Source organism: Brevibacterium daeguense (genome assembly GCF_021729135.1).
In the GTDB taxonomy this organism is placed as follows: Bacteria; Actinomycetota; Actinomycetes; order Actinomycetales; family Brevibacteriaceae; genus Brevibacterium; species Brevibacterium daeguense.
In genome coordinates, this window is record NZ_JAJTWW010000009.1 from 112,118 (window position 1) to 169,083 (window position 56,966).

Genomic DNA, 56,966 nt, shown 5'->3' on the forward strand with positions numbered 1-56,966 from the left:
TGCTGCGGGATTTCGGGGTGTCCGGGGCGCTGGCGATCGGAGGTGGTTCGGCGGTGCCGGAGGCCCATCGGCTGGTCGCGCTCGGCGTCCCGACGGTGCGGGTGTCCAACGCGCGTCACGAGGGCACCGGGCAGTTCGTCCTCGACGCTTCGCAGGGCATCGACACCGCGGTGCGCCACCTCATCCACCTGGGCCACCGGCGGATCGGGATCTCGGTGCCCGATGACTCCTCCGCGAATTCCCGGGTGGCAGCCTTCCGCCGCTCGATGGCGGACGTGCTCCATATCCCCGCGACCCGCGAGCAGGCGCCGGTGGCCGCAGCGGGACCGGGGATCCTCGCCGGCTCCCAGGCCGCTGACCAGCTGCTGCACGCGAACTGCTCGGCGATCATCAGCTGCTCGCCGGCGCTGACCCTCGGCGTGCTCGAATCGACCAAGCGCATCGGCCTGGACGTTCCCTCGGACGTGTCGCTGCTGACGGTGGGCGACATGCCCGACGCCGATGTCGTCCATCCGCCCCTGTCGCAGGTGACGTTCGACTGGGCGAATCTGGCGCAGTCCGCACTCGCGGAGCTCGACCGACTGATCCGCGGGGCGCGGACGCTGCCCGACTACTCGGTCAGCCCCGAGCTGGTGCTCCGGTCCTCTGCGCAGCCCGTCCGCGTCCGCTGACTCACAGCGCAGGACCGGCTGCCGGGGCGAATCGGGTGGACCTGTCGGTCGCCCACCACGGCCTCACTCCAGGCCGTGGTGGGCGGCGCGCTCAGCGGCCAGGCGGGCGAGCACCTCGGCGACGGCCTCGGGGGAGTCCAGGCGCACCTCGGCGGCGGTGTCCCCGGGACCGACCTTGATGCTGAGCCCGGTGAGGCCTGCGCTCTGCCGCGCGTGCAGGTGGATGAAGGCGTCCTCGTCGGTGGTGTCGTCGCCGATGTACAGGGCCGCCGTGGCCTCGACGCGGTCGATCATGTTGTCGAGTCCGTTGCCCTTGGTGTCCATCCGGACGCCGAACTCGATCATCGCGTGGCCGACGATCATCCGCAGACCCTCGATCTCGGCCGCGAGCCGGTGGAGCTCCTCGGTGTAGAACTCCACCCTGTTCGGCGAGCAGCCCCGGGTGTGGAAGGTCCGTCCCAGCGGCTTGCGCTCGAGGCGGAGCTCGCCGTGGCCTTCGGCCGGCGTGGCGTCGAGGATCCGCTCGAACGCCAGGTCGAGGGCTTCGAGGCGCTGCTGCTCGACCTCGGTCGGGGCGGCGGAGTAGCGGAACGGATCGGAGTCGTCGACTGCGGGGTCGGTGGTTCCGTTCTCGGCTCCTGTCAGGTCCAGCCCGGAGAAGTCGACCTCCACGCCGTGGGAGCCGACGAACACCGCCCGTCCCGGCGCCGTGCTGAGCTGCTTGAGGACCGACACGTTCCGGCCGGAGATGTAGCCGGTGACCGTGTCGGGCAGGGCGGCCAGCGCCTCGACGGCCGCGGCGGACTCCGGCAGGGGCGCGGAGGTGGACGGGTCGTCCTGCAGCGGCGCGATGACGCCGTCGAAGTCCAGAGCGACGAGCAGTCTGTCGGCCTGGACCAGCGGCGTCAGGTCCACCTCTGCCGGGGCGGAGACGGGAATCGCTCGGGCCGGCACACTGTCGGCCGTGATCGCCGAGGTCCTGTCCTTGTCGGCGTCGAGCGCCTCGAGCTCGCTGAGGAAGGACTGCGACCACGCCTGCACGTCCTCCCGGAACAGCCTGCGGCGCATCGAGCGCATACGGCGGCGCTGCTCGCGCGGGTCCATGGCCACCGCGCGGACGATCTCCGCCTTGAGCCCGTCGATGTTGTGGGGATTGACCAGCACCGCCTGGGTGAGCTGGTCCGCGGCGCCGGCGAACTCCGAGAGCACCAGTGCCCCGTCCTCCTGCGGTCGGCAGGCGACGTACTCCTTCGCGACGAGGTTCATGCCATCGCGCAGCGCGGTGACGAGGAGGACGTCCGCGGCACGGTAGAGGGCGGTCATCTCCTCGCGGGGGTAGGAGTGGTGGAAGTAGTGGATGGGCTGGATCCCGACCTCGGAGAACTCCCCGTTGATCCGGCCGACCGACAGCTCCACGTCGCTGCGGATCTGCTGATACTGGTCGATCCGCTCACGACTGGGGGTGGCGATCTGGACGAGCGTGACCTTCTCCGGGTCGAGCAGCCCGTCGGCCAGCAACTCGCCGAACGCCTTGAGGCGGTGCCGGATGCCCTTCGTGTAGTCCATTCGGTCCACCCCGAGCAGCAGGAGCTCGGGATCGCCGAGCTCCTCGCGGATCTCGGCGGCCCGGGCGATGATCTCCGGTTCCCGGGCCTGCGCGTCGAGCGCCGAGGTGTCCACGGAGATGGGGAAGGCCCGGGCTTCGGCGACATGCGCCTCGGTGCCGGCCTCCGAGTCGGCGGGAACGCTGATCCGGTTGCCGCGGCTGGTCACGGACAGCAGCGCGCGTGCGGCGCGGCGGAAGTTCGCGGCGTCGGCGGGGCGCTGGAAGCCGATGAGGTCCGCGCCGAGCAGCCCGGTGAGGATCTGCGCACGCCAGGGGAGCTGGGCGAAGAGCTCGACCGAGGGGAAGGGGATGTGGTTGAAGAATCCGATCGACACATCCGGGCGCAGAGCACGGACCAGGGCCGGGACCAGCTGCAGCTGGTAATCATGGATCCAGACCGTCGCACCGGCTGCGGCCTCGAGCGCGACCGCCTGTGCGAAGCGGCGGTTGACGTGCACGTAGGACTCCCACCACGCGCGGTGGAACTCCGGCGGCACGATCACATCGTGGTAGAGAGGCCACAGCGTGGCATTGGAGAAGCCTTCGTAGTAGTTGATGATCTCCTGAGCGCTCAGCGTCACCGGGACCAGGTGCATGCCGTCGACGTCGAAGGGCGCGATCTCCTCATCCGGCACTCCGGCCCAGCCGATCCAGGCTCCCGAGTTCTCCCGCATCACCGGTGCCAGCGCGGTGACGAGACCGCCTGGTGAGGTGGTCCACTGCGGGGTGTCACCGGAGGTGTCGCGGTCGACCGGGAGCCGGTTCGCGACGACGACGAAGTCTGCGCCTCCGGAGGGCGGTCGGACGGGATTCTGGTTGGGCTCCTTGTCAGCGGCTGCAGCGGTCACAAAGCTCCTCCTGGTAGGGCCGGCTCTCATCGTGACTCTATCTTCTCGCGTAATGTTGAGAAGGTGGCTATGGAAGAACTGGGTGGCTACCGCCTCATCGAGCAGCTCGGATCGGGCGGCATGGGCGTTGTGCACCTCGGCGTGGACGGGGACAACAACCCCGTCGCCGTCAAAGTCCTCCATCCGCACATCGCGAACGACGAGACCGCCCGCAAGCGACTGGGGCGGGAGGTCCGCACGCTGCGGAGGATCAAGCACCCGCGGATCGCCGAGGTGCTCGACGCCGAGCTCGAATCCGAACGCCCCTTCATCGTCACCGAGTTCGTCGATGGGGCGACGCTGTCCGACGACGTGCGGGAGAACGGCCCGTTCGCCGAGGACGAGCTCGTGCACTTCGGGCACGCGCTGCTCGACGCGCTCAACGCCGTGCACGAGGCGGGGGTGATCCACCGCGATCTCAAACCCGCCAACATCATGATCATGGACGGCGAGCCGATCATCATCGACTTCGGCATCGCCCAGGCCGCCGACGAGGTCAAGGTCACCGCCACCGGACTGGTGATGGGCACGCCCGGCTACCTGAGCCCGGAGATCGCCGACGGCAAGGCGTCGAGCGAGAAGACCGACTGGTGGGGATGGGCCGCCTCCATGGCCTTCGCGGCCACCGGCCGCAACCCCTACGGCTCAGGACCGCTCGAGGCCGTCCTCGGTCGCGTGGCGCTGGGTCGGGCCGACCTGGAGGGTGTGCCCGCCCTGTTCGTGCCTCTGCTGCGGGCATGTCTCGACCCGAGGCCGGAGCGCCGTCCCTCCGGCCCGATGATCCTCGACTCGCTCGTCGACATCGAGTCCGGGCGAATGCCCTCCCTGGGTGGGCCGGTCCGGCAGGGGCCGATGACCGGCCACGCGACGGGCGCCTCGGGCCCGGTCGGCGCTGCCGGACCCGGCGGCACCTCGGTGATGCCGGCGGCGGTGCCGGGTCCCGGGTTCGGGTCGGGTGGGCCCGCTCCCGGGCCGGCGGCGGCGCATCTCGCCAGTCCTTACCGTGACCACGGTCCTGCGGCGCACGGGGTGCCGCGACAGGCGCACCCCAGCCACCAGCAGCCTCTGCCGGTCATGCAACATCCCGGTCCGCAGCATCCCGGTCCGCAGCGGTCGGTCGCGCAGTACGGACCTGCTGTCGGCTCGGGACCGCGGCCCTACGGCCCGCTCGGGATCGACCAGCGTGCTCAGAACCAGCAGCTCCAGCAGCATCTTCAGCACGGGCCCGTGCAGCACTCGCCGATGCCGCAGCAGCAGCCTCACCTGGTGCCGCCCGGACCGCCCCGGCGGCGCAGGGGAGGCGGCTGGGCGGTGCTCGCGCTCAATGTGCTCGCGATCGCGCTGACCCCCCTGGGTCCATTCATCGTGCTCATCGCCGCCTATCTGTGGCAGATCCTCGCGCGGACCGCCGGGTCCGTCGCGAAGACGCGCAACTGGCGGCAGTTCGAACAGGGGCCCGCGTCGACGGGTGTGTGGTCGTCGGTGTCCGCGATGCCGTTCGCCGCCCTCGGAGCCGTGTTCACCTCCCTGTTCAGCCTCATCCTGCCGCTCATCGCGGCGGTGGCCATCGCGATCCTCATGCGCCTGGACGTCATGGGGATCGTGCCCGGAGGGCATTCCGAGCAGTGGGCGCTCTGGGCCGCAGGACTCACCTGCGCGGTGGTCCTGTGGCTGGGGCCGGGGTCGACGAACCTCAGGCACGGCTCGAAGGTCCTGTTCAGCGGAGTCACCCGCAGCGCGACCGGGGAGTGGGTCACCGTCGCGATCCTCGGTGCGCTGACGGTGCTGGCGATCCTCACCGTGCTGTCCGGTGCTGCCGTGTCCTGGTGGCCGGTGCAGCTCAATCCGTTCGCGCTGATGCCCGAGCCGCTCCTCTGAGATCTCTCTGAACAGAGGACGACGGCGACCGCGTATCATGTGATGGGCGTCGGCAGGACGCCCGAACCCGGACATCTACCACGTGAGGGACAATGGCGAAGAACTCCTCCTCGGCATCCGACCGGCGCCAGGCCGCGCGCGACCAGGCTCGGCAGATCGCGCAAGCGCAGGCCAAGCGGGAGAAGACCGCGAAGACGATTCTCTACACCGGTGTCGCGGTGGTGGTCGTCGCCGTGGTCGTGATCGTGGGTGTGCTGATCTTCCAGGCGGCCCAGCCCGCGGCCGGCCCCAAGACCTACACCGCCGGTTCCATCACGCTGGTGGATGACGGGGACGGGGTGAAGGCGGTCGGCGCGAAGGGCGCCGAGGCCGACGACGTTCCGGAGGGGCTGCCGCCGTTCTCCGAGTCCGGTCTGCCCGACTCCGCTCCCGTGGTCACGGTGTTCCTCGACTTCCAGTGCCCGGGGTGCATGGGCTTCGAGCAGGCCAACGGCGGGACGCTGCAGAAGCTCGTCGGCGACGGCACGATCGCCCTCGAATACCAGCCCGTCGCGATTCTCGACTCCTCCTCCGGGGGCAACGAATACTCAACCCGCGCGGCCAATCTCATGGCCTGCGTGGCCGACAGCGGCCAGACCGACGCCTACTTGGACCTCACCGAGACGCTCTTCGCCAACCAGCCGGCTCAGGGTGCCAACGGCATGACGGATGAGCAGCTCCTCGGCTTCGCTGCAGAGGCCGGTGTCGATGTCGAGGCCGCCACCGCTCAGGAAGGCGTCACCGTGAGCCAGTGCGTGGCTGACACCACCTTCGGCAAGCACGTCGAGAACACCACCCAGGATGCGCTCAGCAATGGCCTGCAGGGAACCCCGCGGGTGCAAATCAACGGCGAGGACACGGAGTCCTGGCAGGATCCCGAGGCGTTCGGCGCCGAGATCCTTCGTGCCGCCGGCGAGATCGGCTGACGCACAGTGGCCTGACCCCGCTCGACTGATCCGAGTCGCGCTGACCGAGGCGTCCTCCCGAATGGGAGGGCGCCTCGGGCGTCGGATGACGGGAGCGGGCCGGATGAACTACACTTCAACAGTTGTCGGCAGGTGCAGTGATCTAAGCCCGCGCCGGCCACGCCTCCTTAGCTCAGTTGGTAGAGCACCGCTCTTGTAAAGCGAAGGTCGTCAGTTCGAGTCTGACAGGGGGCTCCAACCGCCCGGCCCCCAGGCCCGGATTTCCGTTGAGCGAGGCAGCGCCGCCGCTCACGGTGCCGCCGCCGCTTTCCTGAATCACGATCTCCTGAGCCGTTACCCGCCATCGGGCGTATGTGTCAATTCCGTGATCAAAAGTTTACAGAAGTCCGAATTTCGCTCCTTGTGTGACATTCTGGCCGAGGTTCTGCAACAGACCGCTTTTCGTCCGGCGCTCCCCGCGTTGCAGAGCACCTGTCCGCGTTCCCCCAGCGCTCCGTTCGCGAGCGCTTGATCAACGGAAGATGTGAGAATGACCGATAGTCGCGTCAGGCGCCCACTCGCGATCGGTGCCGCACTGGCCGTCGCATTGGGCGGCACTGTGTTCGCCGCGCCAGCGATGGCGGAATCCCCAGCTCCGACTTCGGGGTCAGGCTACGAAGAGCTGGCCATGGAGCTCCTCGAGAACACCGAGGTTCAGGCAGTCGGCCGCGCCGGCGATGGCAAAATCGTGGTGATGAAGACCCAGGGTGAGAAGGAATCCAGGGATCTTCAGGCGCTGTCGAAGAAGCACTCGAATGTCGTCGTGCGTGAAATGGAAGGCGGCTTCGAGGCCTATGCTGCAACCGACGTCGTCGGGGGCGCGGGCTACTACATGCCTCAGGGCGGCGACAGCGTGGTGCTCTGCTCGACCGCATTCACGGTGACTGCGCCCGGCGGCGGACAGGCCGTGCTGACCGCGGGGCACTGCAGCCCGGACGCGCAGGACACCGCTCACCTCTCGCGGCCGTCCGTCGACGCAGCCGGGGGCATCCAAGTGGACTCCAACGGCACCGGAGTGCTCGGCGACTTCACCTTCTCGCAGTACGGCACCGCGGGCGAGGCCTTCGACCAGGACAATCCCGACAATGCTCATGACGTGGCTGTCATCGACATCCGAGAGGACGGCGGGTTCACCGCGCTTCCCGAGGTCACCGATTGGACGACCGCGGCGGAGGACGACCTGGCTGCATCGACGGTTCAGGTCCGCGGCGTCAAGGACGTCACGACCGCGGATATGGGACGAACCGCCACCAAGAGCGGCCGCACGACCGGCATGACTTCGGGCGAGATCAACATCGTCGATGGCTGGGCAAATGTGGATGGCGTGCCCGTCTACGGCTTCGGAATTGCCATGGAGTCGATCCAGGGTGACTCGGGCGGTGCCGTGATGATCGGCGATCGCGCAGCCGGAATCTTGAGCGGCGGCGGAACCACCGAAGATGGCGAGTCGATCACCTGGGCGGCAGAGCTGCAGAATTCACTCGATCGCCTGCCCGGGTACGAAGTCAACACAGTGAGCAGCACGCCGGCTCCGACTGAGACTCCCACCCCGAGCGACACGCCTTCGGAGACCCCGAGCGAGACTCCGTCGGTCGATCCGACGCCTTCGGAGACGCCGTCCGAGACGCCTTCGGAAACCCCCTCGGAGACCCCGAGTGAGACGCCTTCGGAGACCCCGAGCGAGACGCCTTCGGAGACCGCGTCCGAGACGCCCCCGGAGACCCCGAGCGCGACCCCGTCGGAGACGCCGTCCGTCGATCCAACTCCTGCGGAGACGTCGTCCGAGACACCTTCGGAGACGCCGGGCGATTCGTCGTCTGACGACGTGACGGTCGAGCCGGCTCTGCGCGTCGATCCCGAGGTGATCTCCGCGTCCGACTTCGTGAGCGAGGACAAGGGCGTCACCTTCTGGGCAGAAGGTCTGGAACCCGGCGCGAATGTGGTGTTCGAGACGTTCATGGACGGTGAGCTCGCCAAGACCACCGATGTCACCGTCGATCGCAACGGTGAGGCCGCAGCCATGGTCTGGGGCCTGGACGCAGCGTCCAAGGATGCGTACGTCGGCACCTACACCGTGGTTGTCACGAGTGGTGACATCTCGTTCGAGGCCACCTTCGAGGTCGTGCCGGACGACAGTGCAGCGACCGGCGACGACGCTGCCAATGCCGGCGGTTCGCCTGACGATGGGAACGGATCGGGTTCGGATCTTCCGCGGACCGGCACCGAGACCAGTGGGCTGATCGCCGGGGGTGTCCTCCTGGCAGTCGGTGCCATCGCGGTGGTGTTCGCAGGACGTCGCTTCACGGCGAAGAAGTAAGGATCCGCACGATTGCTGAGACTCTGAAGAGGGTCTGAAGCAGCACCGGTGGGCCGTGGTTCGCATCAAGCGAGCGGCGGCCCACCGGTGCTTTCGCGTCCCGTTGTTCAGATGCTGTCGGGGTAACGTGGAGTTATGAGACTTCCAGCGATGTCCCGGATCCGGCTGTTCGTGGTGGCCGGGGCGGGTATCTGCCTGCTCCTGACCGGATGTGGATCCAACGTCGGGGACTCGGCGGACACCGAAGTGGTGGGCCGCTGGGTTTCGGATGAGCCCGGAGACCCTCACCTCGTGCTCGATGCCGAGGGAAAGGTGAAGGGGAGCGACGGCTGCAACGGAATCAATACGACGTACACGGTCGAGGGCAATGTGGTCACGCTTGCCAGCCGCATCTCCACGCTGCGCGCCTGCGTTGGCGTGGACACCTGGCTCTCCGGCGCTTCGACGCTGCGGATCAGCGGTGACGAAGCCGCAGTCTTCAATCGCGATGGTGAAGAGATCGGCACGCTGGTTCGGATCAACAGCTGAGCAATTGGCCGGCGTTCCCGGTTCGAACGGCTCTGGAACCTGGCGACGGCACCGGATTGGAGGGAGACACCGTGAGGGCTGCCACCCCCGATTCCCGGGGACGCCGACGGCTGGTGCTGTGGCGCCACGGACGCACCGCGTGGAACGTGGAGAGCCGGGCGCAGGGCCAGGCGGATGTGGCCCTCGACGACGTAGGACGCCAGCAGGCCGGCACTGCGGCGCGGATGCTTGCGATCCTGGAACCCGCTTTCATCTGGTCGAGCGACCTGCAGCGCGCAACCGCCACGGCCCAGGAGCTGTCGCGCGTGGTGGGGATCCCGGTCCGGCTCGACCGGCGCCTCCGGGAGTACGATGTCGGCATCCGGCAGGGCACGACTTTCGCGGAGTTCAGGGCGGCGCACCCCGACATCTATGAGAGATTCTTCGCCGAGTCCGACTTCCGAGTGCCCGGTGCCGAGCTCCCGAGCGAGGTCGACTCCCGGATGGTCGAGGTGATCAGCGAGGCCGCCGAGGCAGTTCCCGCAGCAGGCGTGGGCGTGCTGGTCGGGCACGGAGCTGCACTGAGAGCAGGAATCCCGGCGTTCTTCGGCCTGCCCGCGCACCGGCGCAACATGTTCTCGGGGATGGCGAACTGCGCATGGTGCGTGCTTGAGGAACACCCGCATCACGGGTGGCAGATCGCCGACTACAACGCCCGCTCGATCCCCGGCGCCTCCTCGCGGCTGGCTGACGACCTGCCCGGCTCTGGCACCGAGAACTGACCCGCCGACTCGGAGTCCGAGCCGGCGGGTCAGCTTCCGGGTTGCATCCGATTGCGCCTCGGGGCAGGCCGTTCGCGGCTCAGTTCCCCGGGTGGCGATCCGGTCGCTGTGGTAAGCGCGCTGCACCCTGCGGATGACCCTGTGCGTGCCCTGCAGCCGCCTGTGCGGCGCTCTGGTGGGAGTACCGGGCTTCCTCCGCCTGGCGCCGCTGCGCCTCGATGCGGCGGTCATGATCCCCCTGACGATTGTCGGCCTCGATGTCGGTGTCGGACTGATCGCGTGCGTACTCGACTTCCTGGGCGGCGAGCAGCGAATTGCGGATCTCGGCAGTCATGTCGCCGATCGTGCCGGGGTTCGAAGGCAGGAAGAGCACGTTCGAGCGGCCGTTGCGCGCGACGTCCTGCATCGTGTCGAAGTACTGCGTCATGAGCAGGAGCTGCTCGGCGGTGTTCTCGATGCCGGCGCGGCGGAGCATCTCGTACTGCTCGGCGATGCCGATCGCGATCGCCTTCCGCTGGGCGGCCACGCCTTCACCCTGCAGACGCTTGGACTCGGCCTCCGCCTCGGCCTGGGTCACGCGCTTGATCTTGTCCGCCTCGGCGAGCGCCTGCGCCGCCACCCGGTCCCGCTGGGCGGCGTTGATGGAGTTCATCGAATCGCGCACCCGCTGGTCGGGCGAGATGTCCTGGACCAGTGTGTTGACGATCCGGAACCCGTAGGTCGCCATCGACTCCGACAGTCGCTGCTCGACGCTGGAGGCGATGTCGTCCTTGGATTCGAACGCGGAGTCCAGAGTCAGCGTCGACAGTGCCGAGCGCACGGTGTCGAACACGTAGGAGCGGATCTGCTCCTCCGGGTTGGCCAGCCGGTAGTAGGCATCGACGACGTTCTGCTCGCCGACGACGTACTGGACGGCCACCGGAACCGTCACGAAGACGTTGTCCTTGGTCTTCGTCTCGATGTTGACCTCGAGCTGCTGCACGCGCAGGGAGATGGGGCGTGTGGTCGTCTCGACGAACGGAACCTTCGTGTTGAGCCCCGGCTTGGCGACCTTCTTGAACTTGCCGAACCGCTCGACGATGACGTTCTCCTGGGTGCGGACCGTGAAGAAGATGCTCGAGCGCAAGCCGCCGAAGATCAGCGCCGCGAGCACGGCGAGCACGACGATGACGACTACGGCGACGATGGCGATGACGATCAGGACGTCCATGGGACTTGCTCCCTTGCATAGGTGGCCTTCTGCCCTCAGCGTAGTGGTGTCCGCAGTTCGCCGTCACCTGCGTCACTGCCGGCGGGTGAGGTGCGGCGAATCCGGTTCCTGCGAACGCGGTTCCGGGCAACCGGCTTCCGGCGGGACCGGAGCCGCGGAGCCCGCGCACGACAGTGCTGACGGGCGATGCACTGCGCGGTTGGACTAGCATGTAGCGGTTGCACAGCTCAGGTCGGCACGTGCGCCGATCGCCCACAGGCCGAATCTCAAGAAGGCGGTATCCCCGGTGAGCCAGACGTCAGTCAGTCCCCAGACAGGGCAGAAGCGAGGCGCGATCGACCGCTTCTTCGAGATCTCCGAGCGCGGGACGACGATCGGGCGCGAGATCCGCGGCGGCTTGGCGACCTTCTTCGCGATGTCCTACATCGTGGTGCTCAACCCCCTCATCATCGGCGCCGCGGTCGACAGCACCGGTGCCTTCCTGGGCGGCGGCAGCGAGCCCAACCTGCCCGCAGTGGCCGCGGCGACCTCGCTGGTCTCGGGAATCCTGACGATCCTCATGGGCCTCATCGGCAACTTCCCGATGGCGGTGTCCTCCTCGCTGGGACTCTCGGCCTTCCTCACCTACGGCATCGTCGTGCTGCCCGGGATGACCTGGGCCGACGCCATGGGTCTGGTGGTCATCGAGGGAATCATCCTGCTCGTCCTCGTCCTGACCGGCTTCCGCGCCGCGATCTTCAACGCCGTCCCCAGTCAGCTCAAGACCGCGATCAGCGTGGGCATCGGGCTGTTCATCGCCCTGATCGGCATGATCAACGCGGGATTCATCTCCAACAGTGGAGGCAATGCGCTCGAGCTCGGGACGGGCGGATACCTGTTCGGCTGGCCGATGCTCGTATTCCTGGTCGCGCTGCTGGGCCTGTTCGTGATGTGGAGCGCCCACGTCCGAGGCGCCATCCTCTACTCGATCCTCGGCGCCACGGTCCTCGCGCTCATCCTCGAAGCGGTCTTCGGCATCGGTCCCAAGGTCGGCGCCGACGGTGAGGTCGCCAATCCCAACGGCTGGGGCCTGACCGTGCCGTCCCTGGATCAGCAGTGGATCGTGCTGCCCGATCTGTCGCTGATCGGCAGCTTCAATCTGCTCGGGTCGTGGCAGCACGTGGGGGTCGTCGCGGCCACGCTGGCGGTGTTCACCCTCCTGCTCGCGAACTTCTTCGACCTGCTCGGCACGATGGTCGGCGTCTCGAACACCGGCGGGATCAAGGATGCCGACGGCAACATCCCGCACTCCAAGCGGATCATGGTCGCCGACGCGCTCGGCGCGATCGGCGGCGGCATGGGCTCGACCTCATCGAACTCCGGTTTCGTCGAGTCGACCGTCGGTGTCGGTGACGGAGCTCGGACCGGGCTGGCGAATGTCGTCACCGGGGTGCTGTTCCTGGCCACCATCGTGCTCGCGCCGCTGGCCGCGGTGATTCCCTCCGAGGCGGCGGCGGCCACGCTGGTGCTCGTGGGCTTCCTCATGATGCAGCAGATCGTGCGAGTCGACTGGTCGGATCTGGAACTCGCGATCCCGGCGTTCATGACCATCGTGCTGATGCCCTTCTCCTATTCGATCACGAACGGGATCGGCGCCGGCTTCATCACCTTCGTCGTGATCAAGACACTCAGGGGCAAGGCGCGGGAAGTCCACCCGCTGATGTTCATCACCGCGGCGCTCTTCGTCGTCTACTTCGTCTCCGGGCCGATCCAGGCGGCTCTCGGAAGCTGACCGGCCCCGCGCTTAGGCTTGGGGCATGGATCCGACAACACTCGTCAACCTCGGGCTGGTCCTGGTCTTCGTCCTCATCGGAGGAGTGTTCGCCGGAACCGAGATGGCCATCGTCAACCTGCGCGAATCGCAGGTCGACCAGCTGGCGGCATCGGGCCGCCGGGGCCGGCGCACCGCAGAGATGGTGCGCAATCCCAACCAGTTCCTCTCCGCTGTGCAGATCGGGGTCACGGTCGCGGGGTTCTTCTCCTCGGCCTACGGCGCCTCGACGATCGCACCGGATCTGGTCCCGCTGCTGACCGGCCTGGGCATGTCCGAGGCGGCCGCCGGCGGGGTCGCACTGATCGGCATGACCCTGCTCATCGCCTATCTGTCGCTGGTCCTGGGAGAGCTGGTGCCCAAGCGGCTCGCGATGCAGAACGCATTGGGCATGACCCGGGTGGTCGGCCCGCCGCTGGTGGTCTTCGGGAAGCTCATGCGGCCGGTGATCTGGCTGCTGTCGGCGTCGACCAACGCCGTCATCAGAATCCTCGGAGGCGATCTGCATGCGCACCGGGAGGCCGTGTCGACGGAGGAGATCCGAGCGATGGTCTCCAGCTCCGAGGAGCTGGACGAGGTGGACCGTCGGGTCCTCCACGACGTCTTCGAAGCCGCCGAGCGCACCGTCGTCGAGGTGATGCGCCCCCGACCACAGGTCGAATTCATCGAGGGCGCCGCCTCGGTCTCCGAAGCTCGCGAGCAGGTGCGCCGACGTCCGTACAGCCGCTATCCGGTCTCCGGCGAGGACTACGACAACATCCTCGGCTTCCTCCATGTGCGCGATCTGCTCCACGTCGACGAGCCGGAGAGCACCACTGTCGCCGACCTCGCTCGTGAGATGCCCGCGCTGCCGGGGACGGTGGAGGTGCTCCCCGCGCTGAGCCGGATGCGCGCGGCGGGCGATCAGATCGCGCTGGTCGTCGACGAGTACGGCGGCACCGACGGCATCGTCACCCTGGAGGACCTCCTCGAAGAGCTGGTCGGTGAAATCTACGACGAATACGACATGGCGGTCAACCCCGACGACGGGATCGTGTCCGAGGGTGCGGTGGCGGAGGTCGACGGCGGGCTGATCCTGCAGGAGGTGCGCCAGCAGACCGGCATCGAGCTGCCCGACGAAGGCGGCTACGAAACCGTCGGCGGACTGATCATGGCCCTGCTCGGGCGCGTTCCCGCCGAAGGCGACGAGGTCGTCACCGGCGAGGCGGTGCTCACCGTGCTGACGATGGACGACCACCGAGTGGCGCGGGTGCGGGTGATGCCTCGACAGGACCCCGATGAGGCTCACGAGAGCTGATGCCGCTCGCAGTCGGGCCCGGCCCGGCAGCGTCCTGATCGTGCTTCCCTCCGTCCTCGCCGGCCGTGTCCGTGCTCCGCGATAGGAGTGGGACCACGACGAAAGGATGACGATGTCCCAGGAGATCGTGTTCGAGCTGGAGCGAGAGCTGACCCGGAGCGCTGAGCGGCTGACGAAAGTCCGGCCGTACGAGTGCCTGGTGTGCTACGTGAACCGCATGCTGGAGGAATTCGGGTGCACGGGCAGCAGGTGGATGCTCCGCTATCGCGATCTCACCGCGCCCCGGGCCACCGCGCTCGAGGAGCGGATGAGGAAGATGGGAGCAGGATGCGACTGCGAGGTCTGCCTCAGCGCGTTCGAACCCGACTGGCATCTCATTGCCTCGCTTCCCAGGCAGTTCGATCGGCTGCGGTGGAACGCGGACACCAGCGCGGTCGAGAAGGCGTCCCCTGCCATCCCTCACTGCATGGGTGTCAGGCGCGGCTCCACCCAGCCATGTCTCCTCTGGAAGCGCCGCCCCCGGCGGTGACGATCAGCGGAGACGCAGGCCGATGGCAGTGAGGATCGGAAGGCAGTTCGCACTCATGATCGAGCCCTTAGCGTCGCCGCTCAATCCTGGCGAACCCGGGTCAGCTCAGGAGCCTTCGGACGCACCGCGTCACCGGAGCTGGTGCCGCGCAGCCGCCTGCCCACCCACGGCGCCAGATGCTGGCGGACCCAGGTCGCCTCCTCGGCAACAGCGCGTCGCAACGGGCGGTTCGGGCGCTCGGGCACATCGAACCCGGAGCTCGGCAGCGGTGCCTGCTCCAGTGTGGCCAGTGCCTGGTCGGCGACCAGCTCGTGTCCGAGGGAGCTGAGGTGGATGCGATCCGGGGCCCACATCGGGGGTGCGTAGAGTCCGTGCAGGCCCCAGAGGTCGAGCATGGCGCAGCCATGGCGCTGGGCGATGGTCCACAGGTGGCAGTTGTAGATCGCGACTTTGGACCGCATCGACTTGATCAGCGGCGTCGCGCTGCGGGTCTCGAAGCCGTTGGCGATCATCACCCGAATGCCGGCCGACCGCAGCGCGACCACCGCGTGCTCGAAGCGGGATGCGACAGCCTCGATGTCCGTGTTGGGGCGCAGGCAGTCGTTGCCGCCGCCTGCGATCGTGACGAAGTCCGGCTTCAGCTCCAGCACGCGCGGGACCTGCTCGTCGACGATGTGGCCGAGCAGCCTGCCGCGGACCGCCAGGTTCGCATAGAGCAGATCCGAGGACCCGATCGGGCTGGTGACGAGCTGCTCGGCCAGGCGATCCGCCCATCCGCGGAAGATCCCCGGACCTCCGGTGGGTGCAGGATCCATGAGACCCTCGGTGAAGGAGTCGCCGATTGCCGCGTAGCTGGTGATGCGCTCACTCATGGTGCGATTCTAGATCGCGCCGGCCGAGAGCCGGGTGGATCTTCGGTGGTCCGATCCGAGCCGACCGGTCCGCACTGGCACGCTTCGGCCGGAAGCGCCTGGAGCGGCGCGGCGGCGAGCTGGGCAGTACGGTTGGTACGTGAGCCGGCTACCGGAGAGCGCTGCCGGCGCTGCCCGTTCCGTCGCAGCATGAGCCAAGGAGACAGCAGATGTACCAACCCGTCCCGGTCCGGTTCGGGACAACCGTCGCGATCACCGGCGGCACTGTTCTTCCGATTGCCTCCGGAGCCCGCCGCGCGGAGCCGATCCTGGACGGCACCGTCCTGGTCGAGGACGGGCGCATCACGGCCGTCGGTCCCGCCGCCGAGGTGCCGTTGCCCGACGACATCCGTATCGTCGACGCAGCGGGGTCCTTCGTGTCGCCGGGATTGGTCGAATCCCATGCCCACCTCGGCATCCACGAGGACGGCGAGGCGCAGATCGCGAACGACACCAACGAGGCCACGGATCCGAATGGCGCCGCGCTGCGGGCGATCGACGGAATCAACCCCGCCGACATCGGCTTCCGCGATGCCCTGCGCGGCGGGGTCACCTCCGCGGTCGTCAAACCGGGATCGGCCAACCCCATCGGCGGCCGCAGTGCAGCGGTCAAGACGTGGGGGCGGGTGGTCGACGAGATGCTCATCAGCGAGAACGTCTCCGTCAAAGCCGCGCTCGGCGAGAACCCGAAGGAGGCGCACGGCCGGCTGAACCGGCTGCCGTCGGTGCGGACCGGCGTAGCGAAGGTGATCCGCGATGCCTTCGTCGCCGCCCGCAACTACGCGGCCCACAAGGCCGACGCCCGGGAACTCGGAGTGCTCCACGATGAGGATCTGACGATGGAGACGCTGAGCCAGGTTCTCCAGGGTGGACTGCTGTTCGACCAGCACTGCCACCGCGCGGACGACATCGCCACCGCAATCCGACTGTCCGAGGAGTTCGGCTACCGGCTGGTCATCAACCACGGGACGGAGGCCCACCTGATCGCCGACTACATCGCCGACAAGCGGGTCGACGTCATCGTCGGACCCATCCTGACGTCGCGATCGAAGGTCGAGCTGCGCCACCGCACCGTCAGCACGCCGGCCGTGCTGGTCGCCGCCGGTGTGAGGATCGCACTGACGACCGACCACCCGGTCGTGCCCATCGAGCTGCTGCGCGATGAAGCCGCCCTGAGCATCCGGGCCGGCCTGGATCCTGCCGTCGCACTCGACGCCATCACGATCAACCCTGCGCGGATCATGGGACTCGACGACCGCCTCGGCTCCCTCGAGCCGGGCAAGGACGGCGACGTCGTCATCTGGTCCGCCCACCCGCTCGACGTCGAAGCACGGGCAGTCCAGGTCTTCGTGGACGGTCGCGAGGTGTACACCCACGACTGGGACGCGGGGGAGGGGCGGGTGGCAGATCCGTTCGGCACGACCTTCGTCCACCTGCCATGACGCCGAACAGAGAATCTCGGTCCTTCACCCCCGCGGAACCCGATACCGCACAGCTGCCGACCGCGGACTCGGACGGCTCGGAGCCGCAGACCGATGAGATTCCCCGGGTGACATCTCATCGGACGCCCACGTCTCCCCAGGCGCCCCCCGCCGATGACGGTCGAACCCGCGGAGAGGACGGCGGAGGGGACCAGCCGCCGAGCCCGACCGCCGGAGCGGCGCTGCGCACCCGCACCCCCCACTCCGCTCCGACCGCGTCAGACCCAGGTGCAGGTGCGCGGGCGACCCCTGATGCGGGTTTGCGATCGGCCCCGGACGCAGGTTCGCGACCGACCCCTGATGCAGGTCCGCAATCGGCCCCGGACGCAGGTTCGCGATCGGACTCGGGCGCAGGTTCGCAATCGGCCCCGGACGCGGCCGCGCCCACGGCAGCTCCGACGGACGGCGCCGGCACGTCGCGAGCCAAGAGGCTGCTGGGCAAGACCAGGCCCGCCGGCGCGAACCCGAAGAACGTCGCCGAGCGGATCGCACGCAAGGCCGTCAACCGGATCATCTCCGACAAGGCCCCGACCACACAGCCGATCCCGATCGTTCAGGTCCTCAAGGGCACCCCGTACCAGAAGCCGGTCGAGGCATCCGCGAAGTCCGAGGACGCCGCGCGCATGATCCTCGACCTCGCGGTCGACATCGGCGCGATCATGCTGCGCGCGGGTGCCAACACCGCTGACGTCGAGGCCTCCGTCATCGCCACCTGCACCTCCCTCGGCCTGCCCAACTCCGAGGTCGATCTCACCTCGAACTCCCTGACCGTCCACTACACGGATCCCGAGGGACGGCACATGACGGCGCTGCGGGTCAACCGTGAGGAGTCGATCCACTTCGCCAAGCTGTCCTCGGTCCACAAACTCGTCACCGACATGGTCGACGGCCGGACCGAGTACCTCGAAGCGCGCGAGCGGCTGGACGCCATCCGCAGGCAGCGCCGACCGTACACCGAACCGCTCGTGACCCTGGCCTGGGGATTCCTCGCCGCCTGCTTCGTCATCCTGCTCGGCGGCAGCTACCTCTCCGCGGCTCTCGGGCTGGTGATGGCGATCATCAACGACCGCCTCGGCAAGCTGCTTGCGCGCACCGGCATGCCGGAGTTCTTCAACACGCTCATCCAGGCGGCATTCACGACCCTGGTGGCGATGACCGCCTGGACCCTGGACCTCATCGCCAGCCCGCAGTTCCTCGTCGCCAGCGGCATCGTCCTGCTCCTGCCGACCATGGGCATCATCGCCGCGGTGCAGGACGCCCTCACCGACTTCCCCATCACCGCGTCCGGCCGGCTGGTGCGCGTGCTCATGACGATGGCCGGCATCGTCTCCGGCATCGCGCTCGGCCTCATGATCGGAGAGGCGATCGGCCTGTCGCCGGTGGAGATCATCGTCGACTCCGGCGGGGTCGAGGTGCTGGCCACGATCATCTCGACGGTGGCGGCGTTCGGTGTCGGGGCGGCTGCCTGCGTGGGCAACCTGACCTCGAGGCGTGTCATCCTGCCCGCTGCGATCATCGGCCTGGTGGGCTTCATCGTCTACGTCGTCGGCTCGGTGCTGGGACTGGGCAACATCATCAACTGCCTCATCTCCTCGACGGTCGTCGGCCTGCTGTGCCGGCCGATCGCCCTGCGCCGGGGGGCTCCTCCCATCGTCGTACTGGTCCCGGCGATCTTCCCCCTGCTGCAGGGACTGTCAATCTTCTCGGCGGTCTACGAGATCGTGCAGCCGCAGGAGGCGGTGCCGCTGTCCCTGGGCCTGTCCTCGCTGCTGGCCGCCATCACCGCCAACGCCACCCTGGCCGTGGGCGCGACGTTCGGCGACTTCCTCGCCCGTCCGCTGCGCTCACGCAAGAAGACGCCAGTCGACACGCCGCCCCCCGAGTGAGGCGAGCAGCTCGTTCGTCCGGCTGAACGGGCGGGAGCCGAAGAACCCGCGAGCAGCCGACAGCGGCGACGGGTGGGCCGACTTGATCAGGGGGACGCCCTGCAGGCGCGGCTCCAGTGACTGCGCCTGCCGGCCCCACAGGATCGCCACCAGGGGACCGCCTCGGGCGACGAGCGCGTCGATGGCGCAGTCGGTGATCTCCTCCCAGCCCTTGCCCCGATGGGAGGCGGGACGGCCGGGCTCCACGGTCAGCACGCGGTTGAGGAGCATCACGCCCTGCGCAGCCCACGGCCGCAGGTCGCCCGAGGCCGCCGGCGGAATGCCGAGGTCCGATTCCAGCTCCGCGTAGATGTTCTGCAGCGAGCGCGGCAGCGGCCGCACCTCGGGAGCGACCGCGAAGGACAGCCCGATCGGATGGCCGATCGTCGGATAGGGATCCTGGCCCACGATCAGGACGCGCACCTCGGCCAGCGGGTGGGCGAAGGCGCGGAAGATGTCCTCCCCGGCGGGCAGGTAGCCGCGACCGGCGGCGGCCTCGGCGCACAGGAACTCACCCATCCGGTGGATCGCGTCCTCCACCGGGGTGAGCGCCTGTGCCCAGTCGGGAGCCATGATCGTGTCGAGAGGAGGCAGAGTGCGGCTCATTCCGCCCACCCTAGAGGACCGCCCTGAGGTGACCGTCAACACAGCGGAGCGATATGCTCGGGTGGAGTTCACTGCTGAACGGACGCTCTCGAAAGGACGCAGCATGGCGACCATTGCATGGATCGGACTGGGCCTCATGGGCCACCCGATGACGACCAACCTCGTGGAAGCCGGGCACACCGTGCGCGGCTTCGATCTGTCGGAGCGGGCGCAGGCCGCCGCTGTCGCCGACGGAGTGGTCGGGGTGGGTTCCGCCGCCGAGGCGCTCGCGGGCGCGGATGTCGCGTTCACCATGCTCCCCAAGGGTGAGCATTCCCGCGCGGCGTACCTCGGCGAGGACGGGATCTTCGCCCATGCAGCCCCCGGCACGCTGCTCATCGACTCCTCGACGATCGACGTCGCCTCGGCCCGCCTCCTGCACGATGAAGCAGCCGCGGCCGGATTCGAGTTCCTCGACGCGCCGGTGTCCGGGGGAATCGCCGGGGCCGAGAAGGGGACTCTGACCTTCATGGTCGGCGGAGCGGTCGAAGCGTTCGAGAAGGCTCGGTCGTTCATCGAGCCGATGGCGGGGAACATCATCGCCACCGGTGGTCCGACCACCGGGCAGGCGGCAAAGATCTGCAACAACCTGATGCTGTTCATCAACATGGTCTCGACGTCCGAGGCCGCGGTGCTGGCGGATCGTCTGGGCCTGGACCATGAGGTGTTCTACTCGATCGCCAAGGTCTCGTCCGGCGACTCCTGGCCGCTGCGCACCTGGTATCCGTATCCCGGCGTCGTCGACTCCTCGCCGGCGAACCGCGACTTCGCGCCGACCTTCACCGCAGACCTCGCCAACAAGGACATCCAGCTGGCGCTCGCCGCCGGTGAGGAGACCGGAACGCCGCTCCGACTGGGCGAGATGGTCCAGGGAATGCTGCAGCAGGTCGCCGACGCCGGGCAGGGCGGGCGCGACTGCTCGATCGTCCGGCAGCTCGTCGACGAATCCTTCCCCTCGTGAGGACAACCCGGAAGACCATGGCCGGCACCGGCCGAACCGACACGACACAGCACTGACACAGCACTGACACGACACTGACACGACACCGGTACTGGCGACACCAGTACACACTCAAAGTGAGGATCCCATGACTGATTTCCCGTCACCCACGCACTGGAAGATGTTCATCGACGGCGAATGGGTCGAAGCCGCCGACGGTGCTCGCACCGATGTCATCACCCCGATCGACCGCAACTGCGTCGTAGCAACCGTGCCCGACGGCAAGGCCGAGGACGCCGATCGCGCCGTAGCCGCTGCTCGAAAGGCCTTCCCGGGCTGGGCCGGGCTGCACTTCAAGGAGCGGCAGAAGCTCATCCTCAAGTGCGCCGATGCGCTCGAAGCCGCCGCCGAGGAGCTCGCTGAGCTCACGGCCCTCGACACCGGCAACGCGATCCGCACCCAGGCACGGCCGGAGACGGCCACCCTCGTCGACCTGTTCCGCTACATGGGCGGCGTGGCCGGTGAGGTCAAGGGCGTGACCCTGCCTGCCGGCGACGGCCAGCTCCAGTACACCAAGCGCGAGCCGCTGGGAGTCGTGGCCGGCATCCTGCCGTGGAACTCGCCACTCATGATCGCCGCCTTCAAGACCCCGGCCGCGCTCACCGCGGGCAACACCCTGATCCTCAAGAGCGCCGAGGATGCCCCGCTGACCATCGTCAAGATGGCCGAGGTCATCGGCGAGATCCTGCCGCCCGGCGTGTTCAACGTCGTCACCGGCAAGGGCTCCGTGATCGGCGAGGCCCTCGTCCAGCACAGCGACGTCGACAAGGTGTCGTTCACCGGTTCGACCGGCGTCGGACGGCATGTCGCGGAGGTTGCGGGCAGACGACTGGCGCACTCCTCGATGGAGCTCGGGGGCAAGAGCCCGAGCATCGTGTTCCCGGACTCCAACACCGACGAGGTCCTCGACCAGGTGGTGCTCGCGACCCGCTTCGCCCGGCAGGGCCAGTCGTGCACCTCGGGCTCGCGGCTGTTCCTCCACGAGGACATCCACGACGACTTCCTGGCCCGCCTGGTCGAGCGTCTCAAGGCCATGAAGGTCGGCGATCCGCGCGACGAATCCAGCGACATCGGCTGCATCATCAACCAGAAGCAGTACGACCAGATCGCGAACTACATCGAGATCGGCAAGTCCATGGACGGCGTCGAGGTCGCCTACGACGGCTCCGAGGACCTCACGGTCGGCGAGCCGGGCTTCTATCACGCCCCGGTGGTGTTCGCGAACGCGAAGAACGACTGGCAGACCAGCCAGGAGGAGATCTTCGGACCGGTGCTGTCGGTGATCAGGTGGCGCACCGAGGACGAGGTCGTGGAGATGGCCAACGACAGCGAGTACGGCCTGGCAGCCTTCGTGTTCACCAAGGACATCGACGCAGGCCTGCGCCTGGGCGACCGGATCCAGTCCGGCTGGGTGCAGATCAACCAGGGCGGCGGCCAGGTGGCCGGCCAGTCCTACGGCGGGTACAAGACCTCCGGCTTCGGCCGCGAGGCTTCCCTGGAGGGCATGCTCGAGGGCTTCACCCAGATCAAGCAGATCAACGTCAAGCTCCGCTGAGCCGGACCCGGAGCCGGACCTGGACCCGAAGCCGGACCCGGAGCCGGACCTGGACCCGGACCCGGACCCGGACCCGGACCCGGGCCCGGAGCCAGACCCGGAGCCGGAGTCGGTCTCCGGTCGCTTGATCGTCGCGCAGCGCGCTGCCCCGCCGGTGCTCCGGCGGGGCAGCGCCGTTGTGTAGAACTACAGTCATGTGGTTCTGGTTAGAATGGCCGCACCCAGACAGAAAGCAGGTGGCATGTCGAACACGCAGCACTCCGGTGAGCAGTCGTCGGCCTCGGATTCCCCTTCGGCGAAGTCCCCTGGCGGCGAGCTCAGCGAGCTCGAATCAGCGGTCCTGGAGTTCGAGCGTCGGTGGTACACCTACGGGGGAGCCAAGGACCACGCGATCCGTGACCGGTTCGACATGTCGGCCGCTGCGTACTTCCAGGTGCTGAACTCGCTGCTGGAGAACCCGGCAGCCTACGCCGCCGATCCGGTCCTCGTGAAGCGTCTGCGGAGGATCCGCGACAGCCGGCAGCGCCACCGGGCGCAGGCGCGGATCGCGAGGTAGTCATGGCACGTTATCCGAAGGACGAATTCGACGACATCCCGCCCATGCAGCGCAAGGGCGCTCATCGACGGACCGGAGGAACCAGGAGCCAGGCGGGGGCGATCGCGCTGATCTCGGTGCTGGCGATCGCCGCTCTGCTGCTCGTGCTCGGTGCGGTCAACATCATCAGGTCCTCCGCCGAGGATCCGGAACAGCAGGTCGCGGAGCCCGCGGCGACTGCTGAGGAGACCGCTGATCCCACCGAGACCGCTGCGGGGGACTCGGTCGAGGTCGTGGAGAAGACCGCCTCGGTGACCGTGCTCAATGCCTCGGGGGTCGGCGGCGTCGCGGGTCGATTCGGCGACGCAGTCGAGGATGCCGGCTGGGAGATCGCGCAGGTCGGCAACTACTCGACGCCGGACAGCGTCTCGTCGGTGCACTACTCGGATTCGGAATTCGAGATGGAGGCGCGCGCGATCGCCGATCTGCTCGGCATCGAGGATGTCGAGGAATCCACCGAATTCCAGGGCGACATCACCGTCGTCGTGTGCTCCGACATCGCTGATTCGGAGCCGGGCGGCGGAGCGGAGACACCCGGCTCTGCGACGCCCGGCGCTGCGACCCCCGGTGCTGCAACTGAGGACCCGTGACCTGCGAACTCGTCGCGGGCTCGCTTGTGTTTCACCGATTCAGCGGTTTAAGATGAACTTGAGTCTGTCAGGACCGAACTTGGCCCTGGGACTTCGTTTTCGGCCGGGCACCAAAGCTCGAAGGGGAGCGGGGTGTCGGTAACATGCAAGGCCTGAAGGCACTCATAAGATGCGCTTAACGCGCGCCCGCAGTTGTTGATGGAGAAGTAATGGCGCAAGGTACGGTCAAATGGTTCAACGCCGAAAAGGGATACGGTTTCATCACCGTTGACGGCAGCGAGCAGGACGTTTTCGTTCACTGGTCCGCAATTCAGATGGACGGCTACCGCTCCCTCGAAGAGGGCCAGCAGGTGCAGTTCGAGGTCGGACAGGGCGACAAGGGTCCTCAGGCCGAGTCCGTGACTCTCGCCTGATATCCCCTCGACAGATCGTGGAACCGGAGGCTTCGGCCTCCGGTTTCGTGTTTTCCGGGACCGCTCCGGCCGTGCCTTCGGGCATGGCGGGAGCGGTCCCGCGCATTTGCACTCTCAGGGGCAGAGTGCTAAATCTAGTAGCGGTGTAACGCTGATCCGAATTGAGGGATGAGTGCCGCTGTGGAAGGGAATCAGCGGTGCGAACCCGGCCGTCGCGGGCATTCGGGGCAGCGACGAACATCCCACCCCGTACAGGGAGGACCACTGCCACTATGACAAAGCTCATTGCATTCGACGAGGAAGCACGTCGCGGACTCGAGGCGGGGCTCAACACCCTGGCCGATGCCGTCAAGGTCACGCTCGGACCCCGCGGTCGCAACGCCGTGCTCGAGAAGAAGTGGGGCGCGCCGACCATCACCAACGACGGCGTCTCCATCGCCAAGGAGATCGAACTCGAGGATCCGTACGAGAAGATCGGTGCGGAACTCGTCAAGGAAGTCGCCAAGAAGACCGACGACGTTGCCGGCGACGGCACCACGACGGCCACGGTGCTCGCCCAGGCGCTCGTCCGCGAGGGCCTGCGCAACGTGGCGGCAGGTGCTGACCCGCTGAGCCTCAAGCGCGGCATCGAGAAGGCTGTCGAAGCCGTCTGCCAGGTGCTGCTCGACTCCGCCACGGACGTCGACTCCAAGGAGCAGATCGCCGCCACCGCCGGCATCTCCGCCGGTGATCCGGCGATCGGCGAGCTCATCGCCGAAGCCATCGACAAGGTGGGCAAGGAAGGCGTCGTCACCGTCGAGGAGTCCAACACCCTCGGCCTGGAGCTCGAGCTCACCGAGGGCATGCGCTTCGACAAGGGATACATCTCCGGCTACTTCGTCACTGACACCGAGCGACAGGAGACTGTGCTCGAGGATCCCTACGTTCTGATCGTCAACTCGAAGATCTCGAACGTCAAGGACCTGCTCCCGGTGCTGGAGAAGGTGCAGCAGTCGGGCAAGCCGCTGTTCATCATCGCCGAGGACGTCGAGGGCGAAGCCCTGGCCGTGCTCGTCGTGAACAAGATCCGCGGCACCTTCAAGTCCGTGGCCGTCAAGGCTCCCGGCTTCGGAGACCGCCGCAAGGCTCAGCTCGCCGATATCGCAATCCTCACCGGCGGGCAGGTCATCGCCGAAGAGGTCGGACTCAAGCTGGAGAACGCCACCCTCGATCTGCTGGGCACCGCCCGCAAGGTCGTCATCACCAAGGACGAGACCACCATCGTCGAAGGTGCCGGCGACTCGGAGGAGATCGCGGGCCGCGTGGCGCAGATCCGGGCGGAGATCGAGAACTCGGACTCCGACTACGACCGCGAGAAGCTGCAGGAGCGTCTGGCCAAGCTGGCCGGCGGTGTCGCAGTCATCAAGGCCGGAGCCGCCACCGAGGTGGAGCTCAAGGAGCGCAAGCACCGCATCGAGGATGCAGTGCGCAACGCCAAGGCGGCTGTGGAGGAAGGCATCGTCGCCGGTGGCGGCGTGGCACTGCTCCAGGCCGGCAGGACGGCCTTCGAGAACCTGCAGCTGACCGGTGACGAAGCGACCGGTGCGTCGATCGTCCAGGTCGCCATCGAGGCTCCGCTCAAGCAGATCGCGGCCAACGCCGGGCACGAGCCGGGCGTCGTCGCGGAGAAGGTGCGGCACCTCGAACCCGGTTACGGCCTCAACGCCGCGACCGGTGAGTACGAGGACCTGCTCGCTGCGGGAGTCAACGACCCGGTCAAGGTGACCCGCTCTGCTCTGCAGAATGCCGCCTCGATCGCCGGTCTGTTCCTCACCACCGAGGCAGTCGTCGCCGAAAAGCCCGAGCCTGCCCCGGCAATGCCGGGCGGCGACGGTGGAATGGGCGGAATGGGCGGCATGGACTTCTGATCCACCGCTCGTCGGCCCAGCCGGCGCCCGCCACAGGAGGCGAGATCGGGTGCGTCCCGGTCTCGCCTCCTGTGCTGTTCGGGGCTGAGCGATCCCGTCCGCGGTGCCGGTGCCGCCCGCGCTGATCAGAGCCCCGACGGCTCGCTGAGATCGGCCTTCGGTGGTGTGCCGGTCTCAGAACAGCGGTCCCTCGCCCCGCCTTCTGCGTCGCTCGATCTCAGCCCTGCGGATCCTGCGCTTGGCGCGGGTGCCGGTGATGTCGTATTCGAAGGCCTTCGGGTTCGCCCGGATCTCCGCCTGCGCATCCGCATCCCCGAGCTTGGCCTTGGCTCGTGTGGTGAGCATCCGCTTGCGCTGCTTGATGATCGAATCCTTGGCCATGACGGTCGAGAAGACTCCCATCCCCGTGCCGAGGATGACAAAGGCCGGCCAGAAGAAGATCAGCTCCCGGGACGCTATGGAGATCACCAGCCAGATCGCTACGGTGAGAAGAGAGGGAGCGGCCGAGGAGATCGCCATCCTGCGCAGATCCGCGCGGTAGAGCTCCAGCGCGGTCGCGTCGATCCCCTCCGGGGTGGTGGGGATCTCGTCGTCGTGCTCGTCCAGCGCTGCGATCTCCGGCCGGACCAGGGGAGCGGTGCCGGGAGCGGGAATATCCGCGGGGCGGACGAGATCCTCCAGCAGCGGCACGATTTCGGCCAGAGTCTTGATCTCGCCGGCCGCTTCGAGCCGCTCCGCATGCTCGTCCACGTCGAGCAGACCCTCGGCGAATGCACCCCCGAGGATCTCGAAGACCCTGCCGCGGTCCCGGTCGGAGGCACGCAGGGCGCCCTCAGCGCGGGGATCCGCGCTGAACGTCAGCCAGACTGCGCTGTCGAGTGCCATGTCAGCAGGGTACCGGACTTCCGGACTACCATCGGGTTGTGGATTTCGTCGTAGTGCTCATCGTCGCGTTCGTCTTCCTCGGCGCGCTGATGCAGCGGACCACGGGCATGGGATTCGCAATGGTGGCAGGGCCGTTCCTCGTGGTGCTGCTGGACCCGGTCGCCGGGGTGGTGCTGATCAACGCTTGCGGGGTGCTGTCCTCGCTGATCGTGCTCTCGCGGACCTTTCGCGAGGTTCGATGGAAGCGCGTGGCGGTGCTGGCGGTCGGAGCTCTGCTCGGCACAATTCCCGGCGCTCTCGTGACGACACTGCTCCCGCAGGATGCGGTTCGGATCTTCATCGGCGCACTGATCATCGCTGCGCTGACCATGTCGCTGCTCGGCAGCCGGTTCGCACCTCCGGTCCGACCCAGCCCGGTCAAGAGCGCAACTGCGGGCTTCTTCTCCGGCTTCATGAGCGGCTCCGCCGGAGTCGGAGGACCCGCCATGAGCGTCTACGCCATCATGACCCGGTGGGAGCAGCGATCCTTCGCTGCAACGCTGCAGCCCTACTTCGTGCTCACCGGCCTGATGGCGATCATTGCGAAGATCGCCTTCGACCCGTCGGCGGTGCCGATCCTCCCGGGCGCGACCTGGGTGGCGATCGTGGCAGCGCTGCTGCTGGGTCAGCTGGCGGGAGAGCTTCTGTCGCGAGTCCTGCCGGTGCAGACCGCACGGGTGTTCATGATCGTGCTGGCCTACTTCGGCGGAGCTGTCACGGTCGCTTTCGGGGCCGCCGGAGCAATCGGGTGACGCTCGGACGCGCGGGGAACTCGAAGCTCCGCCGCGCTCCGAACACAGTCGGCTGCCAGGTTCCGCAACGATAATTGCTGGGGTAAGCGCACAAGCCAGTGGGATCACCGCAGAGAGGTTCGACAATGGGATATGTGTTTCTGGCGCTGCTCATCATCGTGGGAGTGGCCTTCATGGTCGGCTCCCGCCGTGAGCGCACACGCGAGCTGGAGCGCAAGTCCGAAGAACTCGCTCTCGTGAAGTCTGCAGCAGCCGAAGACGTCACATCCTTCGGAGAAGAGGTCGCCGACCTCGACATCGTGACCGCCGGAGTCGAACTCGACGAGGGCGGACGACAGGACTATCAGCGGGCGCTCGAAGCATACGACACTGCCAAGGAGACCCTCGACCGGGTCGAGGACCCGGAGGACATCGGCCACGTCACCGAGGCGCTCGAGGACGGCCGCTACGCCGCCAAGTGCGTTCGGGCCCGTGTCGACGGCAAGCCGCTGCCCGTGCGCCGCCCGCCGTGCTTCTTCAACCCTCAGCACGGCCCCTCCGTGGAGGATGTCGATTGGGCACCGGCGGGCGGTCAGCCGCGACCGGTGCCGGTCTGCGCGGCCGACGCCGAGCGCGTTGCAGTCGGCGCGGAGCCCGCAGTTCGCAAGGTTGCGACCGGCAACGGTCATACACGACGCGCGTACTGGGAGGCCGGACCCGCCTACGCCGAGTACAACCGCGGCTACTTCAACTCCTACGCCGGTTCCGGATTGCTCCCCGGCGTTCTCATGGGCGCGATGATGTTCGGCGGCTTCGGAGGCGGCTGGGACGGCTCCTACGCGGACGGCTACCAGGACGGCATGGACACCGGCGGGGGCGAGGACATGGGCGGTGGCGATGTCGGCGGCGACCTGGGGGGCGGCGATTTCGGCGGCGGATTCGACTTCGGGTTCTGACTGCCTGCTCGACCGACCGACGTCTTCCTCCGGGCGGCAGTCGGTCCGACCGCATTACACTCGGATCATGGACACTGTGGGAATCCGCGACGAGAGCATCCGGCTGGGACAGCTGCTGAAGCTGCACGGAGTGGCCGACAACGGCACGATCGCCAAAGAGCTCATCTTCGCTGGAGAAGTGCGCGTCAACGGCGAAGTCGAGACGAGGCGGGGTCGCACGATCGTGCCCGGTGACACCGTGGAGGCGGCTGGAGTCACCTTCTCCGTGTCCCGCGACTGACTCGTGCGCCCGAGGTGCCGCGGAGGCAACGGAAGCTCACCTCCGAGGGAACGCGATCAGTCGAGAAGGGCTCGGGGTCAGTCGAGCATTCCCGGTGCATCCCACACCGGTGACCACTTGGACATGTCGCTCTCGATCTCGAGCTCCCCGGAGAGCACTCCGCGCAGCTGGATCTCCAGGGCGCTGTCGCGCCGATGCGGTCCGAGCTGCACGAACGGGTAGAACGTCCCGCGCTTGTACAGGTACACCAGCGCCGCGCGGCGACCGGAGGGTTCGGCGAAGTAGAGCGTCGAGCACAGCAGCATGGGACCGAAGCCCTGGTTCTCCAGAGAGGAGTTCACCGCGTGCATATTGGTGACCAGATTCGAAGTGCTTGCATTCGCATCCGTGATGACCTGCCAGGTGTAGCCGAAGCCGTCGTTGACCTGTCGGACTTTGCAGTCGGGATCCTTGGCGATGAGTGCGCGGCTCTCCTGCTCGACCTGGGCGAAGGCTCCGCCCTCCACTTCCCGGAACGCCACGCCACCGGTGCCGGTCGGCACGAAGGCGGTTGCGGCCTGCATGGTCAGCGCTGCCGGAGGCAGGGCGAAGAGGTCGTCCAGATTGGCCTTCTTCGGCTTGCTGCGGCCAAGAATCGCGTCGAGGAATCCCATGGAGCTCCTGTGCCTCTCACATCGGCCGGGACAGCTGGGCCGAGATCCTGCTCAGCTGCTCCAGGCGCTTTTCGAGCGTGGGGTGGGTGGCGAAGAGCTGGATGACGCTCTTGCCGTTGGCGGCCGGCACCAGGGCCAAGTGGTTCGCGCCGGCGGAGGCACGCAGATCGCGCTCCGGGATGCGGCCCATTTCGCCGCTGATCTTCGTCAGAGCGGAGGCCAGCGTCGAGGGGCTCCCGGTGAGCAGGGCCCCGGCTCGGTCGGCGGCCAGCTCACGGTAGCGCGACAGGACCCTGATCAGAACGAAGCTCAGCGCGTAGACGACGACGCCCACGAGGAGCAATGCGAGCTGGATGGGGAAGCCGTTGTTGTTGTTGTTCCGGGAGCCTCCGGTGTAGAGGAAGCTGCGCATCATGAGGCTGGCGACCACTCCGGTGACCCCGGCAACAGTCATCACCGTGACGTCGCGGTGAGCGACGTGCGAGAGCTCGTGAGCAAGGACCGCCTCGACCTCTTTCGGCTCCAGCTGATCGAGCAGGCCCTGCGTGACGCAGACGACCGAGTGCTTGGGCGACCGGCCGGTTGCGAAGGCATTGGGCACCCGAGAAGGGGAGTAGGCGACGCTGGGCTTGGGGGAGTCGGCGAGCTGGCAGAGCCGGTCGACCATCGTGTGGAGCTTCGGAGCCTGCTCGGGCGTCACGATCCGGCCGTTGATCGATCTCAGCGCGATCGAATCGGAGAAGTACCACTGGAAGAAGAACAGTCCGGCACTGATGATGATGGCGCCGATGACCCCGGCGACGCTCTGTCCGAGGATCCACCAGATGGCCAGGATGAGCACAACGTAGACCAGACCGTTGAGGAAGACCGTGATCCCCATCCGGAACGTCAGTCCGCGATCCTTGACGAAGCGCGTGCGACTCATTGCTCTCCTGCCTCCTGGCGGTTGTCGGTGCGGCGGTCGGAACCCGGCTCGGCGTGCTCGACTGCCGAAGTCAGTGCGCTCGGACGCTCGGGTCCGAAGCGTGAAGGGGCGACTCGCAGGTCGCCCCTTCAGCTCTCACTCAGGTCAGCTCCGGGATGAAGCCTTCGCCGGTGAGCATCTGCTGGATCTCCTCGATCTCGGCGTCCGGGTACGGGATCACAATGTCCGAGCTGCCGAGGAAGTCGTCAGCGACCGGTTCAGCATGGTCGAGCACGTACTGCCGCAGAGTGCTGAGCGCCTGATGGACATGCTCGGAATCGCCCGACTCCACCGCCGCCTCGACCTCGTCGTCATACTTCTGCAGGGTGTCCTGCTCGACGTCGGCCACATTGAACTGGCCCTCGCCCATGATGCGAACGATCACTGGACACCTCCTCGGCCTTCCGCGCTGCGATCAGCGGCGGGATCGGACACTTCCGCGTCCTCGGCCTCGAGCGCCGGCCGACCGGCGGATGGGCCGCTCGGCAGCGACTCGCGCATCCGGGCCAGCTCCATCTCCACATCGTTGTCGCTGGACAGCGCATCGAGCTGGGCGGTGAGATCGTCCTTGGAGGTGCCCGTCATGTCGTCGAGTGCGCCCGAGGCGATAAGCTCGTCGACAGCCCCGGCCCGCGCCTGCAGCTGGGCGGTCTTGTCCTCGGCCCGCTGGATCGCCAGGCCGACGTCGCCGAACTCCTCGGAGATGCCGGAGAACGCCTCGCCGATCTTCGTCTGCGCCTCGGCCGCGGTGTAGGTGGCCTTGATCGTCTCCTTCTTGGTCCGGAACGCGTCCACCTTGGCCTGCAGTCGCTGGGAGGCGGTGGTCAGCTTCTGCTCCTCGGCCTGGAGATTCTGGTGCTGAGCCTGCAGATCGGCGATCTGCTGGGACAGGCCGGACCGCCGGGTCAGGGCCTCACGAGCCAGATCCTCGCGGTTGACCTCCAGCGCCTTCTGCGCCTGCGACTGCAGCTTGGTCTGCTGCTGCTCGAGCTGGCCGATCTGGAGCTCCAAGCGCTTCCGGCTGGTGGCGACGTCAGCCACTCCGCGTCGTACCTTCTGCAGCAGCTCCAGCTGCTTCTGGTACGAGTAGTCGAGCGTTTCGTTGGGATTCTCGGCCTTGTCCAAAGCCTTGTTCGCCTTGGCGCCGAAAATCATGGCGATTCGTCTGAAAATGCTCATGCTGGGGGAATCTCCTTCGAGGCCGATCCTCGGGCGGCGGCGTCGTGCCCGGCACGAACCCGGGCACGGCACCGTCGTCGCAATGCTGTCCTGATCAACACTACTGGGTCCGCCTGGAAATTTCCGCCGAAGAGGGCGCCCCGAGACCGGGCTCAGCGCATGAACAGGCGGGTGTTGGCGTCTTCGACCTCGGTGTACTGACGCCCTGCCACGTGGAGTGCCTCCTTGATCGACTCCAGGGACTCATGCACCCGCCGCTGGACTCCCTCCCAGTCCTCCACGACGAGGTTGAAGTTCTGAGCAGCGCTGCCGCGCCAGCATTCGTTGAGAGCACGCAGATGGCGCATGAGCGCATCGACTTCTGCGGAGAGCACGGCGACGGACCGCGTGGCGGTGGCGGCCGTCGACATCACGCGGTTGGCATCGACTTCGAGTATGGACATGGCTCCTCCTGGCTCGGTGAGTTCGGTGCCACCAGCGTCTCGACCCGGCGTCGGCCTCCGCGACTGAACGCGAACGGCTGTGGACGAAGGGGATTCGTCCACAGCCGCAGAGTCACCGGAGCCGGAAGCTCGGTGACCTCGCGTCACTCGGAGGCGAGCGTCGCCTGCAGATCCATCTGCTGACCGCCCCGCACCAGAGTGATCGTGACGGTGTCGCCGATCGCCTGCGAGCGAATGATCGCCTGCAGCGACACCGCGGAGTTCACTGCGGTGCCGTTGACCGCGATGATGTGGTCGCCGTCCTCGATGCCGGCCTGTTCGGCAGGCGAGCCGCCGGAGACCGATGAGACCATGGCCGAGCCGCGGGAGATGCCGTTGAACTCGACCTCGCTCGAGGTGATGCTCACGCCGAGGTGCGGGTGCTTGGCCTCGCCGGTCGAGATCAGCTGGTCGGCGATGTTCGTCGCCTGGTAGATCGGGATCGCGAAGCCGATGCCGATCGAACCACCCTGACCACCGGAACCGGGTTCCTGCAGGGTCGCCGCCGAAGAGTTGACGCCGATGACCTCACCGGTGCCGTTGACGAGCGGGCCGCCCGAGTTGCCGGGGTTGATCGCGGCGTCAGTCTGGATGGCATTGGTGATGGTCAGCGCCACGTCCTGCTCGGTCGGGTTCTCCCCGATGTTGGTCGTCGTCACCGGACGGTTGAGCGCGGATACGATACCCGTCGTCACGGTGTCGGCCAGGCCGAGCGGGTTGCCGAGCGCCATCACCGGTTCGCCGACCTCCAGTTCGGAGGACTGACCCACCGGCAGGGGTGTCAGGCCCTCGGGCTGCTGCTCGAGGTCGAGCACCGCGATGTCGGTCTCCGGGTCGCGCCCGATGATCTGCGCATTGACAGTCGCGCCGGTGCTGAGAACCACCTGCACCTCGCCACCGGGGGCATCGGCCGCGGCGACGACATGGTTGTTCGTGATGACGTGGCCCTGGTCCCCATAGACGAAGCCGGACCCCAGTCCGCTGATCTCGCCGTTCATGCCCACCTGGATCGCTGCCACGCTCGGGGATGCCTGCTCAGCGATCTTGGTCCAGTCAGGAGTCTCGATGGTCGCCTCGCCGGGGTTCTCCTGCTCCTCCTGAGCGCCGGCCAGCAGCGTCGAGCCGACGCCGATGGCGCCGCCGATGAGTGCGGCCACGAGCGCCAGCCCGATGACCGCCAGCCATCCCGGGCCGGAGCCGCGACGCCGGGGCCGAGAGTCAGCGGCGGCAGAGGGCGCGCCGTATGCGGTCTGCGACGGATTCGAGCCCGGCGGGCCTGCAGCTGTGCCCCGTGCCGGAGCCGACGCCCCATACGAGCCGGCGGCAGCGCCGCTGCTCGGGCCGGGCCCGCTTCCGTAGGGCTGGTTCGGGGAATACGGTCCTGCCGACGTCCCCGGGCGCTGCTGACCAGGACCGGAGGAGGGGCCCGGCCCGGGCGCGGAGGGACTGGAACCCGGGGAGGTCTGCCCGGGTCCCGGAGCGGGCGCACCATAGGGCGACTGTCCGGGTCGGGGCTGCCCGTGAGGGGCCGGGCCGGAGGCCGAGGGTCCGTGCTGGGACGGATTCGACGATGGCCGGCCGAACTGCTGGGTGCCACCCCTCGGCTGGTTGCCGACTCCCGGCTGAGCGCTGCTCGGCTGGCCGCTGCTTCCGGGCTGGGCGCCGCTGGGCTGTCCGCCGCTCTGCCCTCCGTGGCGGGGATCGTGGGAACTGCCTGATCCGGGTCCGTGGGGGTTCTGGCTCATGTCTGGTCCTTCCTCGTGAATTCGGGCTCTGCGGCGTCGCCGTCACTGGTCTTCTTCGCAGGTGGGATCGGCAGATCAACCCGGAACGTTGCTCCGCCTCCCGGTGTCGGGTGCACGGAGATCTCGCCGCGGTGGGAGTCGACGATCGCCTTGACGATCGACAGGCCCAGCCCCGATCCTCCGGTGTCGCGGTTGCGGGAGGCGTCGAGGCGGTAGAAGCGCTCGAAGATGCGCGGCGCCTCGTCGGGGTCGATGCCCTCGCCGTGGTCGCGAACCTCGAACCTGACCCGGCCTGCCGGGAAGCCGTGGAGGTCCTCGCTGACCCGTACCCCTCCTGCGGCCGTCACGTCCGGGGTGATCGCCTGGGCTCCCGACCTGGACTTCTTCTTGTCCTCATTCCTTCTCCTGTCCTCGCCCTTCTTCTTGTCGTCGCCGTTGTCGCGTTTGAAGATGCGCACCGGTCCGGTCACGAACCCCTTCTCCGGCTTGGACTCCTTGGGCTCGGGCGGCGCCTCGGGAATGCCGTGGACGCCGACGGCGAATTCGATCGCGGTGCGCGGGGGAGTATGGCGGACTGCGTTGCCGGCAAGATTCATGATCACCTGGCGGAGCTTGAAATCGGAGCCGATGACGGCCGGCACCTCGGGGGCATCCCCGCCGTCCAGGCCGATGAAGCTGATGTCGCGGTCCGGGTCCTGGGCGGCAGCATCGGCGGCGGCATCGCGGACTATTCCGCCGATGTCGACCGGTCCGGTCTCGGCCTGCCGGAGCTCGTCCATCCTGGCCAGGACGACGAGGTCCTCGACGAGTACGCCCATGCGCTTGGCCTCGGACTCGATCCGCTCCATGGCCTGCGCGACCTGCTCGTGCTCCCGGATCGCGCCCTGGCGGTAGAGCTCGGCGTAGCCGCGGATCGTCACCAGGGGAGTGCGGAGCTCGTGGGAGGCGTCGGAGACGAACTGGCGGATTCGCTTCTCCGATCGCGTCTGCCCGTCGAAGGAGTCCTCGATCCGACTGAGCATGGTGTTGAGGGCTGCTGACAGCCGGCCCAGCTCCGTATTGGGCGGGTAGGTCGTCACCCGCTGGGAGAGGTCGCCCGCAGCGATCCGCGAGGCGGTCTCCTCGATGTCCTTGAGCGGGCGGAAGGTGTTCGTGATCGCGAAGTAGCCGACCCCCGCCACCAGCGCCAGGGCCAGCATCCCGATCCCGACCATCGTGTTGCGGGCACGCTCGCTGATGGCGTCGATGTCGCGGTCGAAGGGCACACCGATGGCGACGAGCAGGGATGAGTTCTCAACCCGAAGCGCCCGGATCCGCCACTGCGACCCGGTGCCGGACACCGTGAACGGCCGTCCCTGCATCGTGTTGACGGTCTCCAGGTCGATCGTCGGCAGCAGCGGCGTGTTGTCCGGTTCGGGCGCGACCGGGTCGTACATCTTCCTGCCGTCGGCGGTGAAGAACTGCACGTAGTAGGAACCGGGAAGCAGGCTGCGCAGCGACTCCTCGGAAGGGGTCGCGTTTCCCGGAGTGCGCAGCGGGGAGGGAACGAGCACTTGGTCCGCGGCCTGGATGGCGAGCGCCTCGGAAGCCTGGATCAGCCGCTGATCGGTTCGCTCGATGAGGCTGGCGCGCAGGTTCTCCAGCACCCATGCACTCGTCCCCGACAGCACGAGCACCATCAGCGTCATCATGATGGTGAGCAGCTTGGTGGTGAGCGACCATTCGTCCCAGAGGACTGTCCGCTCTCTCCGGTTGTGCCGTACGACGGAGGAAATGGCGCGAACCGCTTACTTGGATTCCGGGGTGCGCAGCATGTAGCCGACGCCGCGCTTGGTCTGGATCATGGGCGTCCACTCGAGTTCGATGGGGTTGCCGGCCTCATCGGTCGTGGGGGCGGTGTCGATCTTGCGCCGCAGGTAGGAGATGTAGGATTCCACGATCCCGGTGTCGCCGCCGAAGTCGTACTCCCACACGTGGTCGAGGATCTGCGCCTTCGACAGCACCCGGTTGGCGTTGAGCATGAGGTAGCGCAGCAGCTTGAACTCGGTGGGGGACAGGTCGATGAGGATTCCGCCGCGACGCACCTCATGAGTGTCGTCGTCGAGCTCGAGCTCCCCGACCTGGATCACGGCCGTCTCCTCGTCCTCGGGGCTGTGCGTGCGGCGGAGCACTGCGCGGATCCGAGCGACGACCTCTTCGAGCGAGAAGGGCTTGGTGACGTAGTCATCGCCGCCGACGGTCAGGCCGGTGATCTTGTCGGACGTGTCATCACGGGCGGTGAGGAACACCACGGGGATGTGGCGGCCGGCTTGGCGGAGGCGGCGGGTGACGGTGAAGCCGTCCATGTCGGGCAGCATCACGTCGAGGACGAGGAGGTCGGGTTCGGTCTGCTCCGCCAGGCGGAGCGCCTCGGCTCCGTTGGCGGCGGAGACGACATCGAAGCCGGCGAAGCGGAGGCTGGTCGACAGCAGCTCACGGATGTTGGGTTCATCGTCGACGACGAGCAGAGTCGCCTCGACATCCTGGGAATCGTGTGAAGAAGCCATGGATTCAGTATGGTGCCGGAATCTGGATGTTGTCTGGACAATGGCTGGAGACGATTGCTGGCTTCATCACACAAGGTATCCTGCCGTGGGAAACGCCGAGAGCGTCGGATCACGCTCGGTAGCTGGGCTCGTTCGGGTCTTCCTGCACCAGGTCCGGCGGCTGGGGCTGCCCGCTCGCCGGCGGGCGGCCATAGCGGTTCGCGCCCATCGAGGGCCCCGGGCCGAAGCGGTCGGGGGAGGAGACGCGCCAGTCGGCGGCCCACCCTCGCGGCGGATCATTCAGCAGCTCGCCGTGCCGCATCCAGTTGAAGAGGCTGGCGTAGGACACGACCCGAGTCTGGGAGACGCGCTTGCGCAGCATCTGATGGTCGAGCTCCTCGGGCCTGTCGACCCCGAGGGAGGCGATCATCTGCTTCGCCTCCCTGACGGTGGCGCGGTGGTAGTTGTACACCTGCTCGGACTTCGACGGGACGTCGAGCCCGCGGTAGAGCTTCGGGTCCTGGGTGGCGACTCCTGTCGGGCAGCGGTTGGTGTGGCACTTCTGCGCTTGGATGCACCCCACTGCCATCATCATGGCGCGCGCGGACATGCAGAAGTCGGCACCCTGGATGAGTCTGCGGACGATATCGTTGCCGCTGGCGATCTTGCCGGCCGCACCGATCCTGATGTGCTCCCGCAGTCCGCATCCCACCAGCGCGTTGTGGACCACATGGATCCCCTCGGTCAGGGGGGTTCCCATGTGATCCTCGTACTCGAGGGGCGCGGCGCCGGTGCCGCCCTCGGACCCGTCGACGATGATGAAGTCGGGCAGGATCCCGGTCTCGAGGATCGCCTTGCAGATGCCCAGCACGTCGCGGCGCATTCCCACGCACAGCTTGAAGCCGATGGGCTTGCCGCCGGACAGCTCACGCAGCTGCCCGATGAACTGCATCATCTCGCGCGGGCTGGCGAAGGCACTGTGGGCCGGCGGCGAGATGCAGTCGGCGCCGACGGGCACTCCGCGCGCCTCGGCGATCTCGGGCGTCACCTTGTGCGCCGGCAGCACGCCGCCGAGCCCCGGCTTTGCTCCCTGTGAGAGCTTGATCGTGATCGCCTTGACCTCGGGCAGCTGCGCCTTGGCGGCGAACTCCTCGGGGGAGAAATCGCCGTCCGCGTCTCGACAGCCGAAGTAGCCGCTGCCGAACTCCCACATCAGATCCGCGCCGGCCGCGAGGTGGTACTTGGTGAGCCCGCCCTCGCCGGTGTCGTGGAGGAATCCGCCCTGTGCGGCGCCGTGGTTCATCGCCAGCACCGCATTCTTGGACAGCGAGCCGAAGCTCATCGCGGAGATGTTCAGCAGTGAAGCGTCATACGGCCGGCTGCACTGGGGCCCGCCCAGGCGAACCCGGTGCTCACCCTCGGGCATCCTGCCCGGCTGGACGGAGTGGATGAGGTATTCGTAGCCGGGCTCGCGCACCTCGAGCTCGGTGCCGAAGGACTTCACCGAATGCCGGCCGGCCGCTCGCTCATAGATCAGGCTGCGCACGTCCCGGTCGAACGGCCGTCCGTCGGTGTTGCGCTCGATGAAGTACTGCTGGATCATCGGCCGGATCTCCTCCATCAGATAGCGCCCGTGACCCAGGACGGGAAAATTGCGCAGGACGGCTTTCCGCGGCTGGATCAGGTCGATGATCGCGACGACGAGGAGGAGAGCCGCGACAGCGGCCAGGATCCACCACCACGGCGAGACGACGAGGGCCAGTGCGACGGCGGAGGCGAGGACGGCGAGTACGCCGATGGAGATTCCGATGGCGACCATGAATCCAGCCTAACGTTTACCGGGAGTCGCCTCTTCCTCCTGCCGGCGGCGATAGGCGGCGACATGCGTTCGGTTTCCGCAGTTGCCCAGGTCGCAGAAGCGCTTGGATCGGTTGCGGGAGAAGTCCGCGAAGACGGCATCGCAATCCTCCGCGGCGCACCGCTGCAGTCGCGAGAGCTCGTCCTCCCGGACCGTGTCGACGAGGGCCAATGCGATGTCGACGGCGATCCTGTCGGCCAGCGGGGCTGTCTGCGCGACGGCGTGCAGATGCCAGCCCCAGTCGTCGTGGCGGACCAGCTGCGGCAAAGCGCTGCAGCGCAGCAGTGTGGCGTTGACGAGGGCGACGACGCTCTCGACCGATTCGGCCTCGAACACGGTCGAGAACTCCTGCCGGACGTCGTGAACCTGCTGCAGCTCGATGTCCGTTCCCGAGGCGGGTGTCGAGAATCCGTGGTCGCGGACGAAGGAGCTCAGGGACGCCGGGTCGGGCAGCTCCTCGTGACCGGAGCGCCCCGTGTTGACGAGGTCGACCAGCAGGGTGAGGTTGACGCGGGCTTCCTGGGTCAGTGGCATGAGGGTCCACTGTAGCGGAGTCGGCGGACTGGGGCCGAAACCTGCTCATGAGCGACATCCGTTTGACTGATGACGTGCTGCTATGTGGTTCCGGCCGGTCATGTAGGATGTCAGGGGCAAAGTGCCGGACGCTGCTGAAGCATCCGGCTGCGCCCTGACTCATCCCTGGTGAACCCCACCAGTGATCTTCCACTGCTCGACTCCGCGTCCTCGGCATTCCCGTCCGGCGCTCGATCCTGATCTCTGTGAGGAGGTTGTCGTGAAGCAGCAGACCCTGGTCGGTTTCGGTCTGACCCTGGTGTCCGCATTCCTGTTCGCTGCGGCCGGTCCGGTCGCGAAGGCGATGTATGCGACGGGTTGGACTCCCGGGTCGGTGGTGCTGCTGCGACTCCTGGGGTGCGCGGTGCTGCTGGCGCTGCCGACCGTGCTCGCGATGCGCGGCCGCTGGTCGGAGGTCCGGACTCATTGGCGCATGCTCCTCGTCTACGGAGTGGTGGCGATGGCCGGCGTTCAGGGGCTGTTCTTCATGGCGGTCGAGCACCTCACCGTCGCGGTGGCGCTGCTGCTGGAGATGACCGCACCCCTGATGATCGTGTTCTGGGTGTGGCTGCGGACCAAGGCCAGGCCCTCGCTCCTGACATTCATCGGGATGGCGGTCTCGATGTCGGGGCTGGTGCTCGTCCTCGATCCGCGCGGAGCGCAGCTGCATCTGGGAGGCGTGCTCATGGCACTCGGCGCCGCTGTCTGCCTGTGCGCGTACTTCCTGGTCGGCGCCAAGACCGACATCCAGATCCCGGCCGTGGCAATGACGGGGATCGGCATGGGGATCGGCGCCGGCGTGATCCTGGCACTGTGGCCCACTGGGCTGCTCGACTACGAATTCCGCACCGCCGACATCGCGCTCGGTGAGATCAGCGTTCCCTGGTACGTCGGTGTGTTCCTGATCGTCATGGCGACGGGCGGGGCGTACCTGACCGGCATTGCCGGCATCCGCCTGATCGGGGCGACGGTGTCGAGCTTCGTCAACCTCATCGAGGTGCCCTTCTCCGTCGTCGTCGCCTGGCTGGTGCTGGCTGAGCTCCCGGTGCTCATGCAGCTCGCGGGCGGGGTGCTCGTGCTCGGCGGAGTCGGGTTCATCAAGCTGGGCGCGAATCGCTCGCCGGCGCGCGAGGTGCTCGTCGACGACGAAGCCGCCGGGGATTCGGCCGTTCGCGACTGCGCTGCGGCGGAGCCGCTGGATACCGCCGCTGCCGCGCTGCCCGTCGGCGCGGGGGAGGCAGCGCGCTCGGCCTGACGCCCGGCCTGCTGCGGCGCGCCTTCCGATCTCTCGCGTCGCCCCTCGGACCGGCACCCGGGGCTGGTGCTCCGACTGGGCTCCGCGGCTCCTCAGTCCTCGAAGGGGTGGTTCCGGATCGTGTAGGCGTAGCCCTGCTCGGTGAGGAATCGGCGGCGGTGAGCGGCGAACTGCTCGTCGACGGTGTCGGCGGCGACGACGGTGTAGAAGGTCGCGGGCTCGGCGTGGGCCTTGGGACGCAGGATCCGGCCCAGCCGCTGCGCCTCCTCCTGCCGGGATCCGAAGGAGCCCGACACCTGGATGGCGACTGACGCCTCGGGCAGGTCGACGGAGAAGTTCGCAACCTTCGAGACGACGAGCACGCGCACCTCGCCGGCTCGGAAGGCGTCGAACAGGCGCGTCCGCTCGCTCAGCGGCGTCTGTCCGGTCAGCACCGGAGCGCCGAGCGCCGCGCCGAGCTCCTCGAGCTGATCGAGGTACTGACCGATGACGAGGACCTGCGCGTTCGGGTGATCCGCCACCAGCTCCTCGACGACCGGCACCTTGGCGTCCGTGCATGCCGCAAGCCGGTAGCGATCCTCCCCGGCGGCCCGGGCGTAGGCGATCCGGGAACCTGAATCGAGGCGGACGCGGACTTCGTGGCAGGTGGCCTGCGCGATGTAACCGGCGCGCTCGATCTCCTTCCAGGGCGCCTCGAACTGCTTGGGGCCGATGAGGGAGAACACCTCGTCCTCCCGCCCGTCCTCGCGGACCAGGGTCGCGGTCAGGCCGAGGCGCCTGCGGGCCTGGAGGCTGGCCGTCAGCCGGAAGACGGGGGCCGGCAGCAGGTGCACCTCGTCATAGATGACCAGCCCCCAGTCCCTCGCGTCGAGCAGCTCCAGGTGCAGATACGAGCCCTTCCGGCGAGTGGTGAGCACCTGGTAGGTCGCGATCGTGACCGGCCGGATCTCCTTGACCGCTCCCGAGTACTCGCCGATCTCCTCGGGGGACAGCGAGGTGCGCCGCAGGAGCTCGGACTTCCACTGCTGCGCGGAGACGGAGTTCGTCACCAGGATCAGCGTGGTCGTGCCGACGGAGGCCATCGTCGCCGCGCCCACCACGGTCTTGCCGGCGCCGCACGGAAGCACCACGACACCGGACTCGCCGGACATGAACGCGTCCACTGCCCGCTGCTGGTAGTCGCGCAGGTGCCACTTCCCGGCGTGGGTGTCGTCCGACAGCACGATCTGATGCGCTTCGCCGTCGACGTAGCCGGCGTGGTCGGCCACCGGGTGCCCGAGCTTGAGAAGCCGGTGCTTGAGCTCGCCGCGCTCGGAGGGGTGGACCGTGATCGTCGAGCGATCGATGCGCGCACCGAGCATCCCCGACATCTCCGGCTGCTCGGCCAGGTCGTCGAGGAGTTCCGGGTTGGCGCTGGCGAGCACCAGGCCGTGGACCGGTGAGCTGGACAGCGTGAGCACCCCGAACCGATCCATGATGTCGACGACATCGAGGAGCACCTCGTGCGGAACGGGATACTTGGAGAACTCCAGCAGGGTGTCGACGACCGATTCGGCGTCGTGGCCGCTGGCACGGGCGTTCCACAGGCCCAGCGGCGTGATCGCGTAGGTGTGGACGTGCTCCGGAGTCCGGGTCAGCTGTGCGAAAGGTGCGATCGCGATGGCCGCTTCGGAGGCGTCGGGATGAGCGGATTCCAGCAGGATCGTGCGGTCCGACTGGACGATGAGGGGACCGTTCACCTGTCGTCCCCCAATGGTTCGGCCGAGGCGATCCGGGAGATCCCGAGCGCCACCTCGGTGGCGCGCCCGCCCGCCTCGCGGATGCCGCGGACGCGTCCGGTGGTGACCTGGACGGGGCGCAGGGGGAACCGGCTGCGCCTGCCGTCGGCGCCCACGACGGTGACCGCAACCGTTGACCCCGCTGCGGCCGCCTCGCGCAGCACGTCGAGGATGCCGAGCGGCGAATCGGCCGAGCCCGACGCCGCAGCGCTGCGGGCGTGCAGCAGACCGCGGATGTGGTGCGGCAGGTCCTTCTCCGGCACCAGCAGGGAACGCCGGGTCACGGCTGCGCTCGCGCGAGTGCGGGCCGCCCGAGGCGGCGGTCCGGCGGTCGCATGGTGGCGCAGGGTGGGCTGACCCGCCGCTTCCAGGAGCGAGGCGAGGCGGTCCTGGGGGACTGCCGCCACCGCCACCGTCGTGCTCACGCGGTTCAGGCCGGCGGCGAGCAGCTGCGGGTCGGCCAGCAGCGGCTCGAGATCGCTCGGATCGTCGACGACGAGCACCGAGCGGGCGGGGGCGACCTGCACTCGCCGCAGCTTGGCGGCGGCTTCGTCGATGAGGAAGCGAAGCGGCTGGGGGACGCCGGTCGAGGAGACGCGGGCGATGAGCTCGTGGACGTCGGCGACGGACATGCCGGTGCGCAGTGCCCGGGAGATCGAGTCGGCGGTGAAGCGGTAGACCGTGCCCTGGCCGCGGGTGTCCACATCGGCGATGTTGTCGAGTTCGGCGTGCAGGCGCGGATCGACCGGTCCGGTGGCGACTGCGGTCAGATCGGACTGGACGAGCACCGAGGTCTGGAGGGCGGGCAGGAGCTCGGTGACGAGACCGCGCACCCGGTCCGACACCTCCACCAGGCCGGGGTCATAGCCGGCAGGGGCGGGGGCCGCGCGCATCGCCACCCGCAGGTCCGCGGCGACCCGGCGGCCGATCGCGGTGAGTGCGTGCTGCTCGGGATGGGCCAGCGGTGAGCTGACCAGGCCGAGCGCCTGCGCCTCGCGGAGAAGCTGATCAACGGTCGCACGTGACAGCGCGGCAGCCAGGGGTCTCTTCCACTGCAGGCGCGCGAAGAGTTCCGCGTCCGGGATCGCCCAGCCGTCTTCGGCTGCGGCCGGCAGGGTTCCGGCCGGCTGAGAGTCAACGCCCGGGACGCCGGTCGGCTGGGTGCTGGCGCCCGCCTGGGTGGCGCCCGCCTGGGCGCGGGCGGGCCCCTCGGCGGTCTCCGCGAGCTCCGCCAGCACCAGGTGCTTGAGGTAGGGCAGCTGCGGCAGGCTCGAGGGGAATCCGGCGTAGGGGTTGAGCCGGGCGCCGCCGGCGGCAGAGGAAAGGGAATGGATCCGCTCCCCGCGCCCCGTCCTGCCGGCCAGCACATGAGTGGTGTCGACGGTGCCCATCAGCCAGGTGTGGAGGAGGCGGGAGTGCGCCTCGGCGCGGTCGAGGTCGAGGAAGGAGTCGTAGGCGACGGTCGGCAGCCACTGCGGGTCGATGTCCTTGCCTCCCACGCCGAGCAGCCCGGCCTGCCCGGCGAGCTCGGTGAGGAACACCGCCTTCGAGTAGTCCAGTCCGGTCGCCCGGGCGCGCAGCTGCATATCCCGCTTGCCCACTCCGCCGCTGGTGAGCTGGGAGGCGGGCGCGTCGTCGAATGCGTCGAGCACCGACAGCACCTCGCCGACGACGCCGCCTGCCGCTGCGGCCTGCGCGTTCTCCAGGAGCGAGTGGGCAATCCGAGTGGGGGAGACCTGCTGCGGCCGCGCGCTGTGCAGCCACGCGATGTCGGCGGCACGGTCGGCGGCAGAGGTCGGCAGGAGTCCGACCGCCTCGCTGTGGATGCGGAATGCGGGCGCGGCCAGTGGGGTGTCGACCGCAGAATCCTGGGCCGGCCACATGAGTCCCAGGCGCAGCAGCTCGGCGAGCACCGCTTCGTCGGCGCCGAGCGCGGAAGCCGGGACGGCAGGGTCGACGCGAGTGGCGACGGCGGCGCGGTGTGCCGCTCGCAGGTGGGGGACGGAGAGCGCTTCCAGGCCGGCCGCGACCCCGGCGCGCGAGGCCGCCGCCGCCGCGACGCCGCCGAGCGTGGTGATGTCGGCGCGCATGAGGTCGCGGCGAGCAGTGCACAGGGCGGTGAACCAGGATTCCTCGGCTCGGGCGAGCCAGGCGGCGAATGAGATGAGCTGGGGCATCGCCTCCAGTGTAGTCCGGGATGCCGTGGCTCCCTCGGCCGCCAAGGGAGCCAGAGCGCACCCGCAGCCCGGTGGCTCGTGCGACGGGAGGTGCGGCTACACTGGTTCGGTCAGTGATCAACGGAGGAGGTGCGCATGTCGACTGCTGAGAACTCACGGAGTGCTGGGACGCCCCGGGCGGATACCGTCATCATCGCGTCGGCAGTGGCTCTGAGCCTGATCGGCCTCCTCGCTCTCGTCATTGTGGTGATCGCCGGAGTCTCGGGTTCAACGCCCTCGGTGACCCTGACCTGGATCGGCATGCTCACGATTCCCGCGGCGTTCATCCTGCTGGTGGTCGAATTCGGGCGCGCCATCGCACGCCGCCGCGCCTGAGCCGTACCGCACTCCTCGCCCCACCGCGCATTCGCCGCTTGCGCCTCGCACTTGATCATTCCCGCCGTTCTCCTGTGAAAGGACATCATGCCTACCGGACGCGTCAAATGGTTCGACCCCGCCAAGGGATTCGGATTCGTCACCGCAGACGACGGTGAACAGGTGTTCCTCCACTCGAGCGCGCTGCCGGCCGATGTCGAGGTCAAGCCGGGCACGCGCCTCGACTTTGACATGGTCGACGGCCGCAAGGGCAAGCAGGTCCTCAAAGCGCGCATCGTCGAGTCGCCGGTCGCCAAGCGCATGCGTCGGGATCCGGACAAGACCGCGTCGATGATCGACGACGTCATCCGGCTCCTCGACGACACCTCCACCGGGCTGCGCAGAGGCCGGTATCCCGATCCTGCTCATTCGCATAAGGTTGCAGAAGTGCTGCGCGCAATCGCAGACGATCTGGAGGGCTGATGTCAGAACTGTTTCCGCGCTGGCTGGACGGCGTGAAATCCGCCGCACCTGCCGGGGAAGAGCGTGACCTCGTGGCGCATGAGCCCGAGGCGGCTGCGAGGTCTGCTGCCGAGGCACCTGTCGATGCAGTCGGCGAGGTGGCTGTCGACGTCGAGGTCGAGGCACCTGTCGATGCAGTCGGCGAGGTAGCTGAGGAGTCGTTCAGCGCCCGGCGCCCGGTGAAGCCGATGGCGGACAAGCTGCTGCTGGATGCCGTGTCGATCGCCCGTGACGCCATCGCCGAGGTGGCCGACCCGAACCACATCGGCGCTCACCTCGGCGCGGTGATGGAAGGGCAGCGGCTGGCGACGCACTCCTTCACCTGCACTGCGAAGGCCTATCGGGGCTGGCATTGGGTGGCCGTGCTCGCCCGGGCTCCGAGGTCGAAGAAGGTCACAGTCTGCGAGACGGCACTGCTCCCCGGGGACGAGGCACTCGTCCCGCCGCGCTGGGTTCCGTGGGAGGAGCGACTGCAGCCCGATGACCTGGGCGCTCGCGATGTGCTCCCGAAGGTCGACGAGGACCCGAATCTCCAGCCCAGCTTCGAGCAGGTGCCCCTGGAAGACGACGAGGACGTCGACCAGGTGCCGAACTTCGAGTTCGGTCTGGGGCGCAAGCGGGTGCTCTCGCCCGTGGGACTGGCCAACGCGGCGGAGCGCTGGAACGCCTCCGATGCCGGGCCGGAGGGCGAGTACGCCAAGCGCGCGACCGCTCACTGCTCGAGCTGCGGTTACCTGCTGCCGATGGCCGGCACCCTGCGGACCCAGTTCGGGGTCTGCGCGAATGAATGGTCGCCCTTCGACGGCCGGGTCGTGTCCCTCGACGCCGGATGCGGTGCTCATTCCGAGACCGACGTCCACAAGCAGAGCCCCGACGCGGGTCAGCCTGCCATCGATGACCTGCATGATGCGATCGAAGTGAGCGCAGGTTCATGACGGTCGATGTCGTCGCCACGACGATCGCGGGCATCGCCATTCTGGTGGGCTGCATCGGCATCGTCGTGCCCGTCCTGCCCGGTTCGATCCTCATCGGGTTGGCAGCGCTGGGCTGGGCGATCGCCATCGGGGGAACCACCGGCTGGGTGACATTCGCGGTCATCGCCGTGCTGGTCAGCATCGGCATGACGGCGTCCTGGGTTCTCACCGGCAGGCGGCTGAAGGCCAAGCAGGTGCCGAACAGCTCCCTGCTGGTGGGCGGCGTGCTTGCAGTCATCGGCTTCTTCGTGGTGCCGATCATCGGCCTGCTGCTGGGCTTCGTCGCAGGCCTGTACCTGGCGGAGTACCTCCGACTGAAGGACTACCGGACCGCATGGGATTCCAGTTGGACGGCCATCAAGGCTGCTGGGATCGGCATCATCATCGAATTCAGCGCTGCCGCCGTCGCCGCAGGCGCGTTCGTGGTCGGCAACGTGGTCCATTACCTCAACGTCTGACTCGCCGGCCGGGTCGGTTCATTCGACACTCCCGGTCGTCCATTCGACACCGATGCCCCGGAAACTGCCGGTTTCCGGGGCATCAGTGTCGAATCTGCGTTCGACGACGCGGACTACTTCAGCAGGGCGGTCAATGCGTAGTCGATGCAGCTCAGGAGCGCCTTGACGTCGTCCGGCTCGACCGAGACGAAGGTGGCGATTCGCAGCTGGTTGCGTCCGAGCTTCCGGTAGGGCTCGATGTCGACGACGCCGTTGGCCCGCAGCATCGTCGTGATCGCAGCCGCGTCCACGTCCTCGGCGAAGTCGATCGTGCACACGACGTTCGAGCGGTCGGCCGGGTCGGCCACGAACGGGGTCGTCACCTCACACTCCTCCGCCCAGTCGTAGACAGCCTTCGCCGAGCGCGCGGTCCGCTCGGCAGCCCAGGCCAGGCCACCGTTGCCGTTGATCCATTCGATCTGCTCGGCGAGCATGATCAGGGTGGCGACGGCCGGCGTGTTGTAGGTCTGGTTCTTGCGCGAGTTGTCGATCGCAGTCACCAGGTCGAGTGAAGCCGGGATCCAGCGACCTGAGTCCTTGATCTCCTGAGCACGGGCAATGGCGCGCGGCGACATGATCGCGATCCACAGGCCACCGTCGGATCCCATGTTCTTCTGTGGGGAGAAGTAGTAGACATCGGTCTCGCGGATGTCGACGGCCAGGCCGCCTGCCGCCGAGGTGGCGTCGATGACGACGAGTGCATCCTCGGCGATGCCGCTGGGTCGCTTGATCGAGGTCGCGACGCCGGTGGAGGTCTCGTTGTGCGGCCAGGCATAGACGTCGGCGTCGGCTGCCGCATTCGGCACCGCACCGGAACCGGGATCCGCCTCGACGATGTCAGAGGCGGAGAGGAAGGGGGAGGTCGTGGTGGCCTTGGCGAATTTCGCGCCGAACTCACCGAACGAGGCGTGGGCGGCCTTGCTGCGGACGAGCCCGAATGCGGCGATGTCCCAGAAGGCGGTCGCCCCGCCGTTGCCGAGCACGACTTCGTAGCCTTCGGGGAGGTCGAACAGCTCGACGAGTCCGGTGCGGATGCGGCCGACGACATTCTTCACCGGCGCCTGCCGATGCGAGGTGCCCATCACCTCGGCTCCGGCCGCAACCAGCGCGTCCAGCTGCGGCGGGCGGATGCGGGCCGGACCGGCACCGAACCGGCCGTCAGCCGGGAGGAGTTCGGACGGGATCTTCACGAAGCTGTTTGGCTCATTCACAACTGGATCCTACCGCGCAGGCCGTCAAAGCCCGTGCGCTGTGTCCCCGGCGAGCAGTAGTGTGGCTCCATGACCGACCCACGTTCACGCATGGACTCGCTGGCCCACCAGCGGGTGGAGTACGGCGCGCTCGGTGCCGCGGACGTCGCAGCCGACCCGTACTCCCAGTTCGCCCAGTGGTACGAGCAAGCCGCGGATCCGGTGCGGGAGCCCAACGCCATGGTGGTGGCGACCGCGGACCCGGACGACCCGCGCGGTCCCAGCGCCCGAGTTGTCCTGCTCAAGGGCTTCAGCGCCGAGGGCTTCGTGTTCTTCACCAACTACGACTCCGCGAAGGGGCGGCAGATCGCGGCCGACAACAGAATCGCGCTCGTCTTCCCATGGCACGACATGCACCGGCAGGTGCGTGTGCGGGGGATCGCGGTTCGCACCTCGGCGGAGGAGTCCGACGAGTACTTCGCCAAGCGCCCGCGGGGGGCTCAGCTGGGAGCTGTCGCCAGTCGGCAGTCGGAGCCGGTGGAGTCCAGAGAGGCGTTGCATCGTGCCTACGACCGGGCCAGCGCCGAATACGAGGGCAGGGAGGTCCCACGTCCTGAATTCTGGGGCGGGTACCTGGTCAGGCCTGTCGAGATCGAGTTCTGGCAGGGACAGGCCAACCGGTTCCACGACCGCTTCCTGTATCGCAGCACCGAGGGCACCCCACCGCTGGACGCAGGGGACCGCTGGACCATCACCCGGCTCAACCCGTGAGCGCGAGGACGACCCGTCGGGCTGCTGGCTGACTTCTGGAGCCGCGTTCGCGGTGCTCACCGCGACCTCGGACACAGCGATGATCGGACGACTCATTCAACCCAGCAACCCATTGTCCGGATCACACCAGGACACGAACGATTGAGGACGGAAATGACTGAATACTCTGCACAGGCGAGGTTCGACAACTACATCGGCGGCTCCTGGGTGGGCAGCGGGGAACGCAGCGCGAATGTGAATCCCTCGGACACCTCGGATGTCCTCGGACACTTCGCGCGCGCCGATGCCGCCACCGTCGAACGCGCGATCGCCGCTGCCAGGGCCGCTCTTCCGGAATGGTCGACCGGGTCCATCCAGCAGCGGTTCGACATCCTGGACACCACGGGCTCGGTGCTCAAGGAACGGTCGGCCGAGCTCGGCGCTCTGCTGGCGCGGGAAGAGGGCAAGCAGATCACGGAGGCGACCGCGGAGGTGCTTCGGGCCGCCCAGATCTTCAAGTTCTTCGCCGGCGAGGCGATCCGCAACACCGGCGAGATCGTCGAGTCGGTCCGCCCCGGCCTGACGGTGGAGATGACACATGAGCCCGTCGGGGTGGTCGGGGTCATCACCCCCTGGAACTTCCCGATCGCGATTCCGGCGTGGAAGATCGCACCGGCTCTTGCCTACGGGAACACCGTCGTATTCAAGCCGGCGGAGATCGTCCCCGCCTGCGCCCATGAGCTCGTGCGGATCCTGATCGATGCCGGTGTGCCGGACGGGGTGCTCAACCTCGTGACCGGTCCGGGCGGTGTCGTGGGCGACGCGATCTCCTCGTCCCGGGATGTCGACGCCGTGACCTTCACCGGATCGGTGGCCGTCGGCGAAGGCGTCATCGCCAACGCCACGGCCGCCGGTGCCAAGGTGCAGTGCGAGATGGGCGGCAAGAATCCCCTCATCGTCCTCGGCGACGCCGATCTGCAGGCCGCCGCCGACGCCGCGGTCAACGGCGCGTTCTTCTCCACCGGGCAGCGCTGCACCGCGTCCAGCCGACTCATCGTGACGGCGGACGTTCACGACGAGTTCGTCGCCCTGATGAAGGAGAAGATGGCCCGCCTTGTCGTCGGTGACGCACGCGACGCCGACACCGTGATCGGGCCGGTGGTGTCCGCCTCGCAGTTCGAGCAGGATCGCAGATACCTCGGGATCGCCGCCTCGGAGGGCGCCACCGTCCACGGTGGCGAAGTCGTCGAGCGACCTTCGGAAGGCTACTTCCTCGCCCCGGCGCTGGTGACCGAGACGACTGAGACCATGACCATCAATACCGAGGAAGTGTTCGGCCCGGTCGCATCGGTGATCAAGGTCAAGGACTACGAGGAGGCGCTCGCCGTCGCCAATCGGACACCCTTCGGGCTGTCGGCCGGGATCTTCACGAACTCGCTCAAGCACGCAGCGCATTTCAAGCGCCACTCCGACGCCGGCATGGTCATGGTCAACGCGCCCACGGCAGGAGTGGACTACCACACGTCATTCGGCGGCCGGAAGGGATCGAGCTACGGTCCCCGCGAGCAGGGACGTGCTGCTCGAGAGTTCTACACCAACCACAAGACGGCGTATGTGAATGCCGGCTGACCGCCGGCTCGGGGGAGCGCGGTCTGCTCGCGCCCCCCGCATTCAGCTGCGCGTTAGACTGGGTGGACCGGCGCGTAAGGAGCAGAACAGTTCGTGAACGATCTCATCGACACCACCGAGATGTACCTCCAAGCCATTGTGGAGCTGGAGGAGCAGGAGATCGTACCTCTGCGTGCTCGCATCGCCGAACGCCTCGAGCATTCGGGGCCGACGGTGTCCCAGACGGTCGCGCGGATGGAGCGCGACGGTCTGCTCCGAGTCGGGACCGACCGTCATCTGGAGCTCACGCCGGAAGGCCGGGAGCTGGCGACGGCGGTGATGCGCAAGCACCGGCTTGCGGAGCGGCTGCTCAACGACGTGATCGGCCTCGACTGGGAGCTCGTCCACGATGAGGCGTGCCGCTGGGAGCACGTGATGAGCGAACAGGTCGAGAAGCGGCTGGTGACGCTGCTGCCCGAACACCAGACCAGTCCCTACGGCAACCCGATTCCGGGTCTTGAAGCTCTCGGCGCCGAACAGCCGGTCGTCTCCGACGACGTCGTCCCGCTCACCGAGGCCTGCCCCGCCACCGGCCGCAGCGAGGTCCGGATCGAATGGCTCGCCGAACCTCTGCAGGTCGACACCTATCTCCTGGCGCAGCTGCGCCAGACCGGCGTCCTGCCGGGTGTGGCGGTGACTTGCGAACCGGCGGGGGAGTACATCACGGTGCGCGCTCCGGAGGCGGAGAACGTCCTCGATCTGCCTCGGGAGACCGCTTCGCACATCTTCGTGAGGGCGATCGCGTCCTCCGCTTGAGTGCGTCCTCCGCTTGAGCGCGTCGCCGATCGCCCGAGGGTCCGTCGCAACCGCTTCGTAACACTCTCTCGACCTCTTCGTTACACCTTTTTTCCACGAGTTTTGGTGCTTCTGACCAGGCAATTCACTGAAAATGTGACGCTTCTGACATTCTTTTCGTGATGTAAATGTGACATTGGGGCCCTGCTTCGGTTACCGTTTAGCAGTCGGCTTCTTCCGGAGCCGGCCGGCGTGGGTAACCGAGTGCCGCTCCCTCGCTGAATGACCAGGACCGAAAGCGGCAACGGGGGAACCACCTTTGTCCCGATGGACTCGGGGCTAAGTCACTCGTGAGAGTGGCCGAGCACCTCCAGCTCGAGCCCGACAGCTCACCTCGTAGGTTGTGGAGAGGAACTCTGTGGCACAGAAGAAGCACGGCCGTCGCGCCGCCAGCACCCCAGTCAAGACACCACTCACCGAGCTCACCGAAGCTCTGAGTGCGAACACCGGCGCAGTCGGCCGTCGCGCAGCGGTTGTCGCCGCAGCAGGCGGCCTGATCGTCACCGTCGGACTGCCTGCCGCCAACCAGGCCGGCAAGGACGAAGGCGTCGTCTCCGCTTCCGCCGAAGCGGCTGACAATTCCGAGGTCGAGTTCACCAATCAGGCCAAGATCGTCGTCCCCGAGGCCGCAGAGGCCGAGGACGGCGAAGGCGATGACGCGGCCGATGCCGTCCAGGCCGAACCCGTCACCGCCACCGCAGCACCCGAACCGGCTCCGGAGCCGGAGCCCGAGCCGGAGCCTTCCTCATCCGAGTCGAACGCATCCTCCGCTGCGCCCAGCGACCGGGGATCGAACTCCTCCCGCAGCTCCGACCGCTCTTCCGAGGGGTCGTCGAGCAAGGCCGGCGGCGACGTCAAGGTGCCGGACGGTTCGAAGGCCGAGCAGGTCATCGCGATCGCCAAGCAGTACGTCGGCGTGCCCTACGTCTACGGCGGCACCTCGCCCAGCGGTTGGGACTGCTCCGGGTTCACCGCCTTCGTCTACGGCAAGGCCGGTGTGAACCTGCCGCGGACCTCGTCCGCGCAGAAGGCTGCCGGCACCGTCGTCTCCGCGTCCGAGGCGAAGCCGGGCGACCTCGTCTACAAGCCCGGCCACATCGGCATCTACGCCGGCAACGGCATGATGTACGACGCGGGTTCCTCGAGCTCGGACACCTCGTACCGCAGCCACTCGTGGATGGGCAGCGTCACCTACATTCGCGTTCTCTGATCGGCTTCAGCCGACGGCTCTTCACGCAGAGGGCCCGGCGTCCGGGTTATGGTCCACCCGGTCGCCGGGCCCTCTGCGTGCCCAGGGACGGTGTGCCGCCGCTCCCGCCAGGGGCGGCGGCTGTTGGCTCGCGGGGGCGGCGCATGCTTCCTGCCGGCGACGGCAGGCTGCACTGCTGGAGTCTGCGGTCACTTCCCGCCGGGGCGTCGGTGCAGAGGTGGTGAACTGCAGGCGAAATCTTCTCGGCCGAGCAGAATTGGGCGATGGTCGGCTCTTGCGCATCGTGGGGCCTCGGTTACTCTTATGGCAGTCGTGACCACATCATCCTGGAATCAGGGAGTCCCGTGAGAAGCGAATGCAGTGCAGGAAGCGCGGTCGCCGTGCGACGGCCGAGCCTCTTCGCGTGCTGTGAACGGGGCCTTGCCTATTCCATAGTCGACTCGATAGATCCGATGTGGACTTCTGAAGGCGTTGCGCGCATGCGCAGCGCCTTCTGTGTTTGCGGAAGCCGGGCACGGACTCGCCCGGGGCAAGGAGCGCGCAGGTGAAGACACTGGTTCTCAACGCCGGATACGAGCCGATGTCGGTGGTCTCGTTCCGTCGGGCGGTGGTGCTGGTCCTGGCAGGCAAAGCCACTGTGCTTGCCGCCGATGAGGCTGTCCCGGTGCGCAGCGAGCACCTGGCCATGCAGCAGCCCTCGGTGATCATCCTCAGCAGGTACGTCAGGCCCCCGAGCGGACGCTCTGTCGCGCTCTCCCGGCGGGGCGTGCTGCGACGGGATGGGTTCAAGTGCGCATACTGCGGTGTGCGCGCCTCCACCGTGGACCACGTGCTCCCGCGTTCCAGAGGCGGGGGGAACACCTGGCAGAACCTCGTCGCCTGCTGTCGTTCGTGCAACAACCGCAAGGGCAACAGGACCCCGGAGGAGATGGGCTGGCGGCTGGGCGTCAAGCCCGAGGCGCCGCGCGCGGGGCAGTGGTGGCTGCGAGACCTGGACAATCCTGCGGAATCCTGGCGGCCATTCCTGGAGTACTCCTTCGCGGCCTGACTCAACCCTCGTCCGCGACCTTCGTCGCTGCTCCGCATCCGCTCTGCTGCTCGTCGTCGCTGACGACGAGCAGCGCGTGGAGACACACGAACGCGGGTGGTGCGGTTCGATTCGAACCGCACCACCCGCGTTCGTGGTGGTGTCAGATGCTCAGGCGCGCGTGCGCGAGCGTCCGGAGATGAAGCCCCAGATGACGAGCACGATGATCGCACCGCCGATGGCCAGCAGCCACGAGCTCAGCGACCAGAACTCGTTGACTCCGGTGCCGAAGAGGGCGCTTCCGATCCAGCCGCCCAGGACGGCTCCGATGACGCCGGCGGCGAGTGCGCCGAGCCAGCCGCCACCCTGCCTACCCGGGAGGATGGCCTTCGCGATGGCACCTGCGATCAGGCCGAGGATGAGAAAAGCGAGAATACCCATAACTTGCTCCTGTTCTTTCGTGGAGCACCCAAAAGGATTGGGCGCCCGCTGTTGTCTGGATGTCGTACGGGTTTGTCTGACGTTTCGAATATAACAAGGAATCTTGCCGGACGACAGTTATCGGCGCGGCCATTCCGCGAGCGGTGCCGAATCGTAATCAGAACAGTTCTGCTGGCGGGGCGAACGGGCCGGTATCTTGGAACAAACGCTGTAACCGGAAGAAGGAGACGCAGTGGTCAGGGAACAGCAGGTTCCGGAGGTCGCGGACCCGCAGGCGATCATCGTGGGAGTCGACGGCTCGAAAGCCAGCAGGCATGCCCTGCGGTTCGCCATCAACGAGGCCCAGGCCCTGGAGCGCTCGATCCGGCTCGTCGGGGCATACACGATCCCGAGCGTTGCGGCCGCCACCATCGACGTGTCCTATGTGCCGATCGACGACAGCTCGATCCGAGCCGCTGTGACCGCCACGCTGAAGGAGGCCGCTGCAGAGGTCAAGGCGGCAGGTGTGCCGGTCGAGGCGGTCATCGAGATCGGAGACGCTGCCGGAGTCCTCGTGGAGGAGTCGAAGCAGGCTTCGCTCGCGGTCGTGGGTTCTCGCGGCAAGGGCGGGTTCGCCGGCCGGCTGCTGGGCACTGTGTCGAGCGCGCTGCCGGCGCACTCCCATTGCCCGACCATCGTCGTCCCCGTCGGGTGGACGGCAGAGGCGGAGCGGGCGGCCAAGCACAGCTCATCGCGGGCGGTCCGCAACCAGCGCGGCGACCTGGTGGAGTTCGACGAGAGCCTCGAGTCCGTTCCGGGTCTCGACTTCGCCGGTTCTGTTGTCGTCGGCATCGACTCGCTGGGCAAGAGCTCTCCGGCTCTGTGGGAGGCGGCGCTCCTGGCGGAACATCGCGGAACGCCGCTGCACATCGTCGGGGTCGTCACCACGACCGTCGTCGGCCCGGAATGGCTGCCGAGCACGCACGATGTGCAGCGCTTCTTCGATGAGGGGTCGGGCACGCTGGAAGTCGCGGCCTCGGCGGTCGCCCAGAAGTACCCGCAGCTGACGGTCGAATGGACTCTGTTCGACGGTCAGCCCGCCGAGGTGCTCGTGCGCGCATCGGATACCGCCGACGTCCTCGTCATCGGCTCGCGCGGCCGCGGCGGCTTCGCCGGTCTGCTGCTCGGATCGACTTCGCAGTCGGTGCTGCCGTACGCCCAGTGCCCGACCATGGTGGTGCGCGTGCCGCGCGACTCCCGCTGATCAGGCGCCGGTGGCCCTGCCCGAACGACCACCCGATCGACGCCGCCGCGATTCATCGTGGCAGACGTCTGCTTCAGCAGCAGATCCGGTCGATCGGAGCAGGGCCCGGCGCTCTGTACGTCATTCAAGTGCGCCCCCGACAGGATTCGAACCTGTGACACCCGCTTTAGGAGAGCGGTGCTCTATCCCCTGAGCTACGGGGGCGTGCCCCGCAGAGAAGCCAGCGCGGGGCGGGCACCGGCGTCGGCGCATCGACAGTCTAACAGCCGCCGAGCGAAAACTTCGCGCAGTCCGGTGCGCCGGACTTCTCCTGACCGCTGTTCCGGATAGGCTCGATGCGTGTCATATTCCGATTCCGCTTCGCAGACCACGGTAGGCCGAGCCTTCGCCTCGTGGAAGGAACAGGCTGCCCGAATCGGCGGCCGCGACACCATGCTGCAGTTCCGAGACTCCCGGGACGGCTCGATCGAACTCACCGGCGCCCACCCGTCCGGCTTGGCCCAGCTCCTCGCGGGGCGCGCCACTCGCCTGTCGAGCCTGATCCGCGACCAGGAACTGCTGTCGGATGCCCGACGTCGCGCCCGCTCCATCCGCCAGAAGGCCGAACAGCTCGCCGGCGAGCGCGGCATCAGCACCGCTCACCTCGCGATCGGGTTCGCCACCTGGAACCGTGAGGAACGGGGAGTGCGGACGGAGTACGCCGCGCCGGTCATGCTCCGCCATGTGCGCCTGGTGCCGCGCGGCAGCCGGGTTGAGGACTTCGAGATCGTGCTCGACGACGAGATCACGATCAACCCGGCTCTGGTGGACTACCTCAAACGCGTCCACGACGTGCGGATCGACGCCGACGAATGGGTCGATTCCACCGGCGTGAACCACGGCTTCGATCCGGCTCCGGTGTTCGAGCGGCTGCGCGCGCTGGCCAAGGGTGTGCCCGGCCTGCTGGTGAATCAGCGATTGGTCGTATCGACGTTCGCGAACATCATCGCGCCCTTCACGCTTGAGGAGCTGCCCGCCGACCATCCGATCCTCCGGGCCCTCGCGGGGGATCCCGAGGCGCGCCGTCGGTTCGGCGGTCCGGGCACCTCGGCTCCCGCGTCCGAACCCGGCAGTCCCATCGACTCGGCTGATCCCACCGAGACTGCCGGTCAGCCGCGTGATGCGCAGACGGCTGTCGAACCGGAGTCCGAAGGATCGGATGGTGGCGGTGGTGAGTTGGAGGAGCCGACCGAAGGCCCCGACAGCACTGACCAGACCTCGGACCCGCGGTCCGACAGCAGCGACCAGGCCTCGGATCGTCGGTCCGACTACACTGACCAGGCCTCGGATCTGCGGTCCGACGGCAGCGACCAGACCCCGGACGCGCAGCCCGACCGGTCGGCAGACCCCGAGTCCGACAGAACCGCAGACGATCAGGCCGACGACGCCGGGACCGCTGCCGAGGGGCGCGCGGATCTCGACGAACCGGACGAGGATGTCCCCGAGCCCGGGGCGCCTCGGGAGCAGCCCCGGCCGCTGCCGGATCGCAAGCCGCAGGAGGAGTTCCTCGCCATCGACGTCGACGGCGACCAGCAGGCGGTGGTCGACGCGGCGGTGACCGGCGAATCGCTCGTCGTCGACACCCCGCCGGGGACCGGGGCCACTCAGGTGGCCGTGGCGATCGCCACCACCCTGGCCCATACCGGGCGCAGCGTCCTCTACATCGCCCAGTCCGCGGATGGGCTCGACGACTTCGAGCAGCGCCTTGCCCACGCCGGGCTCAAGGACTTCGCAATCGACGGGCGGATGACGGCGGCCCAGATCCATCGCCGCCTGATCTCGCTGATCGCGGCCGCGGAGCGGGCGCAGAAGCCGGAACTCGCCGATCTGCTCGCCAAGCTCAATGAGCAGCGCGCGGTGCTGGCCGAGCACTCCGAATCCCTGCACCGGATCCGCCGGCCGTGGGGCGTCTCCGTGTTCTCCACGATGCAGCATCTGGCCCGCCTGACCGCGGATCAGCCGGGGCCCGCCACCCCTGTCCGGTTCGGATCCGACGTGGTGGAAGCCATCCCGGAGGCGCGAGCAGCGCTGCGGGAGCGCCTCATCGAGTTCTCCGCGCTGGGTGCGTTCACGCTCGGCGTCGAGGACACCGTGTGGTTCGGCGCGCGGTTCGCCAGCAACGAGGACGCCGAGGCGGCCCGACAGGTCGCAGAGCGGGCCGGTCGCAAGATCCCGGGCTTCGTCGAACTCGTCGAGCCGCTGCTGCGGCAGGCGGGGCTCAACCCGGAGCGGACCATCAACGCGTGGGGCAGCAGCCTCCGGGTGCTGCTGGCAGTGCGCAAGACCCTCGACAAGTTCTCACCTGACGTGTACGACCACAACCTCACCGAACTGATCGCCGCGACCGGCACTGCCGACTACCGCCGCGAGCACGGGATCGAGATGGGTCTGTTCGAGCGCAATCGCCTGAAGAAGGCCGCCCGCGAGTTCCTGCGTCCGGGGAGCTCCGTCGAGGACCTGCACACCTCGCTGCTCCAAGCTCAGCAGGAGCGCCGCGAGCTGCGGGAGATCGCGGGACGCGACATCCGTCCGCAGATCCCGCGTGGACTGCTCGAGGCCGATGAGCTCTGCCAGGAGATCGAGGCCGACTTCCGCACACTCGAGCCGGTTCTCGCCGACACCCCCGATGGTGGTGAGCTCGGTGCCATGCTCGTCG

At 67.9% G+C, this 56,966-nt stretch carries 51 protein-coding genes, 2 tRNA genes and 1 riboswitch (2 of these 54 running past the window's edge); of the genes, 33 read left to right on the forward strand and 20 right to left on the reverse strand.

Annotated features, from left to right (window positions below):
- Nucleotides 1–671: the 3' portion of a substrate-binding domain-containing protein gene (locus LXN01_RS09405; RefSeq protein ID WP_236864407.1), read on the forward strand. The gene continues 442 nt to the left of window position 1, outside the view; only the last 671 of its 1,113 coding nucleotides appear in the window; the start codon falls outside the window, past its left edge; its stop codon occupies nt 669–671.
- Nucleotides 672–734: 63 nt separating this feature from the next.
- Here the strand turns inward: LXN01_RS09405 and LXN01_RS09410 are convergent, their stop codons facing one another.
- On the reverse strand, nt 735–3,125 hold the full coding sequence (locus LXN01_RS09410) for a trehalose-6-phosphate synthase (protein ID WP_236864408.1): 2,391 nt from the start codon (nt 3,123–3,125) through the stop codon (nt 735–737).
- A 69-nt stretch (nt 3,126–3,194) separates the two neighbouring features.
- Here LXN01_RS09410 and LXN01_RS09415 point away from each other — a divergent pair, with 69 nt between their 5' ends.
- From LXN01_RS09415 to LXN01_RS09440, 6 genes are all read left to right on the forward strand, one after another.
- The gene (locus LXN01_RS09415; protein WP_236864410.1) at nt 3,195–5,042 is read left to right on the forward strand and encodes a serine/threonine-protein kinase; all 1,848 of its coding nucleotides are present in this window, start codon (nt 3,195–3,197) and stop codon (nt 5,040–5,042) included.
- Between the two features lie 92 nt (nt 5,043–5,134).
- On the forward strand, nt 5,135–6,007 hold the full coding sequence (locus LXN01_RS09420; RefSeq protein ID WP_236864412.1) for a DsbA family protein: 873 nt from the start codon (nt 5,135–5,137) through the stop codon (nt 6,005–6,007).
- 161 nt (nt 6,008–6,168) lie between these two features.
- Nucleotides 6,169–6,244, forward strand: a tRNA-Thr gene (locus LXN01_RS09425).
- 292 nt (nt 6,245–6,536) lie between these two features.
- Complete coding sequence (locus LXN01_RS09430) at nt 6,537–8,363, forward strand: trypsin-like serine protease (protein ID WP_236864414.1); 1,827 nt, start codon at nt 6,537–6,539, stop codon at nt 8,361–8,363.
- A 135-nt stretch (nt 8,364–8,498) separates the two neighbouring features.
- The gene (locus LXN01_RS09435; RefSeq protein ID WP_236864415.1) at nt 8,499–8,891 is read left to right on the forward strand and encodes an META domain-containing protein; all 393 of its coding nucleotides are present in this window, start codon (nt 8,499–8,501) and stop codon (nt 8,889–8,891) included.
- A 71-nt stretch (nt 8,892–8,962) separates the two neighbouring features.
- Nucleotides 8,963–9,652 (forward strand): histidine phosphatase family protein, encoded by a 690-nt coding sequence (locus tag LXN01_RS09440; protein ID WP_236864417.1) that lies wholly within the window; start codon nt 8,963–8,965, stop codon nt 9,650–9,652.
- A gap of 79 nt (nt 9,653–9,731) precedes the next feature.
- Here LXN01_RS09440 and LXN01_RS09445 read toward each other — a convergent pair whose 3' ends face one another.
- On the reverse strand, nt 9,732–10,862 hold the full coding sequence (locus LXN01_RS09445) for an SPFH domain-containing protein (protein ID WP_236864421.1): 1,131 nt from the start codon (nt 10,860–10,862) through the stop codon (nt 9,732–9,734).
- 286 nt (nt 10,863–11,148) lie between these two features.
- Between LXN01_RS09445 and LXN01_RS09450 the strand changes: the two genes are divergently transcribed.
- The 3 genes from LXN01_RS09450 (at nt 11,149) to LXN01_RS09460 (ending at nt 14,498) form a co-directional block, all read left to right on the forward strand.
- Complete coding sequence (locus LXN01_RS09450; RefSeq protein ID WP_236864422.1) at nt 11,149–12,633, forward strand: NCS2 family permease; 1,485 nt, start codon at nt 11,149–11,151, stop codon at nt 12,631–12,633.
- Nucleotides 12,634–12,658: 25 nt separating this feature from the next.
- Nucleotides 12,659–13,969: a hemolysin family protein gene (locus tag LXN01_RS09455; RefSeq protein ID WP_236864424.1), complete on the forward strand. Its 1,311-nt coding sequence runs from the start codon at nt 12,659–12,661 to the stop codon at nt 13,967–13,969.
- Nucleotides 13,970–14,081: 112 nt separating this feature from the next.
- Nucleotides 14,082–14,498: a DUF2695 domain-containing protein gene (locus tag LXN01_RS09460; protein ID WP_236864425.1), complete on the forward strand. Its 417-nt coding sequence runs from the start codon at nt 14,082–14,084 to the stop codon at nt 14,496–14,498.
- An 80-nt stretch (nt 14,499–14,578) separates the two neighbouring features.
- On the opposite strand, the gene LXN01_RS09465 is transcribed toward LXN01_RS09460, so the two are convergent.
- Entirely contained in the window at nt 14,579–15,370 is a 792-nt protein-coding gene (locus LXN01_RS09465) for an SGNH/GDSL hydrolase family protein (protein ID WP_236864427.1), read from the reverse strand.
- A 209-nt stretch (nt 15,371–15,579) separates the two neighbouring features.
- Here LXN01_RS09465 and LXN01_RS09470 point away from each other — a divergent pair, with 209 nt between their 5' ends.
- Nucleotides 15,580–16,851, forward strand: a complete 1,272-nt coding sequence (locus LXN01_RS09470; RefSeq protein ID WP_236864429.1) for an amidohydrolase — start codon at nt 15,580–15,582, stop codon at nt 16,849–16,851.
- Nucleotides 16,848–18,776 carry a threonine/serine exporter family protein gene (locus LXN01_RS09475; RefSeq protein WP_236864431.1) on the forward strand — a complete coding sequence of 643 codons (1,929 nt, stop codon included), beginning with the start codon at nt 16,848–16,850 and terminating at the stop codon, nt 18,774–18,776. Before LXN01_RS09470 ends, LXN01_RS09475 begins: the two co-directional genes overlap by 4 nt.
- Here LXN01_RS09475 and LXN01_RS09480 read toward each other — a convergent pair.
- A complete protein-coding gene (locus LXN01_RS09480; protein ID WP_236864440.1) occupies nt 18,735–19,421 on the reverse strand; it encodes a uracil-DNA glycosylase in 687 nt (228 codons plus the stop codon). The genes LXN01_RS09475 and LXN01_RS09480 overlap by 42 nt on opposite strands.
- 103 nt (nt 19,422–19,524) lie before the next feature.
- On the opposite strand from LXN01_RS09480, the gene mmsB reads away from it, so the two are divergent.
- The 6 genes from mmsB (at nt 19,525) to groL (ending at nt 25,520) form a co-directional block, all read left to right on the forward strand.
- On the forward strand, nt 19,525–20,421 hold the full coding sequence (gene mmsB / locus LXN01_RS09485; RefSeq protein ID WP_236864442.1) for a 3-hydroxyisobutyrate dehydrogenase: 897 nt from the start codon (nt 19,525–19,527) through the stop codon (nt 20,419–20,421).
- Nucleotides 20,422–20,548: 127 nt separating this feature from the next.
- Complete coding sequence (locus LXN01_RS09490; RefSeq protein WP_236864445.1) at nt 20,549–22,015, forward strand: aldehyde dehydrogenase family protein; 1,467 nt, start codon at nt 20,549–20,551, stop codon at nt 22,013–22,015.
- Nucleotides 22,016–22,256: 241 nt separating this feature from the next.
- A complete protein-coding gene (locus tag LXN01_RS09495; protein WP_236864446.1) occupies nt 22,257–22,571 on the forward strand; it encodes a DUF3263 domain-containing protein in 315 nt (104 codons plus the stop codon).
- A gap of 2 nt (nt 22,572–22,573) precedes the next feature.
- Nucleotides 22,574–23,200 carry a LytR C-terminal domain-containing protein gene (locus LXN01_RS09500; protein WP_236864448.1) on the forward strand — a complete coding sequence of 209 codons (627 nt, stop codon included), beginning with the start codon at nt 22,574–22,576 and terminating at the stop codon, nt 23,198–23,200.
- 209 nt (nt 23,201–23,409) lie between these two features.
- Nucleotides 23,410–23,613: a cold-shock protein gene (locus LXN01_RS09505; protein ID WP_236864450.1), complete on the forward strand. Its 204-nt coding sequence runs from the start codon at nt 23,410–23,412 to the stop codon at nt 23,611–23,613.
- A 272-nt stretch (nt 23,614–23,885) separates the two neighbouring features.
- Nucleotides 23,886–25,520: a chaperonin GroEL gene (gene groL, locus LXN01_RS09510; RefSeq protein ID WP_236864452.1), complete on the forward strand. Its 1,635-nt coding sequence runs from the start codon at nt 23,886–23,888 to the stop codon at nt 25,518–25,520.
- Between the two features lie 174 nt (nt 25,521–25,694).
- Here groL and LXN01_RS09515 read toward each other — a convergent pair whose 3' ends face one another.
- A complete protein-coding gene (locus LXN01_RS09515; protein WP_236864453.1) occupies nt 25,695–26,405 on the reverse strand; it encodes a DUF1707 SHOCT-like domain-containing protein in 711 nt (236 codons plus the stop codon).
- A gap of 38 nt (nt 26,406–26,443) precedes the next feature.
- On the opposite strand from LXN01_RS09515, the gene LXN01_RS09520 reads away from it, so the two are divergent.
- The 3 genes from LXN01_RS09520 (at nt 26,444) to LXN01_RS09530 (ending at nt 28,411) form a co-directional block, all read left to right on the forward strand.
- Nucleotides 26,444–27,196, forward strand: a complete 753-nt coding sequence (locus tag LXN01_RS09520; protein WP_236864455.1) for a sulfite exporter TauE/SafE family protein — start codon at nt 26,444–26,446, stop codon at nt 27,194–27,196.
- Between the two features lie 125 nt (nt 27,197–27,321).
- Complete coding sequence (locus LXN01_RS09525) at nt 27,322–28,131, forward strand: hypothetical protein (protein WP_236864457.1); 810 nt, start codon at nt 27,322–27,324, stop codon at nt 28,129–28,131.
- A 67-nt stretch (nt 28,132–28,198) separates the two neighbouring features.
- Nucleotides 28,199–28,411 (forward strand): RNA-binding S4 domain-containing protein, encoded by a 213-nt coding sequence (locus LXN01_RS09530; RefSeq protein ID WP_236864459.1) that lies wholly within the window; start codon nt 28,199–28,201, stop codon nt 28,409–28,411.
- Nucleotides 28,412–28,488: 77 nt separating this feature from the next.
- On the opposite strand, the gene pspAB is transcribed toward LXN01_RS09530, so the two are convergent.
- From pspAB to LXN01_RS09580, 10 genes are all read right to left on the reverse strand, one after another.
- The gene (gene pspAB / locus LXN01_RS09535; RefSeq protein WP_236864461.1) at nt 28,489–29,064 is read right to left on the reverse strand and encodes a PspA-associated protein PspAB; all 576 of its coding nucleotides are present in this window, start codon (nt 29,062–29,064) and stop codon (nt 28,489–28,491) included.
- A 16-nt stretch (nt 29,065–29,080) separates the two neighbouring features.
- Nucleotides 29,081–29,989 (reverse strand): zinc metalloprotease HtpX, encoded by a 909-nt coding sequence (gene htpX / locus LXN01_RS09540; protein WP_236864463.1) that lies wholly within the window; start codon nt 29,987–29,989, stop codon nt 29,081–29,083.
- Between the two features lie 139 nt (nt 29,990–30,128).
- Nucleotides 30,129–30,413, reverse strand: coding sequence for a PspA-associated protein PspAA (pspAA, locus tag LXN01_RS09545; RefSeq protein ID WP_236864465.1), 285 nt, complete (start codon nt 30,411–30,413; stop codon nt 30,129–30,131).
- On the reverse strand, nt 30,410–31,207 hold the full coding sequence (locus tag LXN01_RS09550; RefSeq protein ID WP_236864467.1) for a PspA/IM30 family protein: 798 nt from the start codon (nt 31,205–31,207) through the stop codon (nt 30,410–30,412). Before LXN01_RS09550 ends, pspAA begins: the two co-directional genes overlap by 4 nt.
- Before the next feature lie 152 nt (nt 31,208–31,359).
- Complete coding sequence (locus LXN01_RS09555; protein WP_236864469.1) at nt 31,360–31,650, reverse strand: WXG100 family type VII secretion target; 291 nt, start codon at nt 31,648–31,650, stop codon at nt 31,360–31,362.
- A 143-nt stretch (nt 31,651–31,793) separates the two neighbouring features.
- Entirely contained in the window at nt 31,794–32,846 is a 1,053-nt protein-coding gene (locus tag LXN01_RS09560; RefSeq protein WP_236864471.1) for a S1C family serine protease, read from the reverse strand.
- Nucleotides 32,847–33,430: 584 nt separating this feature from the next.
- On the reverse strand, nt 33,431–35,122 hold the full coding sequence (locus tag LXN01_RS09565; RefSeq protein ID WP_236864620.1) for a sensor histidine kinase: 1,692 nt from the start codon (nt 35,120–35,122) through the stop codon (nt 33,431–33,433).
- 99 nt (nt 35,123–35,221) lie between these two features.
- A complete protein-coding gene (locus tag LXN01_RS09570; protein WP_236864473.1) occupies nt 35,222–35,980 on the reverse strand; it encodes a response regulator transcription factor in 759 nt (252 codons plus the stop codon).
- A 109-nt stretch (nt 35,981–36,089) separates the two neighbouring features.
- Entirely contained in the window at nt 36,090–37,778 is a 1,689-nt protein-coding gene (locus LXN01_RS09575) for an FMN-binding glutamate synthase family protein (protein ID WP_236864474.1), read from the reverse strand.
- A 9-nt stretch (nt 37,779–37,787) separates the two neighbouring features.
- Complete coding sequence (locus LXN01_RS09580; RefSeq protein ID WP_236864476.1) at nt 37,788–38,351, reverse strand: CGNR zinc finger domain-containing protein; 564 nt, start codon at nt 38,349–38,351, stop codon at nt 37,788–37,790.
- Between the two features lie 259 nt (nt 38,352–38,610).
- Between LXN01_RS09580 and LXN01_RS09585 the strand changes: the two genes are divergently transcribed.
- Nucleotides 38,611–39,645 (forward strand): EamA family transporter, encoded by a 1,035-nt coding sequence (locus tag LXN01_RS09585; protein ID WP_236864477.1) that lies wholly within the window; start codon nt 38,611–38,613, stop codon nt 39,643–39,645.
- Nucleotides 39,646–39,737: 92 nt separating this feature from the next.
- On the opposite strand, the gene LXN01_RS09590 is transcribed toward LXN01_RS09585, so the two are convergent.
- Nucleotides 39,738–41,384 carry a DNA repair helicase XPB gene (locus LXN01_RS09590; protein ID WP_236864478.1) on the reverse strand — a complete coding sequence of 549 codons (1,647 nt, stop codon included), beginning with the start codon at nt 41,382–41,384 and terminating at the stop codon, nt 39,738–39,740.
- Nucleotides 41,381–43,600, reverse strand: a complete 2,220-nt coding sequence (locus tag LXN01_RS16365; RefSeq protein ID WP_236864479.1) for a helicase-associated domain-containing protein — start codon at nt 43,598–43,600, stop codon at nt 41,381–41,383. Before LXN01_RS16365 ends, LXN01_RS09590 begins: the two co-directional genes overlap by 4 nt.
- Nucleotides 43,601–43,735: 135 nt before the next feature.
- On the opposite strand from LXN01_RS16365, the gene LXN01_RS09600 reads away from it, so the two are divergent.
- The 4 genes from LXN01_RS09600 to LXN01_RS09615 all read left to right on the forward strand — a co-directional run bounded on the left by LXN01_RS09600 (nt 43,736) and on the right by LXN01_RS09615 (nt 45,908).
- A complete protein-coding gene (locus LXN01_RS09600; RefSeq protein ID WP_236864480.1) occupies nt 43,736–43,975 on the forward strand; it encodes a hypothetical protein in 240 nt (79 codons plus the stop codon).
- Nucleotides 43,976–44,062: 87 nt separating this feature from the next.
- Nucleotides 44,063–44,437 carry a cold-shock protein gene (locus LXN01_RS09605; protein WP_236864481.1) on the forward strand — a complete coding sequence of 125 codons (375 nt, stop codon included), beginning with the start codon at nt 44,063–44,065 and terminating at the stop codon, nt 44,435–44,437.
- A complete protein-coding gene (locus LXN01_RS09610) occupies nt 44,437–45,411 on the forward strand; it encodes a DUF3027 domain-containing protein (RefSeq protein WP_236864482.1) in 975 nt (324 codons plus the stop codon). Before LXN01_RS09605 ends, LXN01_RS09610 begins: the two co-directional genes overlap by 1 nt.
- Nucleotides 45,408–45,908 (forward strand): DUF456 domain-containing protein, encoded by a 501-nt coding sequence (locus LXN01_RS09615; RefSeq protein ID WP_236864484.1) that lies wholly within the window; start codon nt 45,408–45,410, stop codon nt 45,906–45,908. The genes LXN01_RS09610 and LXN01_RS09615 overlap by 4 nt, the downstream gene beginning before the upstream one ends.
- A gap of 113 nt (nt 45,909–46,021) precedes the next feature.
- Here LXN01_RS09615 and serC read toward each other — a convergent pair whose 3' ends face one another.
- Entirely contained in the window at nt 46,022–47,158 is a 1,137-nt protein-coding gene (gene serC, locus LXN01_RS09620; RefSeq protein ID WP_236864485.1) for a phosphoserine transaminase, read from the reverse strand.
- A 69-nt stretch (nt 47,159–47,227) separates the two neighbouring features.
- Between serC and pdxH the strand changes: the two genes are divergently transcribed.
- The 5 genes from pdxH (at nt 47,228) to LXN01_RS09645 (ending at nt 52,608) form a co-directional block, all read left to right on the forward strand.
- Nucleotides 47,228–47,908, forward strand: a complete 681-nt coding sequence (pdxH, locus tag LXN01_RS09625; RefSeq protein WP_236864487.1) for a pyridoxamine 5'-phosphate oxidase — start codon at nt 47,228–47,230, stop codon at nt 47,906–47,908.
- Nucleotides 47,909–48,061: 153 nt separating this feature from the next.
- Nucleotides 48,062–49,516 (forward strand): aldehyde dehydrogenase family protein, encoded by a 1,455-nt coding sequence (locus LXN01_RS09630; RefSeq protein ID WP_236864489.1) that lies wholly within the window; start codon nt 48,062–48,064, stop codon nt 49,514–49,516.
- A gap of 93 nt (nt 49,517–49,609) precedes the next feature.
- The gene (locus LXN01_RS09635) at nt 49,610–50,311 is read left to right on the forward strand and encodes an iron-dependent transcriptional repressor DtxR (RefSeq protein ID WP_236864491.1); all 702 of its coding nucleotides are present in this window, start codon (nt 49,610–49,612) and stop codon (nt 50,309–50,311) included.
- Between the two features lie 259 nt (nt 50,312–50,570).
- A riboswitch (cyclic di-AMP (ydaO/yuaA leader) is annotated at nt 50,571–50,708 on the forward strand.
- Nucleotides 50,709–51,560, forward strand: a complete 852-nt coding sequence (locus LXN01_RS09640) for a C40 family peptidase (RefSeq protein ID WP_236864494.1) — start codon at nt 50,709–50,711, stop codon at nt 51,558–51,560.
- Nucleotides 51,561–52,104: 544 nt separating this feature from the next.
- Nucleotides 52,105–52,608 carry an HNH endonuclease gene (locus LXN01_RS09645; protein ID WP_236864496.1) on the forward strand — a complete coding sequence of 168 codons (504 nt, stop codon included), beginning with the start codon at nt 52,105–52,107 and terminating at the stop codon, nt 52,606–52,608.
- A 150-nt stretch (nt 52,609–52,758) separates the two neighbouring features.
- Here LXN01_RS09645 and LXN01_RS09650 read toward each other — a convergent pair whose 3' ends face one another.
- On the reverse strand, nt 52,759–53,028 hold the full coding sequence (locus tag LXN01_RS09650) for a GlsB/YeaQ/YmgE family stress response membrane protein (RefSeq protein WP_236864498.1): 270 nt from the start codon (nt 53,026–53,028) through the stop codon (nt 52,759–52,761).
- Between the two features lie 232 nt (nt 53,029–53,260).
- Here LXN01_RS09650 and LXN01_RS16370 point away from each other — a divergent pair, with 232 nt between their 5' ends.
- Nucleotides 53,261–54,271, forward strand: a complete 1,011-nt coding sequence (locus tag LXN01_RS16370) for a universal stress protein (protein ID WP_236864501.1) — start codon at nt 53,261–53,263, stop codon at nt 54,269–54,271.
- Nucleotides 54,272–54,402: 131 nt separating this feature from the next.
- On the opposite strand, the gene LXN01_RS09660 is transcribed toward LXN01_RS16370, so the two are convergent.
- Nucleotides 54,403–54,475: transfer RNA gene (locus LXN01_RS09660), tRNA-Arg, on the reverse strand.
- Nucleotides 54,476–54,610: 135 nt separating this feature from the next.
- On the opposite strand from LXN01_RS09660, the gene LXN01_RS16375 reads away from it, so the two are divergent.
- On the forward strand, nt 54,611–56,966 hold the 5' portion of the coding sequence (locus LXN01_RS16375; protein WP_236864503.1) for a PDDEXK-like endonuclease domain-containing protein. 2,459 nt of this gene lie beyond the right edge of the window; 2,356 of the gene's 4,815 nt are visible here — the first part of the coding sequence; the start codon lies at nt 54,611–54,613; the stop codon falls past the right edge of the window.

Coding starts and splice junctions, on each gene's coding strand:
- LXN01_RS09495 (WP_236864446.1), top strand. CDS start 22,257: ATGTCGAACACGCAGCACTCCGGTGAGCAGTCGTCGGCCTCGGATTCC.
- LXN01_RS09530 (WP_236864459.1), top strand. CDS start 28,199: ATGGACACTGTGGGAATCCGCGACGAGAGCATCCGGCTGGGACAGCTG.
- LXN01_RS16365 (WP_236864479.1), bottom strand. CDS start 43,600: ATGCCCCAGCTCATCTCATTCGCCGCCTGGCTCGCCCGAGCCGAGGAA.
- LXN01_RS09600 (WP_236864480.1), top strand. CDS start 43,736: ATGTCGACTGCTGAGAACTCACGGAGTGCTGGGACGCCCCGGGCGGAT.
- LXN01_RS09555 (WP_236864469.1), bottom strand. CDS start 31,650: ATGTCCATACTCGAAGTCGATGCCAACCGCGTGATGTCGACGGCCGCC.
- LXN01_RS09460 (WP_236864425.1), top strand. CDS start 14,082: ATGTCCCAGGAGATCGTGTTCGAGCTGGAGCGAGAGCTGACCCGGAGC.
- htpX (WP_236864463.1), bottom strand. CDS start 29,989: ATGAGTCGCACGCGCTTCGTCAAGGATCGCGGACTGACGTTCCGGATG.
- groL (WP_236864452.1), top strand. CDS start 23,886: ATGACAAAGCTCATTGCATTCGACGAGGAAGCACGTCGCGGACTCGAG.
- pdxH (WP_236864487.1), top strand. CDS start 47,228: ATGACCGACCCACGTTCACGCATGGACTCGCTGGCCCACCAGCGGGTG.
- LXN01_RS09415 (WP_236864410.1), top strand. CDS start 3,195: ATGGAAGAACTGGGTGGCTACCGCCTCATCGAGCAGCTCGGATCGGGC.
- pspAB (WP_236864461.1), bottom strand. CDS start 29,064: ATGGGATTCCTCGACGCGATTCTTGGCCGCAGCAAGCCGAAGAAGGCC.
- LXN01_RS09615 (WP_236864484.1), top strand. CDS start 45,408: ATGACGGTCGATGTCGTCGCCACGACGATCGCGGGCATCGCCATTCTG.
- LXN01_RS09570 (WP_236864473.1), bottom strand. CDS start 35,980: ATGGCTTCTTCACACGATTCCCAGGATGTCGAGGCGACTCTGCTCGTC.
- LXN01_RS09580 (WP_236864476.1), bottom strand. CDS start 38,351: ATGCCACTGACCCAGGAAGCCCGCGTCAACCTCACCCTGCTGGTCGAC.
- LXN01_RS09430 (WP_236864414.1), top strand. CDS start 6,537: ATGACCGATAGTCGCGTCAGGCGCCCACTCGCGATCGGTGCCGCACTG.
- LXN01_RS09610 (WP_236864482.1), top strand. CDS start 44,437: ATGTCAGAACTGTTTCCGCGCTGGCTGGACGGCGTGAAATCCGCCGCA.
- LXN01_RS09630 (WP_236864489.1), top strand. CDS start 48,062: ATGACTGAATACTCTGCACAGGCGAGGTTCGACAACTACATCGGCGGC.
- LXN01_RS09650 (WP_236864498.1), bottom strand. CDS start 53,028: ATGGGTATTCTCGCTTTTCTCATCCTCGGCCTGATCGCAGGTGCCATC.
- LXN01_RS09435 (WP_236864415.1), top strand. CDS start 8,499: ATGAGACTTCCAGCGATGTCCCGGATCCGGCTGTTCGTGGTGGCCGGG.
- LXN01_RS09500 (WP_236864448.1), top strand. CDS start 22,574: ATGGCACGTTATCCGAAGGACGAATTCGACGACATCCCGCCCATGCAG.
- LXN01_RS09490 (WP_236864445.1), top strand. CDS start 20,549: ATGACTGATTTCCCGTCACCCACGCACTGGAAGATGTTCATCGACGGC.
- LXN01_RS09465 (WP_236864427.1), bottom strand. CDS start 15,370: ATGAGTGAGCGCATCACCAGCTACGCGGCAATCGGCGACTCCTTCACC.
- LXN01_RS09505 (WP_236864450.1), top strand. CDS start 23,410: ATGGCGCAAGGTACGGTCAAATGGTTCAACGCCGAAAAGGGATACGGT.
- LXN01_RS09445 (WP_236864421.1), bottom strand. CDS start 10,862: ATGGACGTCCTGATCGTCATCGCCATCGTCGCCGTAGTCGTCATCGTC.
- LXN01_RS09550 (WP_236864467.1), bottom strand. CDS start 31,207: ATGAGCATTTTCAGACGAATCGCCATGATTTTCGGCGCCAAGGCGAAC.
- mmsB (WP_236864442.1), top strand. CDS start 19,525: ATGGCGACCATTGCATGGATCGGACTGGGCCTCATGGGCCACCCGATG.
- LXN01_RS09475 (WP_236864431.1), top strand. CDS start 16,848: ATGACGCCGAACAGAGAATCTCGGTCCTTCACCCCCGCGGAACCCGAT.
- LXN01_RS09480 (WP_236864440.1), bottom strand. CDS start 19,421: ATGAGCCGCACTCTGCCTCCTCTCGACACGATCATGGCTCCCGACTGG.
- LXN01_RS09525 (WP_236864457.1), top strand. CDS start 27,322: ATGGGATATGTGTTTCTGGCGCTGCTCATCATCGTGGGAGTGGCCTTC.
- LXN01_RS09470 (WP_236864429.1), top strand. CDS start 15,580: ATGTACCAACCCGTCCCGGTCCGGTTCGGGACAACCGTCGCGATCACC.
- LXN01_RS09605 (WP_236864481.1), top strand. CDS start 44,063: ATGCCTACCGGACGCGTCAAATGGTTCGACCCCGCCAAGGGATTCGGA.
- LXN01_RS09515 (WP_236864453.1), bottom strand. CDS start 26,405: ATGGCACTCGACAGCGCAGTCTGGCTGACGTTCAGCGCGGATCCCCGC.
- LXN01_RS09575 (WP_236864474.1), bottom strand. CDS start 37,778: ATGGTCGCCATCGGAATCTCCATCGGCGTACTCGCCGTCCTCGCCTCC.
- LXN01_RS09565 (WP_236864620.1), bottom strand. CDS start 35,122: ATGACGCTGATGGTGCTCGTGCTGTCGGGGACGAGTGCATGGGTGCTG.
- LXN01_RS09455 (WP_236864424.1), top strand. CDS start 12,659: ATGGATCCGACAACACTCGTCAACCTCGGGCTGGTCCTGGTCTTCGTC.
- LXN01_RS09420 (WP_236864412.1), top strand. CDS start 5,135: ATGGCGAAGAACTCCTCCTCGGCATCCGACCGGCGCCAGGCCGCGCGC.